The sequence below is a fragment of the Photobacterium lutimaris genome (assembly GCF_003025555.1).
Lineage (GTDB): Bacteria > Pseudomonadota > Gammaproteobacteria > Enterobacterales > Vibrionaceae > Photobacterium > Photobacterium lutimaris.
Window position 1 is genome coordinate 1210857 of the sequence record NZ_PYMH01000001.1, and the last position, 56236, is coordinate 1267092.

The 56236-nt window shown below is 45.1% G+C and carries 52 protein-coding genes; 33 read left to right on the forward strand and 19 right to left on the reverse strand.

Features of this window, described 5'->3' with window-relative positions:
* Window positions 1–27: 27 nt before the first annotated feature.
* On the forward strand, window positions 28–507 hold the full coding sequence (locus C9I99_RS05245) for a hypothetical protein (protein WP_107347751.1): 480 nt from the start codon (window positions 28–30) through the stop codon (window positions 505–507).
* A gap of 3 nt (window positions 508–510) precedes the next feature.
* Complete coding sequence (locus C9I99_RS05250) at window positions 511–1563, forward strand: porin family protein (protein ID WP_107347752.1); 1053 nt, start codon at window positions 511–513, stop codon at window positions 1561–1563.
* A gap of 120 nt (window positions 1564–1683) precedes the next feature.
* Here the strand turns inward: C9I99_RS05250 and C9I99_RS05255 are convergent, their stop codons facing one another.
* Window positions 1684–2601, reverse strand: a complete 918-nt coding sequence (locus C9I99_RS05255; protein ID WP_107347753.1) for an ROK family protein — start codon at window positions 2599–2601, stop codon at window positions 1684–1686.
* A 131-nt stretch (window positions 2602–2732) separates the two neighbouring features.
* On the opposite strand from C9I99_RS05255, the gene C9I99_RS05260 reads away from it, so the two are divergent.
* On the forward strand, window positions 2733–2948 hold the full coding sequence (locus C9I99_RS05260) for an acetyltransferase (protein ID WP_107347754.1): 216 nt from the start codon (window positions 2733–2735) through the stop codon (window positions 2946–2948).
* A 95-nt stretch (window positions 2949–3043) separates the two neighbouring features.
* Here the strand turns inward: C9I99_RS05260 and C9I99_RS05265 are convergent, their stop codons facing one another.
* The 5 genes from C9I99_RS05265 to phhA form a co-directional block, all read right to left on the reverse strand.
* On the reverse strand, window positions 3044–3613 hold the full coding sequence (locus C9I99_RS05265; RefSeq protein ID WP_243734577.1) for a PqiC family protein: 570 nt from the start codon (window positions 3611–3613) through the stop codon (window positions 3044–3046).
* A 17-nt stretch (window positions 3614–3630) separates the two neighbouring features.
* Window positions 3631–5277, reverse strand: a complete 1647-nt coding sequence (gene pqiB / locus C9I99_RS05270) for an intermembrane transport protein PqiB (protein ID WP_107347756.1) — start codon at window positions 5275–5277, stop codon at window positions 3631–3633.
* Window positions 5270–6601, reverse strand: a complete 1332-nt coding sequence (locus C9I99_RS05275; RefSeq protein WP_107347757.1) for a paraquat-inducible protein A — start codon at window positions 6599–6601, stop codon at window positions 5270–5272. Before C9I99_RS05275 ends, pqiB begins: the two co-directional genes overlap by 8 nt.
* A 167-nt stretch (window positions 6602–6768) precedes the next feature.
* A complete protein-coding gene (locus tag C9I99_RS05280) occupies window positions 6769–7113 on the reverse strand; it encodes a 4a-hydroxytetrahydrobiopterin dehydratase (RefSeq protein WP_107347758.1) in 345 nt (114 codons plus the stop codon).
* 9 nt (window positions 7114–7122) lie between these two features.
* Window positions 7123–7962, reverse strand: coding sequence for a phenylalanine 4-monooxygenase (phhA, locus tag C9I99_RS05285; protein WP_107347759.1), 840 nt, complete (start codon window positions 7960–7962; stop codon window positions 7123–7125).
* A 392-nt stretch (window positions 7963–8354) separates the two neighbouring features.
* Between phhA and C9I99_RS05290 the strand changes: the two genes are divergently transcribed.
* From C9I99_RS05290 to C9I99_RS05305, 4 genes are all read left to right on the forward strand, one after another.
* On the forward strand, window positions 8355–9491 hold the full coding sequence (locus C9I99_RS05290) for a homogentisate 1,2-dioxygenase (protein ID WP_107347760.1): 1137 nt from the start codon (window positions 8355–8357) through the stop codon (window positions 9489–9491).
* Window positions 9492–9519: 28 nt separating this feature from the next.
* Window positions 9520–10548, forward strand: a complete 1029-nt coding sequence (locus C9I99_RS05295) for a fumarylacetoacetate hydrolase family protein (protein ID WP_107347761.1) — start codon at window positions 9520–9522, stop codon at window positions 10546–10548.
* 67 nt (window positions 10549–10615) lie between these two features.
* Window positions 10616–11269 (forward strand): maleylacetoacetate isomerase, encoded by a 654-nt coding sequence (maiA, locus tag C9I99_RS05300; protein WP_107347762.1) that lies wholly within the window; start codon window positions 10616–10618, stop codon window positions 11267–11269.
* A gap of 23 nt (window positions 11270–11292) precedes the next feature.
* Window positions 11293–13332 (forward strand): acetoacetate--CoA ligase, encoded by a 2040-nt coding sequence (locus C9I99_RS05305; protein ID WP_244916299.1) that lies wholly within the window; start codon window positions 11293–11295, stop codon window positions 13330–13332.
* A 26-nt stretch (window positions 13333–13358) separates the two neighbouring features.
* Here C9I99_RS05305 and C9I99_RS05310 read toward each other — a convergent pair whose 3' ends face one another.
* The gene (locus C9I99_RS05310) at window positions 13359–14387 is read right to left on the reverse strand and encodes a S66 family peptidase (protein ID WP_107347763.1); all 1029 of its coding nucleotides are present in this window, start codon (window positions 14385–14387) and stop codon (window positions 13359–13361) included.
* Between the two features lie 370 nt (window positions 14388–14757).
* Between C9I99_RS05310 and C9I99_RS05315 the strand changes: the two genes are divergently transcribed.
* The 3 genes from C9I99_RS05315 (at window position 14758) to C9I99_RS05325 (ending at window position 17966) form a co-directional block, all read left to right on the forward strand.
* Entirely contained in the window at window positions 14758–15747 is a 990-nt protein-coding gene (locus tag C9I99_RS05315; protein WP_107347764.1) for an ABC transporter substrate-binding protein, read from the forward strand.
* An 82-nt stretch (window positions 15748–15829) separates the two neighbouring features.
* Window positions 15830–16729 (forward strand): ABC transporter permease, encoded by a 900-nt coding sequence (locus C9I99_RS05320; protein ID WP_107347765.1) that lies wholly within the window; start codon window positions 15830–15832, stop codon window positions 16727–16729.
* Window positions 16722–17966 (forward strand): quaternary amine ABC transporter ATP-binding protein, encoded by a 1245-nt coding sequence (locus C9I99_RS05325; RefSeq protein WP_107347766.1) that lies wholly within the window; start codon window positions 16722–16724, stop codon window positions 17964–17966. Before C9I99_RS05320 ends, C9I99_RS05325 begins: the two co-directional genes overlap by 8 nt.
* Window positions 17967–18059: 93 nt before the next feature.
* Here the strand turns inward: C9I99_RS05325 and C9I99_RS05330 are convergent, their stop codons facing one another.
* Together C9I99_RS05330 and C9I99_RS05335 are read right to left on the reverse strand one after the other, a co-directional pair.
* Window positions 18060–18434, reverse strand: a complete 375-nt coding sequence (locus C9I99_RS05330; RefSeq protein WP_107347767.1) for a hypothetical protein — start codon at window positions 18432–18434, stop codon at window positions 18060–18062.
* A gap of 175 nt (window positions 18435–18609) precedes the next feature.
* Window positions 18610–19584 carry a CobW family GTP-binding protein gene (locus tag C9I99_RS05335; RefSeq protein WP_107347768.1) on the reverse strand — a complete coding sequence of 325 codons (975 nt, stop codon included), beginning with the start codon at window positions 19582–19584 and terminating at the stop codon, window positions 18610–18612.
* Window positions 19585–19846: 262 nt separating this feature from the next.
* Here C9I99_RS05335 and C9I99_RS05340 point away from each other — a divergent pair, with 262 nt between their 5' ends.
* From C9I99_RS05340 to C9I99_RS05350, 3 genes are all read left to right on the forward strand, one after another.
* Window positions 19847–21229 (forward strand): TldD/PmbA family protein, encoded by a 1383-nt coding sequence (locus C9I99_RS05340; RefSeq protein WP_107347769.1) that lies wholly within the window; start codon window positions 19847–19849, stop codon window positions 21227–21229.
* Window positions 21229–22572 carry a TldD/PmbA family protein gene (locus C9I99_RS05345; protein WP_107347770.1) on the forward strand — a complete coding sequence of 448 codons (1344 nt, stop codon included), beginning with the start codon at window positions 21229–21231 and terminating at the stop codon, window positions 22570–22572. Before C9I99_RS05340 ends, C9I99_RS05345 begins: the two co-directional genes overlap by 1 nt.
* A gap of 424 nt (window positions 22573–22996) precedes the next feature.
* The gene (locus C9I99_RS05350) at window positions 22997–23260 is read left to right on the forward strand and encodes an Lpp/OprI family alanine-zipper lipoprotein (RefSeq protein WP_107347771.1); all 264 of its coding nucleotides are present in this window, start codon (window positions 22997–22999) and stop codon (window positions 23258–23260) included.
* A gap of 64 nt (window positions 23261–23324) precedes the next feature.
* On the opposite strand, the gene C9I99_RS05355 is transcribed toward C9I99_RS05350, so the two are convergent.
* Complete coding sequence (locus tag C9I99_RS05355; RefSeq protein ID WP_107347772.1) at window positions 23325–23573, reverse strand: hypothetical protein; 249 nt, start codon at window positions 23571–23573, stop codon at window positions 23325–23327.
* Window positions 23574–23660: 87 nt separating this feature from the next.
* A complete protein-coding gene (locus tag C9I99_RS05360; RefSeq protein ID WP_107347773.1) occupies window positions 23661–24110 on the reverse strand; it encodes an acyl-CoA thioesterase in 450 nt (149 codons plus the stop codon).
* Window positions 24111–24477: 367 nt separating this feature from the next.
* On the opposite strand from C9I99_RS05360, the gene C9I99_RS05365 reads away from it, so the two are divergent.
* Window positions 24478–25542 (forward strand): Preprotein translocase subunit SecY, encoded by a 1065-nt coding sequence (locus C9I99_RS05365; RefSeq protein WP_107347774.1) that lies wholly within the window; start codon window positions 24478–24480, stop codon window positions 25540–25542.
* An 83-nt stretch (window positions 25543–25625) separates the two neighbouring features.
* Here the strand turns inward: C9I99_RS05365 and C9I99_RS05370 are convergent, their stop codons facing one another.
* Window positions 25626–27884 carry a peptidase U32 family protein gene (locus C9I99_RS05370; protein ID WP_107347775.1) on the reverse strand — a complete coding sequence of 753 codons (2259 nt, stop codon included), beginning with the start codon at window positions 27882–27884 and terminating at the stop codon, window positions 25626–25628.
* Window positions 27885–27969: 85 nt separating this feature from the next.
* Window positions 27970–28878, reverse strand: a complete 909-nt coding sequence (locus C9I99_RS05375) for a LysR substrate-binding domain-containing protein (protein ID WP_107347776.1) — start codon at window positions 28876–28878, stop codon at window positions 27970–27972.
* 140 nt (window positions 28879–29018) lie between these two features.
* Here C9I99_RS05375 and C9I99_RS05380 point away from each other — a divergent pair, with 140 nt between their 5' ends.
* Window positions 29019–29876, forward strand: a complete 858-nt coding sequence (locus C9I99_RS05380; RefSeq protein WP_107347777.1) for a DMT family transporter — start codon at window positions 29019–29021, stop codon at window positions 29874–29876.
* Between the two features lie 10 nt (window positions 29877–29886).
* A complete protein-coding gene (locus tag C9I99_RS05385) occupies window positions 29887–30402 on the forward strand; it encodes a YgjV family protein (protein WP_107347778.1) in 516 nt (171 codons plus the stop codon).
* 61 nt (window positions 30403–30463) lie between these two features.
* Here C9I99_RS05385 and C9I99_RS05390 read toward each other — a convergent pair whose 3' ends face one another.
* Window positions 30464–30799 (reverse strand): hypothetical protein, encoded by a 336-nt coding sequence (locus C9I99_RS05390; protein ID WP_107347779.1) that lies wholly within the window; start codon window positions 30797–30799, stop codon window positions 30464–30466.
* Between the two features lie 558 nt (window positions 30800–31357).
* On the opposite strand from C9I99_RS05390, the gene C9I99_RS05395 reads away from it, so the two are divergent.
* A complete protein-coding gene (locus C9I99_RS05395) occupies window positions 31358–32833 on the forward strand; it encodes a peptide MFS transporter (RefSeq protein WP_107347780.1) in 1476 nt (491 codons plus the stop codon).
* Window positions 32834–33193: 360 nt separating this feature from the next.
* Complete coding sequence (locus C9I99_RS05400; protein ID WP_107347781.1) at window positions 33194–34237, forward strand: GMP reductase; 1044 nt, start codon at window positions 33194–33196, stop codon at window positions 34235–34237.
* Window positions 34238–34315: 78 nt separating this feature from the next.
* Here C9I99_RS05400 and C9I99_RS05405 read toward each other — a convergent pair whose 3' ends face one another.
* On the reverse strand, window positions 34316–34975 hold the full coding sequence (locus C9I99_RS05405) for a Crp/Fnr family transcriptional regulator (protein WP_338069671.1): 660 nt from the start codon (window positions 34973–34975) through the stop codon (window positions 34316–34318).
* Between the two features lie 220 nt (window positions 34976–35195).
* Between C9I99_RS05405 and add the strand changes: the two genes are divergently transcribed.
* Window positions 35196–36191, forward strand: a complete 996-nt coding sequence (gene add, locus C9I99_RS05410) for an adenosine deaminase (RefSeq protein WP_107347783.1) — start codon at window positions 35196–35198, stop codon at window positions 36189–36191.
* A 123-nt stretch (window positions 36192–36314) separates the two neighbouring features.
* Here the strand turns inward: add and C9I99_RS05415 are convergent, their stop codons facing one another.
* The gene (locus C9I99_RS05415) at window positions 36315–37220 is read right to left on the reverse strand and encodes a LysR family transcriptional regulator (protein WP_107347784.1); all 906 of its coding nucleotides are present in this window, start codon (window positions 37218–37220) and stop codon (window positions 36315–36317) included.
* 139 nt (window positions 37221–37359) lie between these two features.
* Here C9I99_RS05415 and C9I99_RS05420 point away from each other — a divergent pair, with 139 nt between their 5' ends.
* From C9I99_RS05420 to C9I99_RS05435, 4 genes are all read left to right on the forward strand, one after another.
* Entirely contained in the window at window positions 37360–38364 is a 1005-nt protein-coding gene (locus C9I99_RS05420) for a zinc-binding alcohol dehydrogenase family protein (protein ID WP_107347785.1), read from the forward strand.
* 277 nt (window positions 38365–38641) lie between these two features.
* Window positions 38642–39685 (forward strand): GMP reductase, encoded by a 1044-nt coding sequence (locus tag C9I99_RS05425; protein WP_107347786.1) that lies wholly within the window; start codon window positions 38642–38644, stop codon window positions 39683–39685.
* 435 nt (window positions 39686–40120) lie between these two features.
* On the forward strand, window positions 40121–41794 hold the full coding sequence (locus tag C9I99_RS05430; RefSeq protein WP_107347879.1) for a DUF1800 domain-containing protein: 1674 nt from the start codon (window positions 40121–40123) through the stop codon (window positions 41792–41794).
* Window positions 41791–43101, forward strand: a complete 1311-nt coding sequence (locus C9I99_RS05435) for a DUF1501 domain-containing protein (protein ID WP_107347787.1) — start codon at window positions 41791–41793, stop codon at window positions 43099–43101. The genes C9I99_RS05430 and C9I99_RS05435 overlap by 4 nt, the downstream gene beginning before the upstream one ends.
* Before the next feature lie 224 nt (window positions 43102–43325).
* On the opposite strand, the gene C9I99_RS05440 is transcribed toward C9I99_RS05435, so the two are convergent.
* A complete protein-coding gene (locus C9I99_RS05440) occupies window positions 43326–44198 on the reverse strand; it encodes an alpha/beta fold hydrolase (RefSeq protein WP_107347788.1) in 873 nt (290 codons plus the stop codon).
* A 330-nt stretch (window positions 44199–44528) separates the two neighbouring features.
* Between C9I99_RS05440 and C9I99_RS05445 the strand changes: the two genes are divergently transcribed.
* From C9I99_RS05445 to C9I99_RS05470, 6 genes are all read left to right on the forward strand, one after another.
* Entirely contained in the window at window positions 44529–45002 is a 474-nt protein-coding gene (locus C9I99_RS05445) for a GNAT family N-acetyltransferase (RefSeq protein WP_107347789.1), read from the forward strand.
* A gap of 335 nt (window positions 45003–45337) precedes the next feature.
* Complete coding sequence (locus tag C9I99_RS05450) at window positions 45338–46072, forward strand: hypothetical protein (protein ID WP_133638298.1); 735 nt, start codon at window positions 45338–45340, stop codon at window positions 46070–46072.
* A gap of 80 nt (window positions 46073–46152) precedes the next feature.
* Window positions 46153–46626: a hypothetical protein gene (locus C9I99_RS05455; RefSeq protein WP_107347791.1), complete on the forward strand. Its 474-nt coding sequence runs from the start codon at window positions 46153–46155 to the stop codon at window positions 46624–46626.
* A 628-nt stretch (window positions 46627–47254) separates the two neighbouring features.
* Entirely contained in the window at window positions 47255–48196 is a 942-nt protein-coding gene (locus C9I99_RS05460; protein ID WP_107347792.1) for a hypothetical protein, read from the forward strand.
* Between the two features lie 469 nt (window positions 48197–48665).
* Entirely contained in the window at window positions 48666–49160 is a 495-nt protein-coding gene (locus tag C9I99_RS05465) for a YcxB family protein (protein ID WP_107347793.1), read from the forward strand.
* 297 nt (window positions 49161–49457) lie between these two features.
* Complete coding sequence (locus C9I99_RS05470) at window positions 49458–52112, forward strand: molybdopterin-dependent oxidoreductase (protein WP_107347794.1); 2655 nt, start codon at window positions 49458–49460, stop codon at window positions 52110–52112.
* Window positions 52113–52166: 54 nt separating this feature from the next.
* Here the strand turns inward: C9I99_RS05470 and C9I99_RS05475 are convergent, their stop codons facing one another.
* Window positions 52167–53060, reverse strand: a complete 894-nt coding sequence (locus C9I99_RS05475; protein WP_107347795.1) for a LysR family transcriptional regulator — start codon at window positions 53058–53060, stop codon at window positions 52167–52169.
* A gap of 109 nt (window positions 53061–53169) precedes the next feature.
* On the opposite strand from C9I99_RS05475, the gene C9I99_RS05480 reads away from it, so the two are divergent.
* The 3 genes from C9I99_RS05480 to C9I99_RS27150 all read left to right on the forward strand — a co-directional run bounded on the left by C9I99_RS05480 (window position 53170) and on the right by C9I99_RS27150 (window position 55469).
* Entirely contained in the window at window positions 53170–53598 is a 429-nt protein-coding gene (locus C9I99_RS05480) for a carboxymuconolactone decarboxylase family protein (protein ID WP_107347796.1), read from the forward strand.
* A gap of 184 nt (window positions 53599–53782) precedes the next feature.
* Complete coding sequence (locus tag C9I99_RS05485) at window positions 53783–55153, forward strand: FAD-binding oxidoreductase (RefSeq protein ID WP_107347797.1); 1371 nt, start codon at window positions 53783–53785, stop codon at window positions 55151–55153.
* A gap of 148 nt (window positions 55154–55301) precedes the next feature.
* Window positions 55302–55469, forward strand: coding sequence for a hypothetical protein (locus C9I99_RS27150; protein ID WP_166645527.1), 168 nt, complete (start codon window positions 55302–55304; stop codon window positions 55467–55469).
* A 283-nt stretch (window positions 55470–55752) separates the two neighbouring features.
* Here C9I99_RS27150 and C9I99_RS05490 read toward each other — a convergent pair whose 3' ends face one another.
* Entirely contained in the window at window positions 55753–55965 is a 213-nt protein-coding gene (locus tag C9I99_RS05490; RefSeq protein WP_107347798.1) for a hypothetical protein, read from the reverse strand.
* 194 nt (window positions 55966–56159) lie between these two features.
* On the opposite strand from C9I99_RS05490, the gene C9I99_RS27400 reads away from it, so the two are divergent.
* Window positions 56160–56236, forward strand: a 77-nt coding sequence (locus tag C9I99_RS27400) for a transposase (protein WP_244916300.1), incomplete at its 3' end; no start/stop codon positions are given.

A 56236-nucleotide genomic window follows, 5' to 3' on the forward strand; every position in this document is an offset into this window, starting at 1 on the left:
ATAGACACTAATGATGGAACTAAATCAATGATCAAAGGATTGACTTTAAAAAGTTTATTGTCTTTCACACTATTATTGACAACACTACCAATAATAACCCTGCCGGCATACGGTAGCGACAATATCAAAGATGTCGAGTTTGCTGTTTTTTCATTAAATAATGAGATCCCTGCACTTACAAAAAGTAAGGCGAGGATGTTGTATAAAGGAAAAACCAAAAAGCTTAACGGTAGCATCAAGATTGTATTAGTCGATTTACCGGAGAGATCTATTCACCGGGAAGAATTTTACAATATGTTACTGGGAAAATCGGTGACGCAAATGAATGGCTACTGGGCAAGCCTATCATTTTCTGGCAAAGGCACCCCACCAGAAGAGCTTAGCAGCGATGACATCCGAGATATCATTGAGTGGCTAAACGAAAACCCTAACGGCATCGCCTATGCGCCTGTTAGTGCCGTTCCAGAAAATGCCAATATCCTTATAACCGTCTTACAAGGAGAGTAAGGTATGTCTCAGAAATCATTGCTCGCATGCGCTCTGCTTGTATCCCCTTTAACCAGTGTGGCTGCGATACAAATAACGGATAATTTCTCAATCAGTGGCTTTGGCTCAACGTCTATTACCAAATCGGACAATAGCACACCTCTGTTTGTACACCGTGAAATCACCGATGAAACTTGCTACGACTGTGACACCACGTTTGGATTACAAGCTGATCTTTCAATCATTGATGATTTGAACGCTTCGGTCCAAGTGGTTAAACGGCCACAAGACCATTGGTCTAATGTTGAACTAGAGTGGGCTTACCTGAATTACGATTTTGACCAGTTCTCAGTCCGAGGCGGTAAGTTGCGTATCCCACTGTTTTTAATTTCTGAATACTTCTATGTTGGACAGGCGTATCCATGGGCTCGTCCTCCACAAGAAGTTTATGACAGTATTCTTGGCTTCACATCCTATGAAGGGATCAGCGCTTCTTGGCTGTGGGAAGTCAATGATGAAGCCGTTGTCCGATTAACCCCCTACTATGGTTTCGGCAACGACAACAAAGTGGAGTTCAGTGGCCACCAATTCAATTTCAAAACTGACCATCTTGCAGGGTTATCAGCCGAAGTCAGTGGGTTCAACTATCGTGTTCATTTTGGTTATATGAACTCAAAATACTTGATGGCGCCAAGTGCTTCGCCAAACAAAGAAACGCTGAATATCTACACCCTTGGTGGTGAATATTCAATGAATGACTGGTTGTTTATGTCAGAAGTGCAAACAGACGACTTACAAACCAACTGGTATGTCAGTGCAGCTTACAATATCAATAAGTTTACCCCTTACTTGGTGTATGGAGAGAGCCATCATCGCCGTAAATCAAACAGTCTAACAGCTGGGATGCGCTATGATTTAACCCACACAGTATCACTCAATGCTGAATGGCAGGGTATCTATATGGATAGCAAAGACTATAACGCTGGCAATGACGGCCAATTTGTTACAGCACCTATTCGATACAATGAAGACAAAGATGTTCAGCTCTACACCCTGATGCTCAACTTCATCTTCTAACTGTCACTCAGGGAAATTGGGCAGCCCGAAACAACGGAAGCGCCTCCGGTTATGAACCTGAGACGCTTCTTCTTTCTATAGGTGGGTATAAACCCCACATAGGCATATTATCGAGTGGTACTACTTCACAAGCATCGCCGCGCCGAATACCCCGGCACTATCACCCAATGCAGGTTTGGCCAACACCGTATTTAACACAGGGTTAAACAGGTGAGGTAAGATCGCATCCCTACCTTTGCTGTAAAGAGAATCGATATTACCGACCCCGCCCCCAACGACGATCACATCCGGATCTAACACATTGATAATGGAAGCAACAGCAAGGCCAAAGTAGTTATATAACCGCTCCATTGTTGTTTGTGCCAATGTATTCCCCTGCTCTGCCAATGCCACAATCTCAGGTAAACTCAATGAACACGCATCGCCAGAATCACTTTGCTCCCGATAGAAGCGTTCCAATCCTTTTCCTGACATAACCGTTTCAACGCACCCTCGTTTACCGCAATAGCAAGGCGCACCATTGGCTTCAAGCACATTATGTCCCCACTCGCCAGCAATACCATGGCAGCCATTGAGCACCTTACCGTTGACGACAATACCGCTTCCGACCCCTGTGCCCATGATGATACCGAATACAACTTCAGCATCTGGTTTTACTTCTTGAACAACACCTAGCCTTGCCTCAGCCAAAGCAAAACAGTTGGCATCATTGGCGAGACGAACAGGAATACCAAGTAGCGATTTCAAGTCATGATCCAGAGGCTGACCATTAAGATGGGTCGAGTTGCAATTTTTCATGGTACCAGTCGAAGGATCTAAGGTACCAGGCGTACCAATACCCACAGTGCTAGGGTATTCACCCATTTTTCCTGCGCAATGTTCAATCAGCTTTTTTATCTGCGCCAACACGTGTTGATACCCTTTTTCGCCTTCAGTAGGTAGACGCTCGCGTAACACACAGCGGTCATTATCATATTGCATTACAGCGCACTCAATTTTTGTGCCGCCAAGGTCAACGCCCCAATAATACTTACTCATAGCTCTCCTGCTCTGTCTGGTTTTCACTCATACTCTGCAAAGCCCGTAAAATCAGCCATACTTATACCAAAACATAATGGCTACTGATGGTTATTTATCGTCATTAATTCAATATATTTTGGAGATTTGTGATGTTTCTAAAAGAGTCACGCACTGGTGATTTAGTTGACGTCATTGACATGTCTTCTTTGGTCAACCCATTCTCCTCGCATGTCAAAGTGCAATATCAATCAGGTGAAGACTTGGCTGATCCTGTCGCCATCGACAAACAGAACTTAGCCTTTCCTTCCGGTGAAGAATTACCGGAGTGCTGGATTAACGGCTACTACCGGCACGCTCAGCGTTGAACCTTACTCAAGCGGCACTGCCATAATAAAAGAGCCCTCGTAATGAAGGGCTCTTTGTTGTAAATGACGACTCTTCACTGCCGATTAAGGCAAGCTTACCAAGTCAGTCCATTAATGCTCTGACTGATCTGGTTAGTTAATCGTGCCACTCCTTCAGCAAGTGCCTTCACCTGAGCATCATAGCCATCTTGCTCTAAAGGCACTTGGATGGAAAAAGGCTGTCTCGCCAAGGCTTCACCTTGCTTATCAATTAACAACCATTGCCCGCTCAGTTTTGCCAGGCCGGTGTAATGGCCGTTGAACTGAGTAAACTTGACCTGAAGTTTGGGTAAAGTACTGCTGTTAACCGCAGGCGTTAACTCGTCAAACCAATACCTGGATTGCTTCTGGCGCAAATCTTCGGTGATGATGCGGGTCAGTTGGCGGGAAAGACTCTCTGCCCACAGGTTCTGCTGTGCCTGCACCACCTCCGTTGCACTGGTTTGATATACAAGCCCTGTCCCCGCTAAGTGCTCTGCGACCTCCACTGGTCGAACGATCACCACCGGTTGATGCTTGTTAGCAAACGCCATGGTTAATTCGTTGTTTTGCTCGGGGAGTAGATACGTTTTGGTTACTGGCTCCGTTGAACTACACCCAGCCCCGATTAGCAGGACTAACGCCATTAATATTCCCTTGTACATTATTGACGTCCTCCTACTGGGATTGGGTCGGCGGCTTTCTCACCACTAAAAATAAGTGAATTTGGCTTCTCGTTTATCTGCCGCAATACGGGTTGTAACTCGGTCATGACTTGCTCAAACTGGATCAATGCCTGATCCAAGTTTTGATAGGTCGCACCATCTTTACCATAACCATCAAGGGTAGCTTGGATCTGCTGCAAGCTTTCCCTAATTTCTCCCGGGATCGCTTTAGTATCTTTCTGTGCAAGCAGACTATTGAGCTCTGTTGCTACCTTTTCAGCAGCTAGCAACGTCTTCTGAGACGTCTCCAATGTCTTGTTCAGAGTCAACAAAGTGTCTTCAACAGGCAGATTATTAATTTTCTTGAGCATTGAAGAAATTTCTTTTTGAATTTGGGCAAAGCCTCCAGCTTTAGTCGGGAAAACATCATATTCACCATAGCTCTGATGTTTATAGGTTTTCTCTTCCGCAAACACGCCGACATCAACCAACAGCGCCCCTGTTAACAAGTTCGCGGTTTTCAATGAACCTCGCAACCCATACTTGAACTCTTCCTCAAGGCTCGCTCTTAGCATATCCAAATTATCGTATTTCACATGAGCAATTACTCTGTCCAATTCGATACGAACCAATACTGGAATTTCACGATTGGAGAAGTTTTTCTTACTTGCCATGATATCAAGCGGGACTTTACGAACGGTACCAATTTGAATACCTCGATATTCAATCGGCGCACCTGGTTTCAAGCCTCGAACTGATTCATCAAACAACATCACGTATTCGAGGTAGTCCTCGAAAAAGCGTTCGCGTACTTGCTTAATATTGTTATACAAACGGAACTTGGATTTATTCTTCGTGATGAGCTCTCCCGGTTCACGCCCTTTGGGGACTCGGAAACTCACACCACCGGTGATCAACGATTCTATGGAGCCAATTTTCAAATTGAAGCCTTCAGCAGACATCTGAATATCAACCCCCGAGGTCAGCCAAAATCGTGTACTTTTCCGGATAAGGCTGTTGTACGGCTCAAAAATAAATAATTGATAATGGGCTTTCTTTGTTTCCGTATCAAAGGTGACATTCTCTACTCGGCCAACCGTAAAGCCTTCATAAAGCACCGGGTCACCAACACCCAATTTACCCGCTTCATTGTGAGTCAAAACCAAACGTAATCCTTTAGCATCTGGCGGTGCTACTGGCGGAATATCCAACACATCAAAAGTACGCTGCTCTTCACCACTTTTTCCCGGTTGCAACTGGATATAAGCGCCCGAGAGTAAGGTATCTAACCCCGACACCCCTGACTTACCAATGCGCGGCTTTACGACCCAGAACAAAGTATCATCCTTGAGCATGCGGGCTGCATCTTTGTCCATTTGAGCCGTCACTTCAATGGCACTGTAATCCTCATTCAATGTCACACCTGTCACTACACCGACTTTGACATTCAACGCTTTGATTTCGGTTTTACCCACCTCTATCCCTTCAGCGGTATCGATTTTCAATACAATTTCAGGGCCTTGGCTGGTGATGAACTGAAAGAGCATCCATATACCAATCCCAACAGCAATAATTGGGACTAGCCATATAGAAGATATTTGCTTAATAGCTTCTTTCTTCGCCTGTGGAGGTGAGGATTCACTCATAACTGTTTTTCTCTTTATTATTGTTCACATAGCCTGCGGGGGAGACAAACGCCGAATCCTTGGGCCAAAACACACGTGGGTCAAAAGACATTGCCGATATCATGGTTAACAAAACAACACAGGCAAAGGATAATGCAGCGGGACCAGGATAAATTGCCATCAGATTCTGAAGTTGGACCAAGGCCACCAGTATTGCCACAACAAAAATATCAATCATCGACCAACGGCCGATAAATTCAGTGATTCGATATACTTTCAACTTTTGCACCGCTTTCTTTTCATCAGGGCTGCCGCCCTTTCCTGCCATAAAATACAGCCAAGTCAATGCAATAATCTTTGCCAGCGGGATCACAACACTCGCAATAAAAATTACCGCCGCGATGGGATACGATTTTAATTGCCACAATAAAACGACCCCTTCAAGTATGGTCGAGCCTTCCGACTTGCCCAAACTGACGGTGTACATCATGGGATAAAGGTTAGCCGGAATAAAAAAGATTGCGGCAGCAATAAGTAACGCCCATGAACGTTGTAACATCTTCTGTGGGTCGTAGGGGTGAAGCAGGCCGTGGCAGCGAATACAACGTGCGTGTTTTTCCTCGGTCATCGGGTTCAATTGCGAACAAACATGGCAACTAATATGGTTATAGCTGTTATGGCAGTCTCCGGGCTTCACGCCAACCTGCGGTTTCAGCGGCAGAAACTGCAACCACAACCAAGTACGATCGGCCATCGACACGCATTTCACGACCAGCATGGTATATAAACAAAACGCCCAAAAGGACATGCCTAAACCAATATCGGCCAATGACGCAATTTTAATCAGGCTGACCAACACCCCAATCAAAAAAACATCGACCATCAACCATGGCTCAATACGTATCATTAATCGGCATAATCGCTTTTCCCACATCGCTATTTGCTTTTTATCCGAGTATTTTAATCGCTGACCCGCTCGGAAATACAAATACAGTAATGAGAGTAAATACAGAGCCGGTAACACTAATACCGTTAGTAAGAGCAATAATGCCAGTATGCTATTTTGGAAAACACTGAGCATTTGAGCAGAGTGCATCAATGTGATTTCTTGGCTGATCCCCTGCACACTGAAAGACATAAAAGGAAAGCTGATACTCGCTACCAACATGACGAGGCTCGCCAAGCCATAAGACAAGGGTCTCTGAATCGGCTGGGCAATACGTTTTACCAATGTGTGGTGACATCTCGGACAAACCGACTTCTCATCGTCCTTGAGCTCTGGCAACGCTACCACTAATCCACACTCTTCACAGCTGACTAGCGCTTGTTGTTGTGGTTCACCCATTTGTACCTCAATCTGCCTTGCTCTTCGGCAAGACTGTTTTATGTGTGAGCGGTATATTACTCTATTTAAGTTATTAGCACATAACAGAAAAAGCACCCGGTTTATTCGAGTGCTTCTCTGAAATAAGAGGGTTTTCTATACTCTTGAGTTAGCTTGGGTATATGAAATTAATCGATGTTCAAAAGCTGATCCGTCTTTGCCGCGCAGATAAAATCATTCTTGTGAAGTCCTTTTGCGGAATGACTCCACCAGCGAACCCTCACCTTGCCCCACTCAAGCGTAATTTCTGGGTGATGGAATTCTTCCTCGGCTAAAGCGGCAACGTTGTCGGTAAACGCCCAAGCCAATTTAAAATTCTTGAAGGTAAATAGACGCTCCAGTTGCTCGACGCCTTCCACGTCAATCGCCTGCCAGTCAGGCAAGGTGGCTAGCAGAGCAATTTTTTCATTTTCGGTGACTTTTGGTGCGCCGGCATGGCACGCTTCGCATCTTTGTTCATGTAGTTCTGTCATCAGTTCCCCTTAACCCACTTCCTTGATTTTTGTGTCAAACAAAGGCGCATGTAACCCCAGTTTTTGTGCTTGGGACACCATTGACATGATGTCTTGGTGTGCCAACTCGTAAAGTTGATTGATGTCATCAAGAATAAAATAGAGCGGCTGCATTATATCGATACGATAAGGCGTACGCATGATATCAACCGGATCAAACGGCTTATAGAAAGGCCGAGATTTATCTAGAGCCAAAGCCTTATCAATAGCCGAGCTTTTTCCTGTTAGCGAGTATTGCGTCTCACCCGGTGATGATAAGATACCGCCGCCGTATATTCGTAAACCGTCTTGCTGCTGCAATAATCCAAATTCAACTGTAAACCAGTATAGCCTTGCTAAATACACTCTTTGTGCAGAATTTGCCTTGGCTCCCAAATTTCCGTAAGCATAGGTGAAAGCGGCAAAGGCCGGGTTAGTCAACATCGCACAATGACCGAAGATCTCGTGGAAAAAGTCAGGTTCTTGTAGATAGTCAAACTCCTCTCTTCGGCGCAAAAAAGTGGCAACAGGAAACTGTTTATTGGCTAGCAATGCAAAGAAACGATCAAAATTGATCAATGCAGGTACGGCAACACATTCCCACCCCGTGGTTGACTGCAATACAGCATTGATTTGTGATAGCTGAGGGGGGCGGTCCTGAGGTAAATTCAGCAACGCCAATCCGTCAATGTAAGCTTGACAAGCTCGTCCTTCTATACAGGCGAGTTGGCGCTCAACCAGATCATGCCAAACACGGTTTTCCGAATTATCCCAGTGGACAACCCCTTTTTCATCTGGCTGTTTAGACACATATTTTGTTCCGCTACCCATAAGAGACCTTCATCTGTGATTCTGCCTCGCCCTGGCAAATTATCAATCCGCTTGTTTCATGTTCGTTTCCTTTAGATTAGGTCGATTCGCGAAAGCACGGATAGTGGACCTCAGCAATGAGCACCCCCTTGAACGTAACATTTCCTTTACACCTGGAATTTCAGCTAACAGCCCATACCCTGGTCGAACTCAATTCATTCAACGACTTAAAAAAGGCCAATATACTAGCGACTTAAATCCTAGGCCTTGTAAAACATAAAAGACACCCTTACCGCTATTGCGTTCGTGTTCTAAGTTGCCTTGCTTACATGAGTGCGCCAGAGTTAAGCCATTGAACTAACATTTTATTAACAGGGTCAGTTTGGAATGACTGTGATAGAGAGGGATGTGTAATGCGGCAATGGTTTCAATTTCCTATTACCGAAGGAGAAGCTTCTCGACAGGCACATTGTGACCTACCTGAAGGGACGTTCGAGCGTGAATGTGGCAGAGAAGGCTTTTTTGGTCCAGCAAGCCATATGTACCACCGCCACCCGCCAACGGGGTGGATAGACTGGGACGGCCCACTTCGCCCTAGGGCAATAGACACCAACCAAATGCCCTCTGAAGGCTTGTCCCCTTGGGATGCATCGCTGATTCTATTCAATAATAACCTTAAGCTTCGGGTTTGGCATTGTGACCGCGCTATGGCTGAACTCGCCCGCAATGGCGACGGTGATGAAGCATTGTTCATCCACCAAGGATGCGGGGACTTGTTCTGCGATTACGGCCATATGACATTCCGGGATGGGGATTATATCGTGCTGCCTAGGGCAACAAGCTGGCGTATTGAGCCCAAAGAGGCGGTGACTATGTTGCTTATTGAAGCCTCTAACAGTGCATACCAAATGGCTGAACGCGGCCTAGTCGGCCAGCATGCGGTGTATGATCCGGCGGTGTTGGAATACGCCAGAATCAACGATACCTTCCTTCAACAGCAGAGTGACGCCCAGCAATGGAAGGTACAACTCAAAGCCCGTAACCAGCTCAATACTATTACCTATCCTTATAATCCGCTTGATGCCCAAGGATGGAAGGGCAATCTAACCGCATTCAAGTTGAACTGGCGGGATATCCGCCCGCTAATGAGTCATCGCTACCACCTTCCCCCCTCAGCGCATACCACCTTTGTTGCTGACGGCTTTGTGATTTGCACTTTTGTACCACGGCCAATCGAAAGCGATCCCTATGCTTTGAAGGTGCCCTTCTATCATAACAACGATGATTTCGACGAAGTGCTGTTCTACCACAAGGGCAATTTCTTTAGCAGGGACAATATTGAAGCCGGCATGATCACTCATCACCCCTGCGGTTTCTCCCATGGCCCCCACCCTAAAGCTTTGGCTGCCAGCATGACTTCCCCCAAAAAGGAAACGGATGAGGTCGCGGTCATGATCGATGCCCGCTGGCCACTTGAAGTCGCCCCTTTGCCCGACGGGGCTGAGAACAAAGATTATGTCTTTTCATGGCAGGGCAATACCACTGAGTAGCCAATTAGAGAGAGATAAGGAGACGAACGTGAAACTTGCATCACTTAACCATGGTCGAGATGGCCAACTCATTGTAGTTTCCCGTGACCTGCAAACCGCAGTCCATGCCCACGATATCGCCCCGACGTTACAGTTTGCCCTTGATAACTGGCACGAAGTGGAAGCGGACCTACAACATTTATACCGCAACCTCAATGATGATGTTGCACAGCATAGCTTTCCATTTAACCCAGCATTATGCAGCTCACCGCTTCCACGCGCCTACCAATGGGCGGATGGCAGCGCTTACGTTAACCATGTTGAATTAGTACGCAAAGCCAGAGGAGCCGAAATGCCCGAAAGCTTCTGGACGGATCCTCTGATGTACCAAGGCATGTCAGATGGCTTTTTGGCTCCCACCGACAATATCAACGCTGCCGATGAGCAATGGGGCATCGACTTTGAAGGGGAAATTGCTATCGTTACCGACGATGTTGATATGGGCACCCGTGCCGAAGAAGTCCATGACCATATCAAGCTTCTGATGCTGGTCAATGATGTCTCGCTGCGCAATCTTATTCCAAGTGAACTTGCTAAAGGCTTCGGTTTTTTCCAATCTAAACCCTCTTCCGCTTTCTCGCCTGTTGCTGTCACGCCTGATGAACTGGGCGACAGTTGGCATGATTATAAGCTCCACCACCGCCTCACAGTTCATCTCAATGGCAAATTATTCGGACAGCCCCATGCCGGTACCGACATGACGTTTAATTTTGCCGAGCTGGTCCAACATGTGGCAAAAAGTCGAGCACTTTGCGCGGGCACCATTATTGGTTCGGGAACCGTCTCTAATATTGATCGCAGTAGCGGCTCGTGCTGCCTAGCTGAGCGTCGAATGCTCGAGACCTTGGAGTTTGGCCACCCAGAAACCCCGTTCATGAAATTTGGCGATACTGTCAGAATTGAAATGCTCGATAACAACGGCCATTCCATTTTCGGCGCTATTGAACAAACCGTGGTCAAGTATGAACACAAATATCACGATGAGGATTTAAATCACCATAACCCACATCACCAGTAATAATTAGAAGGACTGGGCGACGGGTAATTAGGGCTGACTCTGATATTGGGTCTAAGGAAAAAACACTGTGAAACTGTATGATTATTATCGTTCTTCGGCGTCGTACCGAGTGCGAATTGCGCTAAACATGAAAGGGCTGAGCTATGAGCAGGTGGCTGTTTCACTGTTGGACAAAGAGCAAAACAGTGCCGCCTACTCTGCGCTGAACCCCAGTCAGTTAGTTCCGGGGTTTTGTCGTAACACTAATAACTCAGAAAAAGGCTCACCGGAAGATACCGCCGTCCTGGGGCAATCTTTGGCTATCATCGAATATCTTGATGAGTGTTATCCCGACCCCTCCTTGCTGCCAAGTGAACCATGGCATAAGGCCCAATGCCGAGAAATTGCCCTTATTGTTGCCTGTGATATCCACCCTCTGAACAATTTACGCGTTCTCAACTACTTAAATAGTGATCTTGGGGTCAATCAAAACGAGAAAATGATTTGGTATCACCATTGGCTAAAACAAGGCCTTCAGAGCCTTGAGAACCTTTCTAGTCGGTATAACACCCCGTTCACCTGTACTGACACCCCGTCTCTGGCTGATATCTGTTTAATACCTCAGCTGTATAACGCTAAACGATTTGGTTTTGAAACCAACAGTTACCCAAGGTTGCTTGAAATCGAACAACGCTGTTTAGCCCTAACCGCCTTTCAAAAAGCCCACCCGGATAACCAATAACCAAAAGCGCAATGAAGGAGAAAATGATGACAAACCCAGAATCTTCTAATATTGGTTATCCCGCAGACAATCCGCCTCAGTTGCTGTGGATGCCGGAGAAAGATCGCATTCACAACAGCAAGCTGTATCAATTCATGGTTAAGCTGAGTGAGAAAAAGAACACCCTCTATCATGATTACAATCAGTTGCATAACTGGAGTGTCAACCATAGTGAAGAGTTCTGGAGTATGGTGTGGGACTTCTGCCAAGTCGAAGGAGCCAAAAAGCCCCCTGTAACATTTTGCCCCCCCGATAGCAGTACACCAGCCAAAGATACCCAGTGGTTCCCGCACGCTAAACTCAACTATGCCGAAAACCTCCTGCGCAACTGGCGCACCCACGCCGCGGCGGATGCCATCATTTACCATTGCGAAGGCGATCCTCAGCAGCGCCAACACCTTAGCTGGCAGCAACTGTATCGACAAACCTCACAGGTCGCGAGCTTTCTCCATCAGATCGGGATCAAAAAAGGGGACGTTGTTGCGGGGTATTTACCGAACATCCCCCAAACGGTTGTGGCTATGCTGGCTACCACTGCGCTAGGCGCAATTTGGACCTCCACCTCGCCGGATTTTGGGGCTGAGAGCGTGATAGAGCGCTTTGGGCAAACTAAACCGAAAGTGATGTTTTTCGCCCAAGGTTATCAGTACAACGGAAAGACTATGTCTTATTTCGACAAGGTCGCTGCCGTCAGTGCCAATATTCCGGAACTCGCACATCTAATCGAAATCCCAGCAACGCCAGAACAGATTCCACAGGACACGGTTTCTATTCCTGATACCATCAATCATCACTACTGGACCGATATCCTCGACAGTACCGTACCCAGTGAACTGGGATTTACCCCCGTCCCGTTCAACCATCCGCTTTATATCCTGTATTCGTCAGGTACAACAGGTAAACCCAAGTGTATTGTCCATAGTGTGGGTGGCACCTTACTCAATCACCTTAAAGAGCACCAATTACAAACGGATATTCGCACCGGTGACAAGGTATTTTACTTCACCACTTGCGGCTGGATGATGTGGAATTGGCTAGTATCAGGGCTTGCCTCAGGCGCGACCTTAATTCTGTATGACGGCTCCCCTTTCTACCCCGACGGTAATGTTTTATGGAAGATGGCCGAGCAAGAACAAGTGACGTTATTCGGCACTTCAGCCAAATACCTCGAGGCTCTGGAAAAACAAGGTTACCGCCCCAAAGACAAGGCTAACCTGTCATCTCTGCGTACACTGTGTTCTACCGGCTCCGTGCTTGCCCCGGAGCAGTTTGATTATGTCTATGATGCCATTCATAGTGACATCCAACTTGCTAGCATTTCAGGCGGCACCGATATATGCGGCTGCTTTGCCCTCGGTAACCCGATTAGCCCCGTTTATCGAGGTGAATGCCAAGGGCGCGCATTAGGCATGGATGTACAAGTATTCAATGAACAAGGCCGAGCTGTTCATCTACAACACGGCGAGCTCGTTTGTCGCAACAGTTTCCCTAATCAACCGATTGGCTTTTGGAGCGACCCAGATGGCAGCAAGTACCATGACGCCTACTGGAATACCTTCCCAGATACTTGGCACCACGGCGATTATGTTAGCCTATCGAATACTGGCGGAATGGTGTTCTACGGTCGCTCCGATGCCGTACTTAACCCCGGAGGAGTAAGAATTGGCACCGCAGAAATATACCGCCAGGTAAACCGGTTGGATGAAATCAAAGACTCACTAGTCATAGGCCAAAACCAAGGCACAGATGTCCGCGTTGTCTTGTTTGTCCAACTAGCCGACGGTGAACTGCTCACGGACGCATTGAAAGCCAATATCAAGCAGAAGATCCGCGAACACTGCTCACCCCGCCATGTCCCCGAAGTCATCCTGGCAGTAAAAGACGTCCCCCGGACCAAGTCTGGCAAGCTAGTAGAATTGGCTGTTCGCAATATCGTCCATGATCAGCCAGTGAAAAATGTTGGGGCGCTGGCAAACCCTGAATCTTTGGAGGAGTTTAGGGATCGGGATGAGTTGAAAACTTAAGTCATTCACTCATCTTAAAAACTAATTTACTTCAACCATGGTGACGTAATACAAATCGTCTGCTGGTCGAAATCTATCGTCCCTTCAACACCTAGCGGGGTGACCAGCATCGGGTGGGTATGACAGCTATCAAAACCATTTAAAATAGGAACAGGTTGCCCGTTTAGCACTTCCATCAATACATCCAGTGGTTGGCGACCTGTCCTCTTATCATCAAACAGTTCATGCTTTCCTAAAATAATGGCGGATACCTTATCAAACACGCCGCAAAGCTTTAAATGACTGAACGAGCGCTCGACTGTTTCTATCCCCTTTAAACAATCCTCCAACAGCAAGATGTCTCCTTGCTGTATTTCAGGCATGTATGGGCTTCCCCATATTCCTGCCATTGTGTTTAAGTTCCCACCAATAACTCGGCCTTTAATCACCCCATTACCGATAAATTGCCAATCATTAGCCTGAGTCAGTTTGGCTTCACATTGGTTTTCCCAATCAATTTTTACGTCTGTCCACTGCTCTGGCATTTGATAACGATAAGGTGGATTTTGCTTTTGACGCCGACTTTCATATGCCGTTTCACATAGCAGCGTCTCGAAGGAAGCAAACGTCTCATCGACTAGCGGCGGATACTCACCAAACGATGCCACTAAGGCTGGGCCGTAAAAGGTAACAAGGCCGGTTTGAGCATAGATGCCCAGTAGCAAGGCGGTAACGTCCGAATAACCAATAATAATTTTGGGATCTTTCTTTAACGCCGCATAGTCAATATAAGGCAATAGCGCATTACTGTTATTTCCGCCAATAGTCGAAATAATACAGCGGACTTGCGGGTCGCGAATTAACACATTGAGCTCGTCAGCCCTTTGCTGGATACTGCCCGAACGGTAGTAGTCTGACTGACCGGTCAATTTTCCCGCTTTCAGGTTAAACCCTTTTTGTTGTAAATACGCTTTTGCCCTTTCAAAACGCTTAGGAGCAAAACAGGTCGCAGGCGATGATGGCGAGAAAAAGCCAATGGTATCGCCTTGTTTAAGTGCTGGAGCTAGTATTGCCATTCTTACCTCATTTATTCTGAATAACTAAATTAAATTAATACCATCAATAACTTAAGCTCGGTAGTTCTAACACTGTCATTAAGTTAACAGTTAGGTTTTCATCACAATCGAGCAATAAACGTCCTTCATTAGCATTGAATCTAAAACACGCCCTATAATTAGAGCACGAAACATAATGATAAAATCAAAACAAATCCCACAATACGAGTTTCCAATCTTACACAAGAAGCTAAATACTTAATTTTTCATGCTAAAATACAAACGCTGTTCACATTCACTTATAGATCACCTACAATCATTTTTGAGAAACTCATTCGAACACTAATAATTGTGAGTGAGTGAACCCAACCTTTGAGAAAGGATACTCGAGATGAATTATAAAACCCCATTACTGCTTGCTATAAGTGCAATGGCAATGAATGCCAATGCCAGCGAATGTGGGAAAGTCACCATTGCCGACATGAACTGGAGTTCCGCCAGCCTTATCGCCAACATTGACCGCTTTATTTTGGAACACGGCTACGATTGTGATGCCGAGTTGATACCTGGCGATACCATGCCAACCGGTACATCCATGATTGAAAAAGGTCAGCCAGATGTTGCTCCTGAACTATGGAGCAACAGCTTGAAAGATGCGCTGGATAAAGGCGTCGAGGAAAAACGCTTACGCTATGCCGGTAAAGCTCTGGTCGATGGTGGTGAAGAAGGGTTCTGGGTACCATCTTACCTGGTAGAAAAATATCCAGAGATGAAAACGATCGAAGGTGTTGAGAAACATGCCAAGCTATTTAAGCACCCAGAAGACCCTGATAAGTCTGCCTTCTACAGCTGTCCGGCGGGTTGGAACTGCCAAATCAGTGCAGGCAACCTGTTTAAAGCCATGAAGCTTGATGAAGCTGGCTTTGTCATTGTGGATCCGGGTTCAGCGGCAGGATTATCAGGCTCTATCGCTAAAGCCTATGAACGCCAAGAACCATGGTTTGGTTATTATTGGGCACCGACGGCAGTACTGGGTAAATACAATATGGTCAAAGTGGATTTCGGTAGCGGTATCAATGAAGAAGAATTCGTGAAATGTACCACTAACTCTGAATGTGAATCACCTAAAACCACCATGTACCCGCCATCACCCGTTCACACCATTACCACTGAAAAGTTTGCTGCTCGTTCACCTGAAACCTACGAATACTTTACCAAAAGAGGCTTCACCAATGCCGACATGAATCAAATCCTGGCATGGATGGAAGACAATCAGGCGGATGGTGAGGAAGCAATGTTCTATTTCCTCGAGGAGTATCCACAAATCTGGCAGCAATGGGTACCACAAGATGTCGTGAAAAAAGTGCAAAATGCACTGTAAGTCACATCTGAAATTTAAGGTATAGGATTACCTTGTTGTACGCCAGAGCCTTTTGGGGCTCTGGTAAGAAAAGGAATTAAACATGTCAGAGTCTAATTGGCTTAGCGAATTCCCGGAAATGGATCGTTCAGATCTTCGGGTTATCCGCAAAACACTCGATGGCGCCTATCGTGATTTCTCACGTGAATACGGTGACCTTATCGAATCTTTATTCGATCCTCTACTAACGTTCTTGGTCTGGTTTGAAAAGCTACTCCTTTCCACACCCTGGATCATCGTACTTGGAGTTTGTACTGCGCTAATTTATGCAGCGAGCCGCTCTTGGAAGCTCGCTCTAGGATGCTTTACCTCCCTTATTCTCATCGGATATTTCGGTATGTGGGAGGACACAATGCGTACGCTCAGTATCATAACCGTATGTACTATGCTTGCCATTCTAATGGGCATTCCTATCGGCATCGCCATGGCCCGCTCGAACCGTGTGCAGTCTGTCGTGACGCCATTACTTGATGTCATGCAGACGATGCCAGCCTTTGTATACCTCATCCCTGTGGTGATGCTGCTGGGTATAGGAAAAATCCCCGGACTTATCGCCGTGGTGATCTACGCTATCCCACCTGTGATCCGCCTGACCAACTTGGGGATCCGTCTCGTTGACAAAGAAGTATTAGAAGCGGCAACGGCTTTCGGAGCCAATAAACATCAGAGGTTACTCGGTGTTCAACTCCCGTTAGCGATGCCAACCATCATGGCCGGTATTAACCAGACAATAATGATGGCGCTGTCCATGGTGGTAATTGCTTCCATGATTGGCGTTAAAGGATTGGGCCAACCTGTTCTTAAGTCGATCACCAATCAATACTTTACACTGGGATTGTTAAACGGCCTCGCCATTGTGGCACTTGCTATCCTGTTCGATCGTGCTTCACAGGCTTATGCTAAGCGCACTCAGACCCATTTAGGAGAGCTCGCGCATGACTGAACCATTAATTGAAGTTAGCGGTCTGTATAAAGTCTTTGGCCCAAAGCCGGCATCGGTGATAGACCGGGTTAAAAATGGGGAAAGCAAAGATAAGCTGCTCAATGATACCGGCCATACTGTTGGCCTTAAAGATATCAACCTTAAGATCAATAAAGGAGAAATCTTTGTCATTATGGGCCTATCGGGATCAGGCAAATCAACGTTAATACGGCACTTCAATCGCTTGATTGACCCTACATTAGGGAAGATCTTAGTTGAAGGTATTGACGTAATGAAACTCTCAGTAAATGAGTTAGTTACCTTCCGGCGGCATAAGATGTCGATGGTTTTCCAACGGTTTGGCCTATTACCTCATCGCTCAGTGGTAGATAATGTTGCTTATGGGCTAGAAATCCAAGGAATGAGTAAAACAGATCGAATCGCTAAGGCAACGGAATGGCTTGAAACCGTGGGCCTTAAAGGTTATGAAAACCAATACCCGGCTCAATTATCAGGCGGACAGCAGCAACGTGTTGGTCTCGCTCGAGCACTCAGTACGGATGCGGAAATCCTGTTGATGGATGAGGCGTTTTCAGCCCTTGACCCGTTAATCCGCAGTGAAATGCAAGATCAGCTGATTTCACTTCAGGAAAAACTGCACAAAACCATTATCTTCATCACCCACGATTTAGATGAAGCCTTGCGATTAGGGGATCGGATCGTCATCCTTAAAGACGGTGAATTGGTTCAGCAGGGATCGCCAGATCAAATACTGCTTCATCCAGCAGATGAATACGTTGAAGCATTTGTCAAAGATGTTAATCGAGCTAGAGCATTAACAGTTGAAACCGTTATGCAGCCTCCGGCCTACCGGATTACAGCGAAAACCATTGAAGAAGCTTTGGTTGAGATGAAACGAATCAAACAAGATTACGCTTACAACGTTACTGAGGAAGGCTATCAGGGTGTGGTAACAAAGGAAAGTTTACTCAATGCAGCTAAAACTGATGCGAGCCAAAGTCTAGAAGACGACATTTATGAAGAGGTCCCAGTCATCTCAGCCGGTTCTGCCATCGAGGAAGTATTACCAGACACCATGTCGTGTGATTACTCCTTGCCTGTCGTTGACGAAGATGGAAACTTACAAGGTGAGCTTGAGCGCAGTGCCGTAGCAGAAATTTTCACTGATACTAATGAGGCTAAGACGGCTTCAAAAGAAGACCTAACCGTCCAACCGGTGGTGGATAAAGCCTCATAATCCTCTAAACGTTGATTTTATTTAAAATAAAAAAACGCCCACACCGATTTATCGGTATGGGCGTTTTTAGAAGGTACGCTGAAGGACGCAGCGTTATGAAATTTCTTTCATTGCAGAAACAACGGATGGATCATTTAGCAGATTAAATAGCATGCTCTTTGCTGATGCTCGCTGAGCGTCAGATAATGCTTTCTTTGGGTTTTCTCGGCATAGTGTCAGTATGTTTTTGATGAACTTACTGTTAGTCCCAGATAGCTCGTACACAAATCGTAGCGTATCAAGCAACTCCCCCTGAGGCAGGCTATAAACCGCCATTTCACAGCTGAGGTTATCCATGGCCAGAAAGTTGTTCACTACCTCACGACGCTCTGCATTGAACTTCTCTTTAGCGATGTGGCCATCAATTAAAGCCTGTACTCTTTCAGCGATAGCTAAAGGCACTTCCATTGTTTTGGTTTCATGAGTCATCGTTGTTTCTCCTGCTCTAACTGGGGTTGACCTACAGCCTCGGTAATCTGGTGATACTTCGATTACTCGTATGAATAATCAAGAATAACACTTGAATGGCATTACCTCATCTTACAAATCGCAGATCCCACTGCGTGAAAGACTGTAGGAGCAATTTCATTTTACAAATAAAGGGTTATAAGTTTGAGATCTTAATCAAGATAGACTCCAGCTCATCCCAAGGCATGAGTTGGCTATCGATTACTTCTAGACGGCTTTCAAACCCTTCAAGGGTCATATGGTTAACCGAGACGACGCCGTGGTTAACATTAAAGGCATGGCAACCTTTGTTGGTATTAATGACACCTTTCACACGTTCTGCTGTTAGGTTGCAGAACAAAGAAAACAGTTGGTCAAAATCGAAAATGACCTCAGCGCCAAAGATCCAACCGCAGCTAAAGTAACCCTGACCTTTGTTCTCTTTGCGGATATATTTCTGGTTTGGCGGCAGCTGGAACTGCGGCTCCATATCAGCATGCTCGTGGTGGTGGGCTTCTATTGTTGGTGATTGATCTTGCTCTGCTCGGTCAGTATCTAGCAGATCAATGGGAAACTCACCCTGCTTGACCAACAGGCTCGCCAGTTTTTCCGGCTGCTGCGTTGCCACCCAGTGTTCGAATATGCTCGCATCAACCTCGTCACACTCGTCGAGTTTGTTACCTATAACAATCTCTGCCACATCGAGTTGATCATTGAAGTTCTGGTTTTCCGTATACTTTTTATTAGAGAGGTTACGAGGGTCAACCAAAGCAACAGTGGCTTTCAAATCGATATAATCTTTGAACTGATTGGATGTTAGCACCGAGATAATTTTATGAGGATGGCCCAATCCGGTTGGCTCTATCAACAGTCGGTCTGGTTTCTGCCGTAATAACGCGGTGATCCCGACAGAGGTCGGCACGCCAGCTGTACAGCACATACAGCCCCCAGGGACTTCTTTGATCATCGCACCAGAATCAGTAAGAATGGCACCATCAATACCGATTTCGCCAAATTCATTGACCAGAACAGCCCACTTTTCATTGGCTGGTTTGTTCTTAAGTAGATTAAGGATTGTCGTGGTTTTTCCAACACCCAGAAAACCGGTGATGACATTCGTTGGTATGCGCATAGTGAGTGATTTTTCCGTAAACATTGACGAGAAATTTACATGAAATATGCCCGAGCCACAAATCATTGTGGCTCTATTGTGGCACTAAGGCTTTTGATTTATTTTAGTTTATTATCCAAGATTAGAGCGTTGGGTGAAAACTCACCCTTTTTGAGCGCTTGCCAATCATAAATTCTGTAAAACCATGCCATTAATGGCAATTCCGCTCACAATTTGTTTACATAACGTTTTCCGTGAGATTGCTAACACGCAAGGAGCATCTATGCTAAACCCTGCAACAGCGCAAGCAGTGATCGACCATGCCCTCTTCCTTGGCGCCGATTTTGCCGAACTGTTTATCGAACATCATCAATCTAGTTCAGTTGAACTTCTGTCCGGTGACATTGACAAGGTCAATTCCGGTATCGATTTTGGTATCGGCGTGCGCCTGTTTTTCGGCCACAAAGTGCTTTACGGCTACACCAACAGCACCGATGAGGAAGAGCTAAAGCGAGTCACAGGGCTACTAGCCGCCAAAGATAAACGCGACCAAATCGTCAATGCGGGCACGCTTAACCTAAGCCGCTACCAGACCAAACATGCTTGTCAGCAGCCTTTGAGCCAAAGCCCTAACCTTGATGCCAAAATTGCCTTCCTGCGTCAGTGCGATGCTGCCGCACGAGATGAAGATGAAAAAATCAATCAGTTCATCGGTCGTATTTTGCAACGTGAGCAACAAATCGAGATCTTCAATTCAACAGGCTTACACATTGGTGATACCCGCCATTACACCCGTGTTGCTGCCACTGCAATTGCACAAAACGGTAGTGAGCAATCAACCGGATTTGAAGCGCCTGGCGCATTAACAGGTTGGGAATTCAATACCCACTTGGATGCCAAAGAGCTTGGTCATGCCGTGGCTAAACAAGCGATGGTGAAACTATTTGCCGAAAATTGCCCTTCCGGTGAAATGCCGGTCATTATTGGTAATGGCTTTGGTGGCGTTATCTTCCATGAAGCCTGTGGCCACTTACTGGAAACCACCTCGGTTGCCAAAAAAGCCTCTGTCTTCCACGATAAGATGGGAGAGATAATTGCTAATTCAGTAGTAAGTGCGGTCGATGATGGCACCATGGCCAATGAGTGGGGCTCTATCAATATCGATGACGAAGGGATGGAAACCCAGCGTACCCAGTTGATCAAAGACGGCAAGCTGACTAGCTTCATGGTTGATCACATGGGCTCACTGAAAACCGGATTTACCCCAACGGGCTCAGGCCGTCGTGAATCCTACAAATATGCACCAACCTCGAGAATGCGTAACACCTTCATCGAACCAGGTGATAGCTCTTTGGATGAAATGATCGCCAGCGTTGAAAAAGGAATCTATGCCAAGAAGATGGGCGGTGGATCAGTTCAACCAGGTACAGGTGAGTTTAACTTTGCCGTACAAGAAGCTTACTTGGTCGAAGATGGCCAGATCACTAAACCATTAAAATCAGCTACGTTGATCAGCACAGGTCCTAAAGTGCTTAAAGAGATCTCGATGATCGGAAGTGATTTTGCCTTGGCCGCAGGAATGTGTGGCTCTGTAAGCGGCTCGGTGCCTACCACGGTTGGCCAGCCAGCACTTAAAGTGGACAACATTCTTGTAGGGGGTAACTAATGGCGGATCAACAACAACTTCAACGCGCTATTGATCACGTTCTTGAGCGTGCCAAAGCAGCAGGTGCCGAAGCCGATGTAATTGCAAGCGGCAGCAACAACTTCTCATTGAAAGCCAATGCGGGAGAGTTGGACGAATACAAAGTGACATCAGGTCAGGTGATTGGCGTTCGTGTCATCAAAGATCAGCACATTGCTACCAGCTATTCTGAGTCATTGGAGCCTGCTAGCCTAGATATGATGGTTGAGCACGCTCTCGCCAATGCCGCCTTCACCAAGCAAGATCCTCATCAAGTGATCGCGTGTGCTAACAGCCAGCTTGTAACGGAATACCCAGAGATTAATCAAACAGACACAGCCACGGTTGATGACAAGATTTCTCTTGCATTGGCTCTGGAAAAAGGTGTCGTTGAGAAACCGAACGCAACCTCAGCACCATACAACGGTTTCGGGGAATCAGATAGCCAAGTCATTCTTGCCAATACACTCGGTACACGTTGCTACCATCAAGAGCGCTCTACCTACTGTTATGCTTACACCTTGTATGAAAAGGATGGTAAGCAGTCGATGCATGGTGGTATGTCGACTGGTCGTCGTTTCGACGAACTCGATCCAGAGTACTGTATCAACCACGGCTATGACATGGCCAAAGCCCTACTCGATGGCGAGCCGCTCAATACTGGCAACTACAGTGTGGTGTTCGACCTCAGCTGCCTAAGCAGCCTGTTTGGCGCGTTTGGCATGTGCTTCTCGGGCCAGTCTGCAATGAAGGGGATTAACCCATGGCGTGACTCATTAAATGCCAACGTGGCGAGCTCGCTGCTAACGGTGTCAGATACGGCATATATCGAAGGCGGCTCGGCCATTAAAGCCTTCGACAGCGAAGGGTTTGCGACATGCGATACTATTTTGATTGGCGAAGGACAGTTACAGAGCCTGCTGCATAATAGCCATACCGCCAGCTTCTTCGGTATTGAGAATACCGCCAACGGCTCTCGCTCAGCCAAAGGCGGGTTGGGCGTGTCTGCCCGTCATACCGTTATTGCTACAGGCCAAAGCAGCGAAGCTGAACTGACAGGCGGTGAGTATCTTGAATTGATTGAACTTCAGGGTGTCCACTCCGGTGCCGATGCGGTAAGCGGTGACTTCTCGTTTGGCGCAAGCGGCTTCCTATGCAGAGATGGCAAGCGTGTTCAACCAGTTCGAGGTATCACCGTAGCAGGTAATTTCTATCAGATGATCAAAGAAATTGATGCGGTAGGCGATACGCTGACTCACGACCATGGTAAAAGCTTCTTCGCCCCTCTTATCAGATTTAGCAAACTCAGCATTGCGGGTAAATAACGCGAAAATAGGCTAGCGATCACCAGCAGGTTAATTACCTGCTGGTGCACATAATGATAAGTCTATTATTAAATCCACTCGATAATCGTCATTTAATAGTGACATCGTCACTTCTTAGTTTACATATTCAATAAATCAAAATAGCACACAGCTCGCAAACGTGATCCCCGTCACGCTTAACTGCTTCTTTACTTTATCCTGACTTTACCTGCTAAAAAACAATCATTTGCTGAAGTTCCCATAACAATTGCTCGCATAATTTCTGGTTCAATACCCACATACTGATAAACATAATGAAAGCTGTAAAGGTATAAATACACTGTGCAAATTTTTGCTTATTCTCTTGTTAAATAGAATTGATTTGTGTAATGCTTATTCAGTGTTTGTAGCAGTAGTTAATATCAACCAATTGTGGAGAATAATGATGAAACGTTCTATGACTCTAGTCGCTGGCCTAATTCTAAGTGCAACTCTTATGGGCTGTTCAAGCAGCGAAGAAGCCGAGCAACTAAGCCAACTGACAAATAAAGTTGATGCTCTATCTGATCAAGTTGCATCACTACAAGGTCAACAAGATCAAATGGCCGGTGCGGTAAATGACACTCGTGCTGCATCTGACGCCGCTTACCAAGAAGCAATGCGTGCTAACCAGCGTATTGATAACATTGCTAGCTCTTACCAGAAGTAATGTAAACAAGTGGCGCGACACGTTGCGCCACTTTGATATTGCATTTCACGTAACGTGTATCGACTCAGACAATTGCATTATCAGGATCGACCAAACCATAGGTATTGATACTCGCCTTACCTAATTCTGGTTCAAGGTAATCCCTGACGACATCAATCGAATCAGCCTCCCACATGCACTGACACAATGTATGCCTCTCAACCACCATCGTGGTATGAAGCCGCATACCTGTCGGCGGATGAGTTAGCATCCCGCTTGCTTTCTGCCAAAACAGTTCAGGATCCGTGATCTCATGTTGGATAACGATAAACATCCCTACTCCTTAATACCGTTTCAACAGTCACCATAGCTAAATTATAGGTAAGACTTTGCCACTACCATGTATCAACTATAAGGAGAATCAATCGGTTGCTACGGCGTCAAGATCCGGCTGCATCGATATCATTTTTTCTATCAAGGTAGGGCTCAAGTTTGCGCGTTTTTGTTGTGCGAAATTAAACATCACAACTTTCGCTGACCCCGATGTTGTCACCGCCCCTTGCTGTTTACTGACGATTTTGTATTCCATCACGAAGCTATCTTTGGTCAATTCAGCCACTCGACTTCCCACCAGCAAGGTATCCGGGTAAGTCACGGGGCGTCTGTATCGACTTGAGGTTTCACTCAGTACGGGGCCGGTTTGGGTTGCTTGCATTTCTTCCATCAAACCGATATCGGCAAAGTATTCCAGTCTTGCCGTCTCGAAATAACGGAAGTACACCACGTTATTGACATGGTTTAGCGCATCCATTTCACCCCACGCCACTGGAATCTCAGTAACAACAGGGTAACCCTCAAGTAAATTAGACATATGCTGATCCTTGCAAGAAAAAAGTATGAAACTCTCTAGGTAAAAACCTCTGACATTAAACACAGAATTTAAACGTGCGTTCGATTCTTAACCTATACCCAAGATAACAACTTTGCAACATCAGCGTATTGTTCTTGTCGGTAAGGCAGCTTTTCCACACAGCGCAGATGGATAATGAGTATCTTTTCTACAGTTATGAAAGCAGCGTGTAAATTTTCAGCGTAAGAACGCCAAAGGCCTTAATTTATAAGGGCTCGCGGCTGGATTTACGGTATCCTAAGCCATCTTTTTTCGACCTGACGAAGAAGTGTTCAATTTTTCGGCAGGTTACAATCGGCTTATTAGCCAGTAACAATTATCAACCATTATGCTTTTCGATAACAATATTCCAGTCCGTTACCCCAAAGGGGTCTTTGCGATGGGGACGGTATACAGCTTTACCGGTGCATCCATCCTTGCATCCATCATTTTTTCATTGCTACTCTTCCTTTCTATCGATGAAGATCCGGTCATGCAGATATTATTCGCCGGTCTTGCTGTCATTTTTGAATTAGGAAAGTTTTTTGCCTGGTATGAATTTGGCGAGCGTCGAGCACGACGAAACTATGCTGGCGCCATTTCTGCCTTTGCTTTTTATGCAGTACTTGCTGCTATTTCAATCGGCGGCTCTGTTGGCGGTATCAATAGCGCAACCAATCAAGCCCAGAGTCATGTCAATGCTCAGCAGAGTACGGTCAACAACTATAATATGCAGATTTCTGCGATTGAAAGACAGATCGAGCTCAATAATACTGCAGCAGAAAAGTATATCGAGATGGAACGTATCGCAACCGGTGTTGCCCGTATCCAACGTGAGAATGATGATCTGCGCGAACAACAGTTAAAGCTTGCAGCAGCGCGTGACAGCTTACCGGTCGTCAACCAAGGCTCAGTGATTGGCCTTATTGATAGCCTGGCTAAATCATTACAGGTCGACACTGACACTGCTCAGCTAAGCTTGGTAATTTTCTTATCAGTGTTACTAGACTTCTTTGCGGCCTTTTTCGTTGGCCTGATTGGTGAGGAACTTCGCTTTAGAAACCAATTCCGACGTGTCGGCCCTATCACCATTGACACTTTCGCCGATAATGAAATCAAAGAGCCAGAATTACTGACAAACCAGCAACGAGAGCAAACTGCAGGCGATAGCGAACAACCTGAGCAAGCGCCGGAAACGCCTGCTGAGCCAGAAGCGCCTAAATCACTTTATGAACAAGCGATCGATGCATTGAGTACTAATCAGGTCAACTGCACTAAGCGCGCTGTCACCAAGTATCTGAAGACCAGCAGCGATGAAGTTGATGAGATCTTCAGCCAGTTCATGACCGAAGGGATCGTGAGCAAGAAACCGAACAACCATTATCAATGGCACGGTGTTCCGCAAAACGGATAAGCTAATCGGTTAAAGACCAAAAAGCCCGACTTTATTTTCATCATAAAGTCGGGCTTTTTTATATCAAAGCGAACGCGGTATCTCTACAGACCTTTTCGGTATTGAGCCATCGTTGTTGGTGAAACCTCTTCATACAGCGCGGTGGTTTCAACATCACCGTTCAACTGTGAACGGAAAGCGTTGACCAACGCCGGCTTATCCAGTGCCGTCTGGGTTAGTGTCTTGATATCTCGAAGATCAACCATATACCCATCGAACAGATGTGCATTATCCTTGATAGCATCCAAGTTAAGGTAGTTTTCTGGACTGTACAGAGAGTTATGGTCACCACGCTGTTTATCAACCACGAACGATGACTCTTTCATGCTCAAAATCGACGCTGATTTATCACACTTTCTCAAACACTTGTCATCAAAACGCTTTTTCTTGCAGCCTACCGTCTGATGGAATAAACACTGGCGGCTCGTTAGCAACATAATCGGGTGGTAAATACTGTAAAACAGCTCGAAGCCATCTGGCTTAACGATTTGTTTCATTTGCTGCTGCTTGATCTCGTTGGAAATAAACGAACCCGCGCAGTTAAACTCTTCTTTCAGACACTTCAAGCTGTACGAGTTGGTCACATTCATCTGCGGACCCGCAATCCACTTGATCCCAAGTTGTGACGCCGCAAAACCGACACCATTATTGTTGGTTACGATTCGAACAGGCTTGATGCTTTTCATAAATTCAACCGCAGCCTGATAATTGTCACCAATCAAAATAGCAGGGAACCATGGGATAAGCGCCGAGTTTGAGTTAAACAGCGATACCATTTTCGCTAGGTTACTGTGCATCGCTTCAGGCAATTGATAGTACACATTCACTTGGTCATCTTGTGCCAGTGCAATATCGGCTTGTGACGAAATCAATACGTTTAAGCTCGGGGTTGCTTTGCTGTCGCGCTGTTGTACAGCCAGCTTAGGAAGCTCAACAGGACTCACAGTTGGTCTAGAACCATTTAAGATAAAGGCAACCTGCTCTTTTATCGCCGTTTGCTCTTTATAGGGGATAAACAACCCATCATCGAGTTTTGTGAGCTCAACGCTAGCCACATAATGATCAGCATTCGCAAAGCTATTGGCCCACTTGGTGACGGTTGCTTCATCTAAGCTGTGCTTGCCCGCTTTTATCAATGGTGAAGACGATGTGATAGTGCAAGTTTCATTAGGTGTGCTGATAGTGACTGAAAGCAGCTCACCTTCAGAACCTGCAACAGAAACGCTCAGTGAGTTGATGCTAATATCAAGATCTTTGGTTTGGGCATCAACCGTATTGATGATCTCTGTTTTATCATCATAAAGCTTCCTCTTGACCTGCTTTACCTGCTCTGTGCTGGTACAGCTGTAGATCTTTGAGAAGTGATTGGCCGAATGATCGCGTGGATTATCAATAAACATACTTTTATTGATATCACCCTGCAGGTATGCATTGGAAAAATCACGGTTAAATACCGTGTATAACCCTGTGGTATCCGTCAGTACCTCGCCGGACTGGCAATAATTGTCTATTTGTTTGCGCCAACTATCAACCACCGTATGTACATAATGAGACTTTTTAATTCGCCCTTCCACTTTTAGCGAATAAACGCCAGCATCAGCCAAAGCCGCCATATCCAAATAGGCCGAGTTGTCTTTCATGTTCAGTGGGTAATCTTTACCGGCATCAGTCGTTTGGTACTGATCACGGCAAGGTTGGCTACAACGGCCGCGATTACCCGAATTACCGTTACGCACCGAGCTGATATAACACAAACCTGAAAAACCAATACAGTAAGAGCCATGGACAAACACTTCCATCAACACGTTATGTTGGCGGCCAAACTGGGCAAGGTGTTTAATCTCATGGATATTCAGCTCACGAGAAAGATTCACACGGCTTGCAGTAAGTTGGTGCAGGAACTGAATTTGCCCTTCATTGTGGGTGTTCGTTTGCGTTGAGGCGTGGACATCAAGGGTGGGGAAATGTTCTTTTAGGATATAGAACAAGCCCAGATCTTGAACAATAACACCATCAACCTTGGTATTTACCAACTTGTTGAGCAAGCGAATAAGCGCGGGGATCTCGCTTTCCAAAATAATGATATTCAGTGTAAGAAAAATCTTGCAGTCATATTGATGGGCAAGTTTGATGATGCCGTTGAGGTTCTCAAAAGTCAGATTCGTTGCACGGTTTCGGGCATTGAAGTTATCAAGCCCACAGTAAATTGCATCTGCACCGGCGACAATCGCGGCTTTGATCGATTCAATATCACCACCTGGTGCCAACAACTCAAATTGGTTTTTATTCACAACAGTACCCACTTACCAACGACGTCTTTAAAGGGGGCGTATTCTACGTGGTACGGCGCTAAAATTCCATTAATAGCATTGAGGTTATTAATCGACGTTAACTGTCACTGTCATGCTCAAAACACTGTTGCTTCAGCCATCGGCCCAGTGTTTTGATTTCAAATTGCTTGGCACGTGATTGCTTATACACAAAATAGAGGTTGTCACCCGTTGGCAACTCATGCATAGGAATACGTACTAAGTTTTGCTGATGGTCATGCTCATTGAGGAAATAGTCATTCAAGAAGGCAATTCCCTGATGATACTTCACGGCCTCTGCGGCAAGAACCATATGGCTAAAGTGGCTGACCTTTACGTCATCAGGCAGAGTAAACCCGCCTCGCTGACACCAAGCTTGCCAGTCTTTGGCCAGATTACCGCCTTTAAAAATCGAATGTACCGACAATAAAGGATGCTCCCAGAGTGCCTCAGGCAAGGGCTTGTCTTGGATTTGTAGCCAAAGTTTTTGGCTACAGAATGGGTACAACAGCTCCTTGTACAAAAAGTCACTGACATAGTTTTTCTTAGGTGGATGGGCGGTAATGAAACAATCTGCCACCTGATCACTGAATTCTGGCTCATCGGCAAACATAGCAAGAGATAAATCAATTTCAGGATGTTGCTGCCGTAAGCTCTCCAGCCTTGGTACCAGCCATTTCACTGCTAATGAGCTGTACATAGCAAGACGAATTTTCCCACTTTCCCCCTCTCGGATTTGCTGGCTGGCCTGTGCAATATTCTGCAGTGAATGGGAGATCTCTTCGTAATATTTTTCACCCATTGGCGTTAAAGACAAGCGCCTCCCCTGCCGAACAAACAAAGTTTCACCCAGGTACTCCTCTAACAATCGTACCTGATGACTAATGGCGCTCTGTGTTACGTTCAAAGCCGTTGCAGCATGCGAGAAGCTATTTAAGCGCGCGACAGATTCGAAACATTGAACCGCCCGCAATGGTGGCAACTTCATTATTAGGTGAGCTCATACTAAGTGAATTTTTATCATTATATATGAAGCGTATTTATAGATTAAGCTTACCCAGTCACAACTCGTGACTTTCTTTTTGCGCTAACACTGAACACACTTCAGTCAATGACAGGAGCTTGGTCATGCCTTCAATGTCTGTAGGAATGGCAATGGGTTTACTCATTGTCGGGAACCTTATTGCCGTTTTTTCTGATGCCTTAATTAAAACGCTTGGCCAGGATATTGCGGTTTTTCAATTTGTGTTTTTTAGGCAACTAACTGCAGTGCTAATCTTGCTTCCTTTCTGTTACCGGAGTAACAGAAAGGAACTGCTGGATGGGCTGAAATGGCATGCCTTGCGGGCGCATATTTGGTTGATGGGTGCCATTTTTATGGTTTTCTCTCTTAATGCCATGCCGCTGGCAACCGCTAATGCCATTTTTTACGCCGCTCCGCTATTAATGTTGCCTTTAGCATTGTTGTTATACCGCGAAAAACTTTCGCGCTACTCCATTGCCGCTGGTGTACTGGGTTTTGCTGGCGTCATCGTCATCATAAGGCCAACAGAGTTTGAATGGTCAGCATTAGCGGCTTTGGTAGTGGCGTTGACCATTGCTGGTAATAACTTACTGATTCGCAAACTACCTAAACATCAAAGTGTTGCCCAGACTCTACTGCTAACCAACCTCACCGGGATCCCGGCTTCACTTGGCCTAGCTTTATGGGAAGGACGGGACTGGGACTGGTCCCCACTGTTAACAGCGGCTGGCTCTAGCAGCTTTATCCTTGTTTATGCTGGCATTTGTGTGGTGGCCTACCGGGCAGCGGAAAGTAATAAGATTGCCAGTGCGGAATATAGCGGTTTGCTCGGCGCCGTCGCGGTGGGTTTGGTGTGGTTCGGTGAAACACCCGACATGATTACGTTGGTTGGCACTGCAATGATTATATTGCCGTTGCTTTGGCTTGCCAAAATTGAAAAACAAAAAACTATCAAAGACTAAGGATCCGAATATGTCAGCTTTTGTACTCTCTCAAATCATGATCGGTTTTGCTGTTTTCTTTGATCTGATATCTTTTCAATTTAAAGACAAAACAAAAATCATCAAATGCTTTGTATGCGCAGTTACTTTAATTGGTATCCACTTTGCTCTACTTGAACAATGGACAGCCGCAGGCTTAATGGCGCTAGGAGCTATTCGTTACACAACGAGTCTTTATACGAGCTCTAAGAAAATGGCGGGTCTTTTCTCATTTTTCACACTCATTATTACTTACATGACGTTTGCTGGCTTGACGAGTCTTGTGAGTTGCGCAGCAGCGCTATTCCAAAACGTGGCAGCATTTTCTAAACATGACAAGCAGTTAAGACAGTTTATGATTGCTGGTACGAGCTTATGGCTAACTCACAATATCCTTATCGGTTCACCGTCTGCTGTCGTGCTAGAAGCACTTTTTCTCGCGAGTAATTTAATTGGTTATTATCGCTACTACATCAAAACACCTTCTACAGCAGCGAATCCAATATAAAAAAGGGCCTATACCCAAGCTACTTGGTATATAGGCCCTTTCGTATTGCAATGATTCAGTGTCAAGCTGTTGCCGAGTCTGCTCTAGGCCTAACCATTTCAAGAATGGCTGAAATTGGAACAATTGGGCCCATCATGTTAACTCGCAGTGCATCACTGCCGGATGCATAATGCATCTCAGATGCGTCATAAGAAGAATAATTATACTTGTAGTTAAACTTCCCCGTTGCGATATGTAACAGATCGAATTCTTTTCGGTGGCAAGAGATATAAGCACGCCAGTACATCGCATCCACAACTTCTGACGGGCGTTCTGCACGAATAATAAATCGCCAGCTTCCATCCTCGCCATAGAAGTCCAAAGGAAAAGTATTTTTTGTTTTTCTTTTGCTAAACAAAGTCTATTTATCCACTTAACCAGCCTATCAATTGAATTATGCAAGGATTGAAGCAGAATGGAAGAGATTACCGTGCAAAACCGTCAATTTTGACATAACTGTACAATTTTCGACGCCTTTTATTTAACTATAATCAATAACTCCCATACCATTAGGTATCTAATACATCGAACCCCAGTCGACCTCTGAACCTATAGACTCAACCTCTTCAATAGTAATGCTTACACCGGAGTCAACCCTGGCAGCGCCCATGAGTATCAATAGAGCCATCATTATTCGTCATCGATAGCTAATGTATATTTCATATGCATTTATTACTTAACCCATTGATAAGTTAATTACATATCCAGCATTCATTGGACCTGATTATTCATTAAGCCACCCCCATAAAATTTACTCACCTATTCAACAAATAAAACTAATGATTAGTTGCTCACTAAAAACACTTTTTAAGGAGTACCTGACGGTAAGAAGTGATAACATCCGCCACGATTTACATTCTGTTACAAATTGAGATTTTGTAATCAACCCCCAATCCATAGACATAGAGATGTAAATATGTGGAACAGACTCAATAAGTCGATGATGGTGTGCCAAATGATGTTTGGCCTTTCCTTCTACGGTGTGATGGTGATCCTCACCCGTTTTTTCTTGGAAAACCTCAATTACAGTGAAGCCGACACCATGATGGTTGTCGGTGCCTTTTCATCAATTGGTCCATTATTCGCGATCGCAGGCGGATTTATTGCTGATAAATTCCTTGGTGCCTACCGCTCGTTAACAATCAGCTATCTGGGCTTTGCTGTAGGTTATGCCCTGTTGGTAATGGGCGCATCCACCCTTAACGTGCCTATGAGCTTGATCGGTATCGCGCTAGCAAGCTACTCTCGCGGCTTGATGTCACCTTCTTATCCCAGCCTCTACAAGCGCACGTTCAACACTGAAGAACACTTTGAGAATGCCTACCCGGTTAACTACTCGGTCAACAACATTGGTGCACTCCTAGGCCAGTACTTTTTCCCGATGCTCGTCTTGATCCTTGGTTTCAATGGCAGCTTTGCCCTTTCAGGCGCAATGGCGGCAATCGCTTTCATCATTTTGGTTATTTCACGTAAACCTCTGCTATCAGTTGCTACCGAAATGGATAACCAACCTACTGGTGCTAAAAACTGGATGGCCTTCAGCGTTATTTCAGTATCTATGATCGGCCTGGTTTTCTTCATGTTTTCAAACATGGATATCGGTAAAAATATTGTTTATGCCATTGGTGCAGCCGCTATCGGTTACTTTATCTGGCTGATGATGAAGGCTAACCGATCTGATTCACTAAAAATGGGCACTATTTTAATTATCACTGCCCTGACTACTGCATTTTTCGTCTATTACGGTCAAATGATGACCTCAATGACCATGGTGACTATCAACACCATGCGCGGTGATCTGTTCGGTATCATCCCTATCGCCCCAGAAGCCTCAATGGCGATGAACCCGCTATGGTGTATTGTCGGCGGCCCGCTAGTCTCTTGGACTTTCTCTTCGCTAGAAAAACGAAATATCAATTTCTCTACTGCGACCAAAGTGAGCTTTTCCTTTGTATTAACTGCCATTGCCTTCGGTATTTTGACGATGGCGGTCTACAACATCGGCGAAAATGTCATTATCCGCCCTGAAATATTCTTGGCGATCCATTTCTTCCAAGCATTGGCAGAAGTGATTGTTGGCAGTTTAGTCGTTGCTTTCATCCTGTCGGTTGCGCCAAAGCATATTGAGAACTTCTCTGTCAGTCTGTTCTCTGTCGCTATCGCGCTAAGCGGTATTGTCGGTGCAGTATTTTCAACCTCTATTGCAATGGAGAAAGGACAGGAGATCACCCAAGAGGTGGTTCAAACTGTCTATGGTGATTACTTCAGCTTATTGACAATATTGGCAGTCGTGATGGTTGTTGTTGCCCTGCTCGCCTCTCGTTTGATTCGAGTGATGCTGAAAAAAGCAGAAACAGAACAGCAGGAAAATGCAACGCTGGCTGAAGCATAATCAGTGATTATTCAATGACACTATGATTTTAAAAGGCTCTGTATGGGCCTTTTTTATTGCCTAAAATTCATAAACAACAAGAGCTGAAGAGACATTAAGCAAAACATTGATATTTGGTGAAAATTCAACCAAGGAGTGAGGATAAAGTGAAGAAAGCGTGGGTACTATCTTTTTAAAGGTAACACAAAAAAAATTATATTATTAGACTTGTTAAAAAACTTTCTCAGCCTATAATTCTGAAAACCGGAGCGTCTGCCAACGCTCCGGTTTTTTTGTGCCTGCAACATGGTGTATAGGATTGCTGTCTGCCAACAGCTACCGACCATGTGGCAATATTCGATAAGATTTAAGGAATTACCAATGCGTATCGAACAAGACTTGAAACTGGGCTTTAAAGATGTACTGTTTCGTCCAAAACGTTCAACCCTAAAAAGTCGTTCTCAAGTTGAATTAACCCGCGATTTTACATTCAAGCATAGTGGTCGTCAATGGTCTGGTGTACCAATTATTGCTGCTAATATGGATTCCGTCGGTAGTTTCGAAATGACCGCTTCCCTGGCTAAGCACGGTGTAATGACCGCGGTTCACAAACACTACACTGTGGCTGACTGGGCTGAGTTTGTAAAAAACAGCGACGCAAGCGTGCTGAACAACGCAATGGTTTCTACTGGTACGTCTGAAGCTGACTTCCAGAAAACTAAAGATGTAATGGCACTTTCTGATGACCTTATCTTTATCTGTATCGATATCGCCAACGGTTACTCTGAGCACCTTGTACAGTACGTGCAAAAAGTACGTGCGGAATTCCCAGACAAAGTGATCAGCGCGGGTAACGTTGTTACCGGTGATATGGTAGAAGAGCTTATCCTTGCGGGTGCTGACATTGTTAAAGTCGGTATCGGCCCGGGCTCAGTCTGTACCACTCGCGTTAAAACGGGTGTGGGTTACCCTCAGCTGTCTGCCATCATCGAGTGTGCCGACGCTGCACACGGCCTAGGTGGTCGCATCATCGGTGACGGTGGTTGTGCCTGTGCCGGTGACGTTGCTAAAGCGTTCGGTGGCGGTGCTGATTTCGTGATGCTTGGCGGTATGCTGGCGGGTCACGAAGAGAGCAACGGTGAAGTTATCGAGCAAGACGGTAAAATGTTCATGAAGTTCTACGGCATGTCTTCTCAAAGCGCGATGGACAAGCACTCGGGCGGTGTTGCCAAGTACCGTGCAGCAGAAGGTAAAACCGTACTACTGCCATACCGTGGCCCTGTTGAGAACACTATCCAGGACATCATGGGTGGCGTACGTTCTACGTGTACTTACGTAGGCGCAGCGCAGCTAAAAGAGCTGACCAAGCGTACAACGTTTATCCGCGTACAAGAGCAAGAAAATAACGTATTCGGTAAAGAATAAGGTTTTCGGTAAAGAGTAATTACCACTCTTTAGCTAAAATATGATTTTGCAAAGGCCACTGATGTGGCCTTTGTTTTGTTATTGTTGGCATTGATTCAAATAGTCTACCAGTCGATCAAGGTTAACCGGGATGATCGAAGAGTTGTCCTCCCCTTTCTTCACTAAGCCCTCTTTTATAAGCTCATGAATAATTCGGGTATAGGCTCTATCAGTACAACCAAACCTTTGTGCCTCCTGATACATATAGACATGGCTCAACGATCTGCTTTCAGTCGTGCAGCGATTGACAATATCTTTGACGATATTGAACTTTAGCGGGTATAAAGATCGCTCGATTGCAATGTTCATTGACGATTGATACATGTTTGCCATTCGGTGGTTCATCCAAAATGCTATCGTCGCATCTTGTAGCAAGATCTCCGAGAACCGCTCTTTGGGTATAACCACTAATTCAGTGGTCGCCGTTGCCACTACATCAAATGAACATAGGTTACCCGAGAAAAACTCAATCTCTCCGAAAAAGTTATCTTCTATATAGTAGTCACCCAAGCTGAGCGTTTTACCATTTAGCGCTGTGTGTAAAAGCATAAATTGAGCAGCCGCAGACCAATACACCTCAGTGACTTCGTGTTCCTGTCTAACGATATAATCGCCCTTATATCGCGTTATGCGCCGGAAGTTCTCATTCTTAACTAACTGACGAAACCGTTCTGGCCCTTTGCTCAGAATTTCAGACATATCCATCTTGTGTAAACTGTATCCAACCTATCAAATTGTGAAATAAAACTTGTCACACCCGGACAATTGTCCTGCTATTAACCCCAAGCTATTCTTTAAGCTAATGTTCATAAGCTCAGGGAGCAAATAGCTTCCTGCATTATTGCGTATACTCATAATGATTAACTGCAATCTGGGGAGCTTTGTGTTTCCCAGATTATACATTGTTAGGACAACACTAATGAATTACTTCGACCTGCCGAAAATTGATCTTCATTGCCACCTAGATGGTAGCGTTAGACCGCAGACTGTTATCGACTTGGCCAAACAACAACACATCACTCTACCTAGTTATGATGTTGATGAAGTCAATGCATTGATGGTTGCTCCCGAAACTTGCTCTGACCTGCCTGAATACCTCAGTCGCTTTGACCTACCTGTTTCGGTAATGCAAACCGCAGAGAGCTTGGAGCGTATATCCTTTGAGCTGTTTGAAGATGCAGCCAAAGAAAACGTAAAGTACTTGGAAGTTCGCTTCGCCCCTCAACTTCATATTCAAAAAGGGCTGACCTATGAGCAAATCATTGCCAGCGCTGTAAAAGGGATGAAAAAGGCTGAAGCTCAGTATGATATTAAGGGTAACTATATCCTTTCGATGGTGAAGTTCTTGCCTTCGGACACCATCAACCAAGTTATTGATGCTGGCGTTGGCTTACTCAACCAAGGCGTCGTTGCATTTGACCTTGCAGGTAGCGAACTGGATGGGTTCTCCCACGACTATGCGACCTACGCACAATATGCGAAAGACAAAGGGTACAGAGTTACCATTCACGCCGGTGAGCAAGGCAGTGGACAAAATGTCTATGAAGCTATTTCTATCCTAGGTGCAGAGCGCATTGGTCATGGCGTCGCGATAAAAGATCATAAAGAAGCATACAACCTAGTGAAGCAAGAGGATGTAGCTCTTGAAACTTGCCCAAGCAGCAATGTTCAAACTAAAGCGATCAGTGAACTTGCCCTTCACCCGATTAAAGCGTTTTACCAAGATGGTGTGCCTGTGACTATCAACACTGACAACCGCACGGTATCCAACACCACAATGACTGATGAAGTTCGCAAGGTGATGGAACAATTTGAGCTAAGCGTTGACGATTACTATGAAATCTACAAGATGAGTGTTCAGCATTCCTTCGCATCAGATGACGTTAAGCAAGACCTGATGAAACTGGCTAAGTAACGCCTAAGTAATACACCATCATGGTTACCGAAAAGTAACCATGATGGACTTTTTCCCTCGTATATCATTGACTATCTAATATTTCTTGCTAAATAGCGCACTTATTATCTGAAATCGGGTTTATTATAGCGATGAAACATGTTTCTTTACTTTACCTGCAAGGAACTCTCTTAGCGCCTGAATTTGAGGGTTGATGACCCGGCGACTCGCACACACTAAATATAAAGGCGCAGGCTCAGTCTCTCTCCCTATATCAATTTCAAGCAAACGCCCTTGCTGTAGGTCATCTTTCACATCTAATAATGATTTATACGCAATACCTTTCCCGGCAAGGGCCCATCGCCTAACTGCCTCCCCATCATTGGCATAGCGATTTCCTTTTACCACTAAGATCTGCTCTTGCCCTTGGTTAAAAAACCGCCAACGGTTATACAAGCTCTCACCCAAGGCAAAACAGAGACAGTTATGTTTCACCAACTCATGAGGGGAATCTGGATAGCCATACTCAGAGAGATAATCAGGCGATGCGCACAAAATACGTTTATTCCCTCCAGCAATGGGCAAGGCAACCAGTGAAGAATCACTGGGTTCACCATAGCGTAAGGCGACATCAACAGGCTGTGTATACATGTCCGCAAGCCCATCGGTTAACTGAATTCTGACGTCTAACTTCGGATGCAAATCCATGAACTCATCGATCCAACCCAACAAAAGATTCCGGCCGCAGTCTGACGGCATAGACAGCTTAATTACACCCTGAAATTCTGCCTGCCCTTCGCTAATAGCACCGCATGCTTCTGTCATTAGCCCTACAGCTTGCTCGCAATAATTAAGGAATTGCTCCCCTTGCTGAGTAAGGCGTAAATTCCGAGTTGAGCGAATAAATAATAAGGCACCAACTTCATTTTCTAACCGCTTTAATGCCGCACTTGCTGCTGCTGGCGTGATATCCATGTTTCTAGCTGCCGCAGAAAGACTATGTCGCCTTGCAGTCTCAATAAAAATCTTAAGATCGTTGAGAGCCTTCATCGCACGCCTTATTTTCAAATAATATTTGAAAGTAAATCAAACCGACGATGGTTTTTCAAATTTTCATTGTCAAATAAACTTCAATCATAGATTTGATAAAGCACCTACCCTTTTGAAAGGGAAGCTAAAGGAGAACACCATGAAAGCGGTCGGCTATCAACAATCACTACCCATTACTGAATCGCAATCTCTGATTGATATTACCCTGCCAGAGCCTATTACTTCGGGCACTGACATTTTGGTTGAAGTAAAAGCAATCTCGGTCAACCCGGTTGATACCAAAGTTCGAATGCGTGTGGCACCAGAACAGGGCCAATACAAGGTCCTTGGTTGGGATGCTGCGGGTATCGTCAAATCGGTCGGTCCCGATGTAACACTCTTTAAACCAGGAGATAAAGTCTGGTATGCCGGTGATCTTACCCGCTCAGGCACTAACGCCGAATACCAGCTGGTTGATGAGAAAATTGTTGGCCATATGCCAAAAAGCTTAGGGTTTTCGCAAGCAGCAGCCTTGCCGCTGACAACCATCACCGCATGGGAAATGCTGTTTGACCGTTTGGAAGTAGAAAAAGACAGTAACAAAAAGCTACTTATTATCGGGGCTGCCGGTGGCGTGGGCTCAATTATGGTCCAACTGGCGAAAACGATGACGAACTTAACCGTTATCGGCACGGCCTCTCGCCCTGAAACGCAGTCATGGTTAACTGAACTCGGAGCCGATCATGTTATCAACCACCGTGAATCTCTGAGCAAACAACTTGCCGACAAAGGTCTTGGCGACGTCGATTATGTCGTGGGTCTAACCAATTCTGACGATCACCTCAGCGAGATTGTTGAGTCTATCAAGCCACAAGGAAAATTCGGCCTGATTGATGATCCGGCCTCTTTCGACATATTGCAACTCAAGCGTAAAAGCATCTCTCTGCATTGGGAGTTTATGTATACCCGCTCACTATTTGGCACTGAAGACATGATTGAGCAGCATCATTTGCTCAACAGTGTTGCAAAAATGGTCGATGACGGGAATATAAAATCAACAGTCGCTCACCAAGGTGGGGGAATTTGTGCTGAAAACTTAAAGAAAGCACATGCGCTTTTAGAATCACAAAAAGCATTGGGCAAGATTGTACTTGAAGGGTTTTAGTTTAAAATCAATAAACTAGGCGCTATAGGTTGAGCTTTTACGAAGGTGTAGTTAGGAAGATACTATGCAGCACTCAAGGTGCTATCTCTGTAAAGGTAACACAAAAAAAATCATATTATTAGACTTGTTAAAAAACTTTCTCAGCCTATAATGCTGAAAACCGGAGCGTCTGCCAACGCTCCGGTTTTTTTGTGCCTGCAACATGGTGTATAGGATTGCTGTCTGCCAACAGCTACCGACCATGTGGCAATATTCGATAAGATTTAAGGAATTACCAATGCGTATCGAACAAGACTTGAAGCTGGGTTTTAAAGATGTACTGTTTCGTCCAAAACGTTCAACCCTAAAAAGCCGTTCTCAAGTTGAATTAACCCGCGATTTTACATTCAAGCATAGCGGTCGTCAATGGTCTGGTGTGCCAATTATTGCTGCTAATATGGATTCTGTCGGTAGCTTCGAAATGACCGCGGCCCTTGCCAAGCACGGCGTAATGACTGCCGTTCACAAGCACTACACCGTTGCTGACTGGGCTGCATTCGTTGAAACCAACGACGCAAGCGTGCTGAACAACGCAATGGTTTCTACTGGTACGTCTGAAGCTGACTTCCAGAAAACCAAAGATGTGATGGCCCTTTCTGATGACCTTATCTTCATCTGTATCGATATCGCCAACGGTTACTCCGAGCACCTTGTACAGTACGTGCAAAAAGTACGTGCGGAATTCCCAGACAAAGTGATCAGCGCGGGTAACGTTGTTACCGGTGATATGGTAGAAGAGCTTATCCTTGCGGGTGCTGACATTGTTAAAGTCGGTATCGGCCCAGGCTCAGTCTGTACCACTCGCGTTAAAACGGGTGTGGGTTACCCTCAGCTATCTGCCATCATCGAGTGTGCCGACGCTGCACACGGCCTAGGTGGTCGCATCATCGGTGACGGTGGTTGTGCCTGTGCCGGTGACGTTGCTAAAGCGTTCGGTGGCGGTGCTGATTTCGTGATGCTTGGCGGTATGCTGGCGGGTCACGAAGAGAGCAACGGTGAAGTTATCGAGCAAGACGGTAAAATGTTCATGAAGTTCTACGGCATGTCTTCTCAAAGCGCGATGGACAAGCACTCAGGCGGTGTTGCCAAGTACCGTGCGGCAGAAGGTAAAACCGTACTACTGCCATACCGTGGCCCTGTTGATAACACTATCCAGGACATCATGGGTGGCGTACGTTCGACGTGTACTTACGTAGGCGCAGCACAACTAAAAGAGCTGACCAAGCGCACAACGTTTATCCGCGTGCAAGAGCAGGAAAACAACGTATTCGGTAAAGAATAAGTCGATTAACAACATCGACTTATGTTGAAACAACCATAATTTGATATTGCCTCTTCCCTCACCATCATTGAGTAAGCCTATTGCTCATGAGGAAAGGGGCAATTTATGGCTATCTTATCTTTCTTCTTACATCAACTCTCTGCTGGATCGCCCTAATTCGCAAGGCAAGAGTACTCAACTATGTACCCTACTCGCTCACCAAGTTCGTTTTATCTCACCTTTTGCGGGAGATAGGTCCCCCCTATCTTTTTCTTTTGTGAGGCTATTTGGGTACGCATATATTGTATTCAGCGATGTGACTTAAGTTATTTTGATAACTTATTGGCAAATGTGAACCCGTCGCACAGTTTATATTGGGTTAGATTGCTGTAAATGATGATCTTCGTTAGTGTGCGGCAAAATTATCTGCAGAATAAGGTTTCTGAGTTGTTTTCCATGTTAAAACGTTGTGGCTTCAAATCATGTATATGCTTCCTTGGTCTTTCACTGCTCTCGGCATGTGGCGGAGGAGGTGAAAGTGGTTCGGGAAATGGTGGTGTTCAGCCTCCTATCCCCCCTGAGCCGATCCCCCTGACACAAGATCAACGTTATGACCTTCTCTATCGGTCGACATTTGGTCCTCAACCGGACTCCTATCAAGAATTAACAAACTTAGGCTATGTGGCTTGGCTAGATAAGCAGTTTTCTATGGCCCCAAGTTTGCACTCAACACGTCTGAAAGAGTATCCACTGGAGGGTGATACCGACAGTTACAACCAAGCAGATCGCGCGGCAGTTTGGTGGGATCTCAGCCTGAATGCGCCAGATCAACTACGACAGCGTGTCGCGTTTGCATTGAGTGAAATTTTCGTGATTTCACGATATGGCGCTAGCTTGGGTGGCCGAGCACTTGAGATGACCGACTACTACGACATGCTCATCACACATGCTTTTGGCAATTATCGTGATCTGATTGAATCAGTGACGCTGCATGCCGCGATGGGTGATTACTTGTCAATGATGGCTAATCAAAAGGCAGACCCAGAGCGTAATCGCTACCCTGATGAAAACTATGCACGCGAAGTGATGCAATTGTTTAGCATCGGGCTCTATGAATTAAACCCTGACGGCACGGAGCAACTGGATAGCCAAGGGCAGCTGATTCCAACTTACTCGCAAGATGATATTGAAAACCTTGCACGCGTCTTTACCGGTTGGCACATCGCAGAGAAAAACCAACCATGGTGGGGGTCTAAGGATGGGAATTGGTTCTTGCCAATGGTCGCTTATCCTGAGCATCATGACGATGAAGAAAAGGTGGTGATGGGAGAGGTATTTGCACAAGGACAAACCGCCGAGCAAGATATGGCACAGGCGATGGATATGTTGCTTAATCACTCGAACACCGCCCCGTTGATCAGTAAGCATCTTATCCAAAGATTGGTGACGTCGAACCCTTCTCCAGCTTATGTTGCCCGAGTTAGTGCACTCTTCGCCGATAATGGTGAGGGAGTAAGAGGTGATCTTGAAGCGGTAATCCGCGGGGTTCTTACTGATAGCGAAGCACTTAGCGGTGATGAGCGATCGCCCGTTAAGATGAAAGAGCCGTTGATAGCGATGACCAATTTTTTCCGCGCCTTAGAGGCTAAATCAGCCGATCCTTCGGGGCGCTTCCATAACTCCATTGGCACGTTTGGGTCATACGGACAATCTCCACTTGGCTCGCCAAGTGTGTTCAATTTCTTCTCTCCAGATTACGCCCCGAATGGTGAGATCGCTGCCGCCAATGACGTTGCGCCAGAGTTTGAGATTCTGAGCTGGAACAACTTTATTCTCACCAATAATCAGCTTTGGGCAGCAACTGGCCGAACAGATTACGAGGGAGAAGATAACCCTAATCGCATTGTCATTAATACCGCGCCTTTAGAAGCGATTGCCAATGATCACTCGGCATTGGTCGATGAGATAGAGAGGCGTCTGCTTTCTCAAAGAATGAGTGAGCCGCTTAGAGGCATCGTACTAGAAGGATTAGAAGATCTTCGCGATACACAGCAAAGTTTAAAGGTCCGCAATGCACTCTATATTGTCGTGACGAGCCAAGAGTTTCATATTGAGGAGTTAGCCCAATGATTACACGTCGTCAATTGTTAGCGGCTATGGCCTCGACACCGCTTGTCTCGATGATGGGCACCGGCTCTGCACATGCGCTGCCAAATAATGATTATAAAGCCCTTGTTTGTGTGTTTTTGTTTGGCGGGAATGATGGCTTTAACATGTTGGTGCCCAACGATAATGCACACTATGATGAGTACGCGACTGCTCGTCCAGATATTGCCATCTCACAAGCATCATTATTGCCTTTGTCGTTGAATACGGGGTCAGATCTGACATTGGGTTTACACCCATCAATGGTCGATGTTCAAAGCCTTTTCAACAGTGGCAAAATGGTCGCCATTGCGAACAGCGGTGTATTGATAGAGCCTTCAACGAAAGCGGGTTTAGAGGATGGAACAAACGCGATGCCACCCTTTTTATTCTCTCACAATTCACAACAAGCTGAATGGCAACGCGGTTGGTCTGGCAGTACCACAACGTTAGGCTGGGCGGGGCGATTGATGGATGTGCTCAGTAGCGATACTGACGCAATTAGCCCAACGTTTAGTCTTAATGGGTATGCTCAGCTACTGAATGGCAGCGATCATAGTGCTAACCTTATTAATGCATCATCACTGCCTCAAGTGAATGCCATCAATAACGTTCAGCGCCGTAAGAGCTTTGATCAGGTGATGAATCTATCCCCGCTGACGGCGTTTGGGCGAGAGTTTGATCGTGTGAAGGATGCTTCAATTTCAATACGAGATACGCTAGCAGCGGCGATTGATTCTGTGCCGATAGAAGAGCATTTTCCTGATATTTCGTTAAGTCATCAGCTACATACGGTCGCGCGATTGATCAAGTCGAGTGATCAACTTGGGCATCAGAAGCAAGTCTATTTTGTTGGCTTAGGTGGCTTTGATACACACGCCAACCAATTGGATGACCATGCGGAATTGATGAGCGCTTTGAGTCAGTCGCTTGCCGCGTTCAATCAGTCAATGGAAGCATCAGGACTGGGCGATAAAGTCACAACAATAACGATGTCTGATTTTGGTCGACGCTTAGCGAGCAATGGCACCGGAACAGACCATGGCTGGGCGAGTAATCACCTTGTGATGGGCGGCGCATTAAATAGTGGACAGTTATACGGACAGTGGCCATCGTTAATCCTTGATGGAGAAAATGATTTCAATAAAGGGCGAATGATTCCGACGACTTCCGTTGAACAAATTGGTGCGACAATCGCGAAATGGATGGGAGTGAGGAGTGACAGTGCAATGGCTCATATCTTTCCAAACTTAGCTAATTTCCCGGTACAAGATTTAGGGTTCTTGAAATAATTGAGCTTGAATGTTCATCAGAACCGCCAGTACAAAAGCACTCGCCGATTTACCTACGGGTGCTTGATAGCTTGTTTTTGGTTAGTGCGGAATACCGACAATTCTCGGCAGTTGAGCAATTGCAATAATTGTTCAACTGCCCATTCTTTCTTTGAGCTGCTCTCACTTTGCAAAGTCACCACTATTCCACCATACACAATGATTGGTTAATTACACCAAGGCGGCTACTCTACAGACTTAATTGCTTCCATCAGGGTTTTGTTGAACTCATTAGGTTTTTCTAACATTGGGAAGTGTCCTGAGTCTTCAATATAATAAATACTGTAGTCTTTAATGTGTTTCTTATTCTCTTCCGAGTTCGTTGGCCATAATCGAGCATTCACCAGCACTACCGGCACATTAACACTCTCATACACGCGACGGGCTTCACCGCTGACATACTGGCCTAAGTAATGACGAAATTGGTTGATAGCGATAGCGGGTGGTGCAGATGCCATATCTTCCGTTACCCAATAAAGCAATTTTTCGTCTACCTCTAGTGGTAGCGAGTCCTTTACGAATACTGTCATCCCTTGTTGAAAGTCATCTTCAAAGGGTTTGGTCATTAGATCAAGGTCGTCTTGTGATAACTCTATAGCCACATTCTGTGAAGTATCGACACCAATAATGCCAATCACTTTATTAGGCATTAGCTTCGCCGCTTCGGCGATAACTCCGCCCCCCATTGAGTGCCCCACTAAGATGACAGAGTCTAGGTTTTCTTTCTCAATCACAGCTTTAATATCATGAGCAAAAGAGAGCATGGTGAACTCTTTTCGGTTAAACGATGAGTGTCCATGTCCCGCTAAGTCCATCGAGATCACTTTGTATTCTTCTGAAAAATAACCAATTTGGTTTTGCCATAGCCTGCTATCTAAACTCCAACCGTGAATGAAGATAAGCGCAGTTCCCTTGCCCTCAGTTACGCTATAAGCGATTTTCTCCGCATCATTAGAGGTTGCGACACCATACTTAACGGCGCTATTGCTGGCTAAAGCCATCACGCTGTTGAATGACATGAATACCAAGAATGCCATCGTCAAAATTAAACGTTTCATAGTTTCTCTCTGTTTACCTTCTAAGAGCACACACGTAGCGCCCTCTTCTCAATATAGTTACTATGAACTATGAAGTTATAGACAGGTCAAGATTGATTTAGTAAGACATAGAGTAACGCCAATTAGGCAAATGAACGGTAGTTAAGGTGAGCAAAATTGGTTCAACCCATCCGCTGTCATAAGCTGGCTCAGATCTGCCCCTTTATGGTTTAGAGCTCACAACTTTGCTTACAGAAACCATTGAGTTTGACTTAGTTTTCCTTATGTAGATATTCTGACCATCTGTAATGCTGATTGAATAAGCTAAGAGTTGAATTCAAGGGAACGATTATGCAGGTAAGTTGCAGGTTACTTGGTAAAAACGATAGTAGTGCGTATAAAGTGCTGAGGCTGGAGAGTCTTCAGTTGCACCCAGAGCTCTACGGGGCAAGCTTTAAAGAGCAGTCTGAGTTAAATAAACTTTACTTTCAAACGTTGCTGGAAGAGGAAAGTGAGCAAGGAGCGATGATAGGTGCTTTCATCGGTGAAAAGCTCGTGGGTTTATGCGGGCTATTGTCTCTGGAGGGGGGTAGGTCGCTAGAAGTTGTACAGATGTATGTGTCGCAAGCATTCAGGGGTAGATCACTTGGAGGTATCATGCTTCAAAGAGCAAAATCTGTACTTGATTCAAGAGTTGAAAACGAGCTCACCTTGACAGTGTATAAACTTAACACCGCAGCGATTGAGTTATACCAAAAATCAAAGTTTGAGCTCGTTGACCAGTCTGAGAAAGAGTACCGTATGAGCTACCAATGCTCAAAATAGTCGATATCTAGGGCGGTGAGTTGAGGCATACATGTCAGTCGGGCTACCAAATTTATGCCCCATTGTCACTTAGGCAGCACTGATCACTAAGTTGTGTGAACATGAACTTGACATACTTTAACTAATAACTGCAATGTATCTGGTGTCGTAGGCAAGCACGGCTTAACGGTGCTGATTTTTGTCTCATTGATATTCTTACTTGAATTACATATCGTAACAATAAACTCATCTAAAACAGTTGCTTATACATCTCTCACTCTCTGATAATATGCATTTTAATGCACCATTTGGAGGTTTTGAGTAAAATGAATACTTGCACTAAGTATGTAGCCACAATGTTTATTGCAACTACGCTTGCAGGTTGCGGTGGAGGCAGTTCAAGCGGTGGAAATGAATCAGGTAACACTACTCGTAGTGATTTTGGTTTGTATGTAACAGATAATGGTACGGATACCACTCCCTTTAGTGTCACTTTGACAAAAAATGGAACAATGATTGTTGCTCATAACGAAAACGTTGATGGAAGTATACCAATAGCTTTAACTGGGTTTACAGTCGTATCAAGTAAAACCGAAGCAATAGACCATGAGTTTTACGTATATGATACAAGCAGAACACAAAAGTTCACTGGAAATATAAGCATCCCTCACACTGGTGGTAATTTAGGAGAGGTGTTGCCGTTTCAATTTAGTGTTTCAGAACTTGATATAAACATTTCTGACTTATTTGTATATTACCCTACTGAAGACATACCAAACGACCATAGCCTTCTGAATAAGAACTACATACAATATGATGGCTATGCATCTTACGAATATTTAGGGGATCGTAGGTTTACAATTAGACACCATCTGACTGGCTGTGAAGTTACTTCCATTGCATCAAACTCTGGTCTAAGTAATCCAGAACAAAGTCATTATGACATCAAAGTTTTGTCATCTAACTGTGAAACAGATGCACACTCCACTGGCTTGTTATCAGTGACACAAAACCCATTTGGCTACATCTTGTCAGCTTCAATACAGATAAAAGATAAATTGATTGGTTTTGGTGGTCTAGCAATAGATTAGGGCAGAAGGAATTATTTTCATCATGTTGATTGAATTATTAAGCAAAGCTATTGACGCTTGAATTATAGTAGAGAGTACACGTGGAAATTATAGTATCAATTGTCCTATTTATTGTTGCTGCACGCCTATTTGGGTTTGCGTTAGGTTATGTATTAAATAAGTTACTTAATGTACGCTACTACATCAATCGAACCTTGCTTCGTAGCCATGAAGGTATGAATCTTTCATCAAAAGATTTCTTTATATTTTGGGCATCCCTTGATGTTATAGTGATATTTGCCATTTTGTACAAATACGTTAATGTTGTCGATTTAACTTGGCTTTATATCGTAATGGTTATTTCTTTTTTGGTTGTATTTGGCTTTTCTATTTACTGGATTTTTCGCAATAACTTGGGTATTCGTTCACTAATGGTCATGGTAGCAGCACTAGTCGGTGGCTTAATTGTTGTTTTAACACAAGTAATCTGTGTTCTAATGAATATTTTAACTTTAATTACGACGAGTCCTAATTATCGAGGGAGAGTATATTACCTTCCAATTAAACCATATTAAAGCTATAGATAGATGGAAATATCTCATTGTGATATTTTTTATCGATTTGATAGGTTACTTTTACTAATGCCAAATCGGTGAGCTAGAGCGGTAACTCTAGCTCACGTCTGTCCAGAGGCTTGCTGACGGAGCATGAAACACGAAAATGCCCCAAATCACTTTAGACTTTGCTTGCTTTAAGATAAAACTGAGTAGTTATAAGCCTTTCGGCGGGTAACAAAAAAACGACCTTTGATGGTCGTTTTGATGTGTGGGTGTTTATCGGCTCGCTTACTTTTGTAAGTATTTCGCTAAACGAAAGATTCTATCGACTTTGAGTGTACAAAATCCAACAAATAGAAGTGGTGTCGCGATTAACATTATTGTGGTCATTTTGCCCCCTGATCTTATATGATTGTATAATAATCATACATCTGAGGCCAAAATTTCGCAATGAGAGCGAAATATTTTGATGCCTTATGGCCTACCGTTTATTAAACATATCAGCAGCTAGTTGCTTCAAATCTTCCTCGTTATATCGCACCTGCCCGAGGCAGTTTGATGTGATTAACGTATACATTATTGATAACCCGGCACGCTGGGTTACTCTAGACCCAACGAAACAGTTTAGAAAATAAAAGGACAAAGAGTGCATAAGCTAGAAACCTATACTGACAAATCCCTTATCACTAAAAAGCAAAATAACTACCAGGTTGACGTGTACTACCGTGTAACCGTTGACTCTGAATATCGTAGCTGGTTAAAGACCGATATAGAAATTCAGGAAGAACCTGGAGTCGTACGTTTTGAGATTCCGTTTGAACAAACAGATGACGACTATTCGGAGATTTTGGCTCGCGCCGAGATGGGAGCGCAGGTAAATCTGATCACACCTAAAGGTAGTAACATCTTTGGTGATAAAAAAGGTGTGCAAATCGCACTTCTGGAAAGCCACATCAGCCAACCACTAGTAGCTAAGTATTTCTGCACTGAAGAAATCGCTGAGCAGATTGATCATGCAGCACGCTTTAAACGAGCTCTAAGTCTATTCGGTTGTGTATTCTACGGGGCTGATTACCACGATAAAACATTCCAAACACCTTATTGGGTAGAATCACTAATCCGTGGTGAGACTACACCTGCAAATTACGTTGTAGCTAACGAGACAATAAACCTAGAAGCTAGTCTTGTTGAAACGAAGTCAGAACCTCTATTTTTTACACGTCGTGCATTACTAGAATTTTTATCTCAACCACATGTTCATGAAGCCTGTGATACAGATAAACGCCCATATGAAGCTCTCAAGGGCGCTGTCACCAAGAAGCGACTTAAAGAGGTGGATTATTTCGATGTGACAAACGAAGGCGATGAGGAGCGTTTTGCTGACTCTATGTATGGTGGGTTCAAGGCATACTTTGTCGAGCGCACCGGTTACTGCTTGCGCGCACGCGAATACCCCTTTGCTGGACACTCATACCTATCTGTTAGCTCTCTAAAGCATTTTTATAGTAGTGAGAACCGGAAGAAATTTGAGAATGCTGCTAAGCCAAAAGAGAATCTAGCAAAAATCATTAAGAAAGTTTCAGGCTGAAAAATAATTAAATAATCGAATTGGAGACATAGGCCACCCTGTAGTGGATGAGTTGATTTGGCTAATCGATACGAGGATTTGCAATACCTCAGATTATCCGTCAAATGCTAATTTAGCAAAGTCACTGACACGGTTTTGTCCACAGGCGTGCCAGCACGATCACCGCTAGCATTGTGATCACCGCTAGCATGTGATCACCAAGCGATTCTGTCGTGTACGGTATCGGAATCCACGCATTAGCAAAGTAGCGAATCAATTCAAATTAAGATACGTACGTATACTCAGCTTTACCAAACACTAGGTTTAGCTGGTAATGCATCATTTAATACCACTTTGGATAGCAAACTGGCTATGGTGAGAGTAGACCCTGTCGGTATTATTGATTTACAAAAGAGGGTCAAAACAGCTAAAGAAAAGCACCGAGAAGCTATACAATACTCATTCACAGAAAACCTCAAAGTAGCCACATATGTCTAAAGATTTTGATTTCACCACAGAATACACCCTCGACAAGACCTTTTTTGCAGAGTGTTATGATCAAACTAGCCGTCCTGCTGAATTTCCAAAAACCTACTTAAAAGGAATACTTTTTCTTCTTTTTGGGGGGATTTTAGTAATATTTGAGCTACTACCCAACGGTTACGTTGGTTGGTTCTTTGTTGTTTTGAGTATCATTGAGGCGCTTAGTGTTTATTTTAAGAGAACCTGGTGGTTATGGCGACAAACACTCAGCATGAGCTCTGGCAGCAAAGTGGTATTTCATGTTGACTCTAATGGCGTGAGTTATAAAAGCGGTAAAAACACCCGTAACATCGCCTGGCGAGAAATCGATCAACTTCAACAAAGCGATTTAGGTTTTATCCTTCATATGGGTAAACAGCGCCAATATGTCAGTAAATCTTGCTTAAATGATGAAGTGATCGCGTTCATGGTAGAGCAACACGCAGTCTCAAAAATGAACTAACGTCAATGCGCGCACACATAGAGGTAATGAAACGAATACGGTTAGGTCTTCATTTTGCTTTTGATTGGAATGGTTGAGCTTCTAGCATTACCAGCTTGAGACCTCCCCTTCTCCTAGATTATGTGGGTATTTTTGAAGGCAACGTTCTTGCCGTTCACACCTTTATTATATCCATCCTCAAGATCTAACTTTCACATAATAAGCATATTAAATGCATCTTAATAATTTATACTATCCCCTCTCCTATCTCATCTATGAAAGCCTTACTGCAGGATAAGTGAGGCAACGGGTATCATCATGGCTATTTCACGTCGCGCATTCCTCAAAGCCTCTATTGCCACCGCTGTTGCGGCGACAGGCGGCTTAACCGTCTTTCACGCTTCAACCCGTTTTGATGACGCTAATACCGTTATCATTCCCCATGCTAGCCATTGGGGACCATTTAATGCCGTTGTCAAAGACGGCATCCTTATCGGCGTACAGCCATTGAAAGAGCTCGATGCCATGCCAACAGAGATGTTGACCGAAGGCATTATCAGCCGTGTATACGACAAAACTCGGGTACAGTACCCCATGGTCAGACAGTCTTATTTGGCCAACCCTAAAGGCGATACTAAGCCTCATTTACGCGGCCAAGAGCCCTTTGTACGTGTTAGCTGGGAAACAGCTTTAGCCTTAGTTGCTGATGCTATTCAGACCACGGCACAAACCCACGGCAACCAAGCCATTTTCAGTAGCTCTTATGGCGGTTGGTCCCATGCGGGGTTGATGCGACCGCAGGTATTGCAAGGACGCTTCTTTAATTTAATTGGTGGACAGAGCACCACAACAGGTGATTATTCCGGTGGTGCATCGCAAGTCATTTTGCCGCACGTCATTGGCGACATGGAGGTTTATTCACCGCAAACAGCTTGGCCTGTTATTGAGGAGCACACCGAAGTTTTCGTCCTGATCGGCTGTGATCCTTGGAAGAACAACCGTATTGAGTTTCGGGTTGCCGATCACCAAATGTACCCGCATTGGAAACGCTTTGCTGATAACGGTATGCAATTTATCTCTATCAATCCTCAATGCACGCGCACCGACGATGAGCTAAATGCCGAATGGGTGAAGATTATTCCAAACACCGACACCGCATTATTCCTCGCCATGGCATACCATGCCTACAAGCAAGGCTTGCATGACACCGAGTACCTTACCCGCTATACCGTCGGAATAGACAAGTTCATCGACCATTTACTCGGCACGCACGACGGTATTGTGAAGTCTCCCGAATGGGCAGCTGACATCACCGGTATTCCAGCCGAAGAAATAATTAAAATGACTCAGCTATTTGCTAGCCATAAAACCCAGTTTGCCGCTGGCTGGTCACTGCAACGGGCCGATCACGGTGAGATGACCCACTGGTCGATCATTAACTTCGCCGCCATGCTCGGTAAAATTGGTAAGCCTGGTGAAGGCGTGGGCTTCAGTTGGCACTACGGCAATGGTGGTATGCCGCAATCCGGCGGCACCATGCCTGTAGGGTTATCGCAGGGCAAGAATCCCGTGAGTGCGAACTGCCCAGCCTCTCGTATCTCCGACATGCTCAATCATCCGGGTACACCGTTTACCCGTGACGGTATCGAATACACCTATCCTGACGTCAAGTTGGTGTACAACGCAGGCAATAACCTTTTGTCTCACCAACAAAATACCAATGAGCTTATTGCAGCACTCAATAAACAAGTAGAAACCTTTATCTGCCAAGATCCTTGGTGGTGCGCGTCTTCACGCTTCGCCGACATTGTTCTACCGGCCACCAGCACGCTTGAGCGAGACGATTTATCATCAGGCGGTACATACAGCAATGACAAAATCTACGCCATGCGTCAGGTGATTCAGCCTTACGGGGAAAGTTTGGATGATTATGAGATCTTCCGTCGATTATCTGAAATATTCGGCGTCGAAGAGAAATTCACCGACGGCCTTACCTACCCAGAAATATTAAAGCGTGCCTACAGTGCCTCGTCTGCCACTATGCCGTTTGAAGAGTTCTGGCAACAAGGTCATAGCCCTGTTGCTGTTCCAAAAAGTGCCAATGGATGGGTCCGTCACGGTGATTTTTACCGCGAACCCGACCAATTCCCACTGCATACCACCTCAGGAAAAATCGAGCTTTTTTGCCAAGATATTGCCAATTTTAACATCAAAGATTGCCCGCCGATGCCGACCTTCTTAACCCCGTTTGAATACTTGGGCAATGCAAAAAATAACCAAGTGCATGTTGTCAGTCCACACCCATATATGCAACTGCACTCGCAAATGGCCAACGCGAAAGTGCGTGAATACGAAAATGTACAAGGGCGTCAATATGTCCTGATCAACCAGCAAGATGCTAAGCGTCGAGGGATCCGTAACGGGCAGTTAGTCGAAATATTCAATGAACGTGGCCGGGTCATCGCTGGGGCGAAAGTGTCAGACAAGATCATGCCCGGCGTGATCAGTTTGGAAGAAGGCGCTTGGCTGCAATTTGATAGCCAGGGGCGTTGCAACAGCGGCGCGATCAATGTGATCACCTCCAGCCAAGCATGCAGTGGGTTGAGCCAAGCCAACAGTGCCAATACTTGCCTAGCCTTTATTCAGCGCTGTCGCGATCCTGAATCTAAGAACTTAGCGTTTGAACCGCCGCAAGTGCTAACCGATCACAATACAGCACCTATTGCGGTTACTGATGTTACCTTAGCTGTTGAAGGGGCAGCTCACCAAGCAGAACTCAGTCCCGGTGAAGCCTTGTTTTACCAACGCTGTACCTTGTGCCATTCAGCAAAAGAGCCGCGTCAGTACACCAAAGCGCAGTGGCGTGGCATTACTAAAAGTATGTTCCCACGAGCAGGGCTTAATCCCGCTGAACGAAAAGCGGTGATGGCTTTTCTCGATGAAAACGCCAAAGATGCAGCTCCAAAACAGTAAGCCATGAGCTCAACCCAACATAAAACGCCACCTTCTTATGTGGCGTTTTTTCTGTCACGACCAATTCAAATTCTCAACCAAAAAATCGATAAACGCCCGTAAACGGATGCTCTGATGTTGCTCGGAATAATAAACAGCATTAACCGGGATGTTTTCTCGAATCCATAATGGCTGTAACACGGGAATCAATCTTCCCTCCCTAACTTCATGTTCGGCAGTAAATTGGGATAAGCACACAATTCCAAAATGATTAATCGCCATCTGCTTTAGGGTTTCACCATTATTGCTTGTTGCTATTGGGTTAGTAACGATGAACCTCTTCCCGCTACAGTCTACGAGTGGCCATTGATTCAGGTGTTCGAAGGCCATAAAACCTAAACATTGATGAGAAGCTAGGTCCTCTATCAACTCAGGAACACCGAATTGCTCCAAATAATGCGGTGATGCATATAGCCCTCTTTGTGTTTCACCCATTTTTCTGGCTCGAATGGAAGAGTCTTTTAGATGTCCTATCCGGATAGCCAAATCGATATTGCGCCCAATTAATTCAGTATTGCTCTCATTGCTGACTAAATTCACCCGAAGTTTAGGGTACTTGGATTGAAGTTTGGGTAACAAGGGAGCAATAGCATGGATTGCAAATGGTGTTGCTGCATCAACAGTAAGTTCGCCTATCGGTTCTTCATGAGCACACGAAAAGTAATGTTGAATATTCTGGTGCTCATCCAAAATCGTATACGACTTTTCTAATAGCCAACGTCCCTCTAAGGTTAGCGCAACCTGTCTCGTTGTTCGATTAAACAGGGTGATCTGTAAACTATGCTCTAGGTTTTTGATCGTCCTGCTCACCACTGAAGGGGCAATACCCTTACGCTCTGCTGCCACACTAAAGCTCTGGGTTTCAGCTACAGCGACAAAGAGTTCTAATTCACTAAGCTTTGGTGTCATAACTTCATTGATAACAAAAATGCTAATAGTTAATTAGCAATAGTAGCATTTAAGTAAAGAGGTTCACGGATTAAGCTAAAACTCATCCATTGTTAGCAGAGAGAACATCATGAAACGCGTGAATATTTACAACACTCAGCCTGAAGCCTACCACGCCATTTTTGCAGTAGAAAAATATGTGAAAGAGAGCAATCTTCAACCATTGCTAGAAGAACTCATTAGAACCCGGGTATCACAAATTAATGGTTGCGCTTATTGCATCCAAATGCACACGCAATCGGCTTTAAAAGCAGGTGAATCAACTGAGCGCTTGTTCGCCTTAACCGCATGGCGCGAATCGACAATGTTTACCAGTGAAGAGCGGGCAGCATTAGCACTGTGTGATGAAATCACGCATATTTCAAACTCAGGGGTAAGTGATGATACCTATACTTCCGCGCAACGATATTTTTCAGACGAAAAAATGGCTCAAATCATCACATTAATCTCCCTGATGAATTTATGGAACCGAATCGCAGTCTCCACCAAGATCGCATAGATACCCTCTCTTAATGAAAGGCATCTTTCGTGAGCTTTAAAACCAAAGGCTACCTTTACGTAGTCTTTTGGGCTATTTCACTTAATGCATTTACCTAAGATAGCGTGCACTGGAAAAATGCCCACGCGCAACTACAGTAATGTCTAGACCCATCACGTATGGCTACGCCATATAAGCTGACATTATGAACACTCACAAAAAGATCCTCACCAGCCAGATTCAGGGGCGTATTATCACCCCTGATGACGATAACTATGATGAAGCCCGCCAAGTATGGAATGCAATGATCGACAAGCAGCCCGCTGTTATCGTCCAGTGCTGCAATGCCTCAGATGTGCTCTCGGCGCTAAACTATGCCAAAGAGACGAACCTCGAAGTCACGGTCCGAGGTGCGGGGCATAACATCGCCGGTAACGCCATTTGCGATAACGGTCTCATGATTGATCTTTCGGAAATGAAAGCTGTGACGGTCGCTCCAGATACTAAAAGAGCACTTGTCCAACCGGGTGCTACCTTGGCAGACTTTGATGCAGCTGCGCAGCAGCATGGCCTCGCGACACCTGTCGGTATCAACTCAACGACAGGTATTTCAGGTCTGACATTGGGCGGCGGTTTTGGTTGGCTGACCCGTAAATACGGCATGACTATCGACAATTTGGTTTCAGCCCAAGTCATTACTGCTGATGGTCGACAACTAACCGCATCGGCAACTGAAAATAGCGATCTCTTTTGGGCTATCCGAGGCGGGGGCGGTAATTTTGGTATTGTGACCGAATTTGAATTCCAACTCCATTCGGTAGGTCCAGAAGTACTGGCTGGCTTAATTGTCTTTCCGTTTGAACAAGCCAAGCAGGTATTGGAACAATACCGTGAATTTACCCAAACAGCGCCTGAAGATCTCAACGTCTGGGTTGTGATGCGCCAAGCTCCACCTCTACCTTTCCTGCCTGAAGAAGTGCACGGTAAAGAGGTCATTGTTTTAGCGATTTTCTATGTAGGTGATTTGGCACAAGGAGAGAGCTTACTCGCCCCACTACGCCAATTCGGCACACCACACGGCGAGCATATCGGTGTACAACCTTATACGGCGTGGCAACAGGCCTTTGATCCGCTACTTACCGAAGGCATGCGTAACTATTGGAAGTCCCACAACTTCACTGAATTACATGACGGCGCATTAGATCTGCTGCTCCAGTATGCCGGTAACCTTCCCTCTCCACACTGTGAAATATTCATCGGTCAATTAGCGGGAGCCGCCAACGGCGTGGCCTCGGATGCAATGGCCTACAGCAGCCGTGACGCGAAGTTTGTCCTCAATGTCCATGCCCGCTGGGAAACACCAGCTGAAGATGACGCTTCTATCGATTGGGCTAGGGGTTTCTTCAAAGCGACAGCGCCCTATGCCTCTGCCGGTGCCTATGTCAACTTCATGACAGCAGAAGAAAGCGGACGCGTGACGGATGCCTATGACAGTAATTATCAGCGCTTAGTAGAAATCAAACGTCAATATGATCCTGATAACTTCTTTCACCATAACCAAAATATAAAGCCTTAATGTCATCACTTCCTAGCTAAGAAAAGGTCACTTTAAGTGGCCTTTTTTACTTACTCGACCCAGATCAAAATTCTGTAACTTAACGATGAGGTGCTTGGATACTGTGACTACACTTATAGTGAAATTCATCATTGGAAGGGGAAGCTATATGGACTTCACACAAAAGATGAAGCTACGAGGTAAAGCCGAAGAAGATCTCTACTTTGCTCAACAAGACAGTGAGCTGATTGAAGCTTTGCATGAAATGCAAAAAAACGGCGAAATCGATAGCTGGCATAAAATGCCTGAGCGTAACGACGAGCAAAATAAGCAATAAATCTTCGTCACATCCACTCTTAATGAGCTTGTCATGCTTGGATCTATTACGACGCCTCTCATTGTGAGGTAGTCATCTCGTGGTGATTATTAAACACTACCCTCTTCGGCGCTGCAGTTAACATGCTTTGACTCGTACAAAAGACTCATCGCTGTATCTTTATCTCGTGTCATCTACCGAAAACATTTATGTATCCCGCCAGTTACGTTAAACTTCACAACAACTGACAATCAAATAAGCTGTCCAAACGTCTCACAACAGTTTTAAAAGCGTAAACTGTTGTCTATCTATCATTTGGACGACTGATTTCGGTATACGCCATGCCGTTAAGTTCCACAACGGCATGGCCTGCACCGAGCAATGAAGAGTTAACAATCAATGAGCAACGCAATCCAGTGGTTTCCTGGTCACCTGAATTAAAATCCCAGAAACAACCAAGATAAATCACAAAGCTAACCATTTCAAATAGATAACCAACCCCATCATCCCAATACATTCCAGTAAATTCCACTCCAATTTAACATTTTGGTACCCCACCTGGTACCCCACCAGACTAATTTGCTATACAATGGTCTCTATTCTCTCATCTATTTAATTGTGGTTATGGCTAAACGAATTACAGATACATGAATAGCCACCTACTTGATAGACACCTTTTAGTTAGACAAAATGACTAATAAAGAGGTGCTTATGAACAGCAAACGATATCCAGAAGAATTCAAAATTGAAGCCGTAAAACAGGTTACAGAAAAAGGCCATAGCGTGGC

Bases quoted from the DNA above. Each gene is read 5' to 3' on its own strand.
- C9I99_RS05245 (WP_107347751.1), top strand. From the start codon at position 28: ATGATCAAAGGATTGACTTTAAAAAGTTTATTGTCTTTCACACTATTA.
- C9I99_RS05250 (WP_107347752.1), top strand. From the start codon at position 511: ATGTCTCAGAAATCATTGCTCGCATGCGCTCTGCTTGTATCCCCTTTA.
- C9I99_RS05255 (WP_107347753.1), bottom strand. From the start codon at position 2,601: ATGAGTAAGTATTATTGGGGCGTTGACCTTGGCGGCACAAAAATTGAG.
- C9I99_RS05260 (WP_107347754.1), top strand. From the start codon at position 2,733: ATGTTTCTAAAAGAGTCACGCACTGGTGATTTAGTTGACGTCATTGAC.
- C9I99_RS05265 (WP_243734577.1), bottom strand. From the start codon at position 3,613: ATGGCGTTAGTCCTGCTAATCGGGGCTGGGTGTAGTTCAACGGAGCCA.
- pqiB (WP_107347756.1), bottom strand. From the start codon at position 5,277: ATGAGTGAATCCTCACCTCCACAGGCGAAGAAAGAAGCTATTAAGCAA.
- C9I99_RS05275 (WP_107347757.1), bottom strand. From the start codon at position 6,601: ATGGGTGAACCACAACAACAAGCGCTAGTCAGCTGTGAAGAGTGTGGA.
- C9I99_RS05280 (WP_107347758.1), bottom strand. From the start codon at position 7,113: ATGACAGAACTACATGAACAAAGATGCGAAGCGTGCCATGCCGGCGCA.
- phhA (WP_107347759.1), bottom strand. From the start codon at position 7,962: ATGGGTAGCGGAACAAAATATGTGTCTAAACAGCCAGATGAAAAAGGG.
- C9I99_RS05290 (WP_107347760.1), top strand. From the start codon at position 8,355: ATGCGGCAATGGTTTCAATTTCCTATTACCGAAGGAGAAGCTTCTCGA.
- C9I99_RS05305 (WP_244916299.1), top strand. From the start codon at position 11,293: ATGATGACAAACCCAGAATCTTCTAATATTGGTTATCCCGCAGACAAT.
- C9I99_RS05310 (WP_107347763.1), bottom strand. From the start codon at position 14,387: ATGGCAATACTAGCTCCAGCACTTAAACAAGGCGATACCATTGGCTTT.
- C9I99_RS05315 (WP_107347764.1), top strand. From the start codon at position 14,758: ATGAATTATAAAACCCCATTACTGCTTGCTATAAGTGCAATGGCAATG.
- C9I99_RS05320 (WP_107347765.1), top strand. From the start codon at position 15,830: ATGTCAGAGTCTAATTGGCTTAGCGAATTCCCGGAAATGGATCGTTCA.
- C9I99_RS05325 (WP_107347766.1), top strand. From the start codon at position 16,722: ATGACTGAACCATTAATTGAAGTTAGCGGTCTGTATAAAGTCTTTGGC.
- C9I99_RS05330 (WP_107347767.1), bottom strand. From the start codon at position 18,434: ATGACTCATGAAACCAAAACAATGGAAGTGCCTTTAGCTATCGCTGAA.
- C9I99_RS05335 (WP_107347768.1), bottom strand. From the start codon at position 19,584: ATGCGCATACCAACGAATGTCATCACCGGTTTTCTGGGTGTTGGAAAA.
- C9I99_RS05340 (WP_107347769.1), top strand. From the start codon at position 19,847: ATGCTAAACCCTGCAACAGCGCAAGCAGTGATCGACCATGCCCTCTTC.
- C9I99_RS05345 (WP_107347770.1), top strand. From the start codon at position 21,229: ATGGCGGATCAACAACAACTTCAACGCGCTATTGATCACGTTCTTGAG.
- C9I99_RS05350 (WP_107347771.1), top strand. From the start codon at position 22,997: ATGAAACGTTCTATGACTCTAGTCGCTGGCCTAATTCTAAGTGCAACT.
- C9I99_RS05355 (WP_107347772.1), bottom strand. From the start codon at position 23,573: ATGTTTATCGTTATCCAACATGAGATCACGGATCCTGAACTGTTTTGG.
- C9I99_RS05360 (WP_107347773.1), bottom strand. From the start codon at position 24,110: ATGTCTAATTTACTTGAGGGTTACCCTGTTGTTACTGAGATTCCAGTG.
- C9I99_RS05365 (WP_107347774.1), top strand. From the start codon at position 24,478: ATGCTTTTCGATAACAATATTCCAGTCCGTTACCCCAAAGGGGTCTTT.
- C9I99_RS05375 (WP_107347776.1), bottom strand. From the start codon at position 28,878: ATGAAGTTGCCACCATTGCGGGCGGTTCAATGTTTCGAATCTGTCGCG.
- C9I99_RS05380 (WP_107347777.1), top strand. From the start codon at position 29,019: ATGCCTTCAATGTCTGTAGGAATGGCAATGGGTTTACTCATTGTCGGG.
- C9I99_RS05385 (WP_107347778.1), top strand. From the start codon at position 29,887: ATGTCAGCTTTTGTACTCTCTCAAATCATGATCGGTTTTGCTGTTTTC.
- C9I99_RS05395 (WP_107347780.1), top strand. From the start codon at position 31,358: ATGTGGAACAGACTCAATAAGTCGATGATGGTGTGCCAAATGATGTTT.
- C9I99_RS05400 (WP_107347781.1), top strand. From the start codon at position 33,194: ATGCGTATCGAACAAGACTTGAAACTGGGCTTTAAAGATGTACTGTTT.
- C9I99_RS05405 (WP_338069671.1), bottom strand. From the start codon at position 34,975: ATGTCTGAAATTCTGAGCAAAGGGCCAGAACGGTTTCGTCAGTTAGTT.
- add (WP_107347783.1), top strand. From the start codon at position 35,196: ATGAATTACTTCGACCTGCCGAAAATTGATCTTCATTGCCACCTAGAT.
- C9I99_RS05415 (WP_107347784.1), bottom strand. From the start codon at position 37,220: ATGAAGGCTCTCAACGATCTTAAGATTTTTATTGAGACTGCAAGGCGA.
- C9I99_RS05420 (WP_107347785.1), top strand. From the start codon at position 37,360: ATGAAAGCGGTCGGCTATCAACAATCACTACCCATTACTGAATCGCAA.
- C9I99_RS05425 (WP_107347786.1), top strand. From the start codon at position 38,642: ATGCGTATCGAACAAGACTTGAAGCTGGGTTTTAAAGATGTACTGTTT.
- C9I99_RS05430 (WP_107347879.1), top strand. From the start codon at position 40,121: ATGTTAAAACGTTGTGGCTTCAAATCATGTATATGCTTCCTTGGTCTT.
- C9I99_RS05435 (WP_107347787.1), top strand. From the start codon at position 41,791: ATGATTACACGTCGTCAATTGTTAGCGGCTATGGCCTCGACACCGCTT.
- C9I99_RS05440 (WP_107347788.1), bottom strand. From the start codon at position 44,198: ATGAAACGTTTAATTTTGACGATGGCATTCTTGGTATTCATGTCATTC.
- C9I99_RS05445 (WP_107347789.1), top strand. From the start codon at position 44,529: ATGCAGGTAAGTTGCAGGTTACTTGGTAAAAACGATAGTAGTGCGTAT.
- C9I99_RS05450 (WP_133638298.1), top strand. From the start codon at position 45,338: ATGTTTATTGCAACTACGCTTGCAGGTTGCGGTGGAGGCAGTTCAAGC.
- C9I99_RS05465 (WP_107347793.1), top strand. From the start codon at position 48,666: ATGTCTAAAGATTTTGATTTCACCACAGAATACACCCTCGACAAGACC.
- C9I99_RS05470 (WP_107347794.1), top strand. From the start codon at position 49,458: ATGGCTATTTCACGTCGCGCATTCCTCAAAGCCTCTATTGCCACCGCT.
- C9I99_RS05475 (WP_107347795.1), bottom strand. From the start codon at position 53,060: ATGACACCAAAGCTTAGTGAATTAGAACTCTTTGTCGCTGTAGCTGAA.
- C9I99_RS05480 (WP_107347796.1), top strand. From the start codon at position 53,170: ATGAAACGCGTGAATATTTACAACACTCAGCCTGAAGCCTACCACGCC.
- C9I99_RS05485 (WP_107347797.1), top strand. From the start codon at position 53,783: ATGAACACTCACAAAAAGATCCTCACCAGCCAGATTCAGGGGCGTATT.
- C9I99_RS27150 (WP_166645527.1), top strand. From the start codon at position 55,302: ATGGACTTCACACAAAAGATGAAGCTACGAGGTAAAGCCGAAGAAGAT.
- C9I99_RS05490 (WP_107347798.1), bottom strand. From the start codon at position 55,965: ATGTATTGGGATGATGGGGTTGGTTATCTATTTGAAATGGTTAGCTTT.